Source organism: Helicobacter didelphidarum, assembly GCF_003364195.1.
Classification (GTDB): Bacteria; Campylobacterota; Campylobacteria; order Campylobacterales; family Helicobacteraceae; genus Helicobacter_A; species Helicobacter_A didelphidarum.
The window spans coordinates 57,672-106,234 of the sequence record NZ_NXLQ01000004.1 but is presented as its reverse complement, the minus strand read 5'-3'; the positions used below and the strand labels follow the sequence as shown (position 1 = coordinate 106,234).

Below are 48,563 nucleotides of genomic sequence, written 5' to 3'. Positions count from 1 at the left end.
ATATATATATATATATATATATATATATATATATATAGTGAAGCATTCTGTGTCAAATACACCAAATTGAACTTAAATTTTGATAATATTTAAAATAAAGCACACATTAAGTAAAATTCAAGTAAAATTATGCCTTGAATTTAAAAACACAAAGGATTCTCTCATGAAACAAGATATTTTTTTAGATGCGATGCAATTTCGTTTTGCCTGCAAGGTATTTGATAAACATAGAAAAATCTCAGATGATGAGTTTGAAGCAATTCTTGAATCAGGGATATTATCTCCTAGTTCTTTTGGATTGGAACCAACTCGTATGCTGATTGTGCGGACTCAAGAAATGCGTGAAAAAATCAAAGAAGCATGTTGGAATCAAGATCAAATCACAGATGCTTCACAGACAATCGTTTTTACATCTTTAAAAGTGGATATGCTTCCAAATACAAATTATGTTTTTAATAAATTTGCAAGAAGAGTAAAATCTGCGGATAAAATTAAATATTATGCCACAGAGCGTTATGGAAAAAATAAGCTTGAAAATTCAGGCTTTTTGACTGATATTGAGAAACTTGGGTTATGGAGTATCCATCAAGCATATATTATGGCAACGACAATGATGAATCATGCGGCTTTTCTTGGTATTGATTCATGTATGATTGAGGGTTTTGATAAGAATTTATTGGAATCTACATTACAACTTGATACTTTTCAAGAGCAAGTGGCATTGGTATTGTGTTTGGGTTATCGTAATATGGAGCAAAGTCCAAGACTAAGAATGAATAAACATGAAATTATTAAATTTATTTAAGGTGTATTTTTGAAAACAATATATGTAATAAAAAGAAATGGACGTACAGAAGAGCTTGATATTTCTAAAATCCAAAAACATACTTCAAGTGCTGTGGAAAATTTAGATGGGACAAGTCAAAGTGAACTTGAAGTTGATGCAAAGATCCAGTTCTCCGATGGAATGACAACAGAGCAAATTCAGCAAACTCTAATTAAAACTGCGGTAGATAAGATAGATATTGATTCGCCAAATTGGACATTTGTTGCAGCAAGATTGTTTCTCTATGATCTTTATCATCGTGTCAGCCATTTTACGGGATATATACATTTACGCGAATATTTTGAAGTCGGCGAAAGAGAGGGTAAACTTTTAAGGGGACTGAAAGAAAAATATGATTTAGATTTTTTAAATTCTAAGATTCAGCCAGAAAGAGATTTACAGTTTAATTATTTGGGTATAAAAACATTGTATGATAGGTATTTATTGAAAGATTCTACGAATAAACCAATTGAGTTACCACAACATATGTTTATGGCGATTGCAATGTTTTTGGCACAAAATGAAGATGATTGTAATGAATGGGCTATTCGATTCTATGACATGCTTTCAAAGTTTGAAGTTATGTGTGCGACACCAACACTTGCAAATGCAAGAACACCAAGGCACCAGCTTAGTTCATGTTATATTGGTTCTACACCAGATAATATTGAAGGTATTTTTGATTCATATAAAGAAATGGCATTACTAAGCAAATATGGTGGTGGAATTGGTTGGGATTTTTCACAAATAAGAGGGCTTGGTAGTTATATCGATGGACATAAACATGCTGCAGGTGGGATCATTCCATTTTTAAAAATTACCAATGATGTTGCAATAGCTGTTGATCAACTTGGTACAAGAAAAGGAGCAATAGCCACTTATATAGAAATATGGCATAGAGATGTTGAAGAGTTCCTTGAATTACGAAAAAATAGTGGGGAAGAAAGACGCAGAACACATGATCTTTTTCCAGCTCTTTGGATTTGTGATTTATTTATGGAGCGGGTAAAATCTAATGGAAAATGGTCTCTTTTTGATCCATTTGAATGTCATGATCTTACAAATTTATATGGTAAAGAATTTGAAAAAAAATATTTAGAGTTTGAATCTAACTATGATTTGGTTGTTACAACAATTTCAGCAAAAGAGTTATGGAAAAAAATATTAACAAGTTATTTTGAATCTGGTGTGCCATTTTTATGCTTCAAGGATAATGCAAATAGGGCAAATCCAAATAAACATAAAGGTATTATTCGTAGTTCTAATCTCTGCACGGAGATATTTCAAAATACAAAACCTAGTCATTATGTAGTGCAAGTAGAATTTGAAAATGGCGAGAAAGTTATTTATGAGGAATTTGATGAAGTAGTAATTGATAGTGGAGTTACAAAAAAAGCAAATAAACTTATGAGTATAGATTCTATAAATGGCAAAAGAATTTTTAGCACCGAGAGGGTGCAAACAGGAGGAGAAACAGCAGTTTGTAATCTCGCAAGTATCAATCTTAGTCGCATTCATACAAATGAGGATTTAAAAAGGGTGATACCCATTGCTATTAGATTGCTTGACAATGTGATTGATTTAAATTTTTATCCCAATCGCAAGGTAAGGGCAACAAATATTAATAATCGTGCGATAGGGTTAGGTGTGATGGGTGAAGCAGAAATGTTGGCTACCAAGCAAATCCATTGGGGTAGTGAAAAACACTTAGAAAAAATTGATGAAATTATGGAATATATTAGTTTCTATGCAATTAAGGCAAGTTCTGATTTAGCAAAAGAACGTGGTGTGTATCCGATTTATGAGAATTCTCATTGGAGCAAGGGAATATTTCCAATCGACATGGCACATGAAAGTGCTTTAGCATTGTTGGATAGAACACAAAATTGTGATTGGGATTCTTTACGTGAACTTGTAAAAACTCAAGGTATAAGGAATGGGTATTTAATGGCTATTGCTCCAACAAGTTCCATTAGTATTCTTGTTGGGACAACACAAACCATTGAGCCTATCTATAAGCAAAAATGGTTTGAAGAGAATCTTAGTGGTATGATAAAAGTTGTTGCACCAAACCTTACACTCGATACTGTTAATTATTATAAATCAGCTTATTCAATTAATCAGCTTGATTTAGTAAAAGTTGCAGCGATTAGACAAAAATGGATTGATCAAGGACAAAGTTTGAACATTTTTGTAAAAATTAATGGTATTGATGGTAGACAATTAAGTGAAATTTATCTCTTAGCGTGGGAATTAGGATTAAAATCTACCTATTACCTAAGGAGCGAAAGTCCAGAGGTAGATACAATAGATAGAAGCATGGAATGTATAGGTTGTCAATAAGAAAATAAAATGGGAAAAAATAATAAAAGTTTAGATTTATATTCTGAAGATTTCTATTTTATAGACAAGAAACAATATACTACAAAGAAAAAATATAAAAAGCAAAATAAGGGTTTCCCAACACCTTTGATGCAATTAGAAGATGAGAAAAATTTTCATAAGAACCATAAGAGCAAAAAGAAAGAAAATAAAAAACAAAAAACTTCACCACAGCATCTTATAAAAATAAACCAATATAATCTAGAGCATAAGCGAAAAAATAAATCAAAAAATAGTGATAAAACACTAGAAACAATTTTAGGAATTGTTACTCAAGATAGTAAAAAAAGATTTATTGTCTTGCATTTTAAGTATCGAACAATATTACCCATACAAGTCTCACAAAAGGCACTTCAGGCTTTACCAAGGCTTGCTCTTCTTGTATTGAATGCAAAATTTAAAATTATAGAAGTTTTAGGGAGCTTGCTTGATTTTACACATGATAAGAAAATTGCTATGCTTGTGCATAACTATAAACCAAAAGAATTTAGTGAAAAGTCGTTATTGCAGGCTGAAAATATGGCAACAGGTTTGCAAAATCTTGTTGGTGTGCCATTTTTGGATATAGAGAAAATAAAACGGAAACAAACAAAGCAACGCATATTGTATAAAGATATAGATTCTATTTCACAAAGAATTTTTGAATATTCAAACACATCATCATCAATCAATACAAGTCAGAATCTTATAAATAGTTTGGATATAAACAAAACTACAAGCTATGTGCGATTTGATTTAAAGCATTTGCCTTTCTGTACAATAGATCCAACAAATGCAAAGGATCATGATGATGCTCTTTATTATGATGATAAACGGGGTATTCTTTATGTTGCCATTGCTGATGTAAGCGAATATGTTATCCCACAAAGCATTTTAGATAAAGAGGCATTGCAACGAGCATTTAGCCTTTATTTCCCCAATCAAGTTTTCCCAATGTTGCCCAAAATTTTGAGCGCCAATGCTTGTTCATTACGACCTATGCAATCTCGTTTAGCTATTGTGTGGGAGATGAGACTACATAAGCAAACAGGTAATATCTTGCGCGCAAGAGTTTTTAAGGCAATTATTGAATCAAAGATGAATTTAAGTTACCAACAAGCTGATAAAATCTTAGAATATTGCATTCAAGCATATAAAAACCATTCACAACATAAAAAACTACCAAATATCCAAAAAATACCTAGAAACTCCCCCCTAGGCTTTTTAAAAGTTACCGGTGCTTCAGATTCCCTTATCCAATCTGTGATACAGTCGCTTTTTTCATTTTACAGAATTACTCAATATATTTATCGAAAACGCACAAAAATAGGTTTTGATTTATGTTTAAAAGATTTTAATATTGCATTAAATGCCGATTCAAGCATAAAGAAAATTACTTTGAAATCTAAAACACTTTCACATATCATTATTGAAGAGGCGATGCTCCTTGCAAATCAAGAAAGTGCAAGACTTTTGGAACGCATACAACATGGAATCTTTCGTAATCATAAAAGTATGAATATGCACAATTTCAAACAATTGGCAAAAACACTAGGTAATATGGGATATGAGATTCCAATAATAGGGCGTAAAAAATATAAAAATAAGCAGAAAAATATGACTAATCGTGAAGATACTATTGCCACAGCATTGCATATTCTACAACAACAAGCAAGAAAACAGGATTCCAAAAATTTACTCTCTACATGCAATCAACAAGAAATTGTTGATACACTTATTGTAAAGTGTTTTCAAAAAGCTACTTATAAACATAGAAATCTCGGACATTTTGGTTTAGGATTCCGGACTTATACCCATTTTACCTCACCTATACGTAGATATGCTGATTTAATGGTCCATCGTTTTATTAGTGCGTATCTTAAAAATGATAGAAAAATGCTTTCTTTTCTTTCTGTGCAATCTGTGAGTGCCATTCAGCATATTAATGCGGTAGAATTGCAGTTTGATAGTATAGAATCTCTTTATCGAAAACTTTGCATTTTGCGTTATTTTGAAAAGTTTTTACCACAAAAACAAAAAGTTTTTATTTTAGAAATCAAACAGAATGAAATTCTTGCGATGCCATTAGATAGTATAGGCTACTGCATGGTCAAGATTGTAAAAGAAGATTCTGAGGTAGCAAATAATCAGACACAAAAAACTCAAAAAAAATCTAAAGTAAAAAAACAGAGAAAAAAGCATAAGGACTATTCAGAGATTGAATATTTAGAATCTTCCAATACTACAAGAGATTCTATACACACATTTTTACGAGACAATGTTAATCCTCAAGAAATGAATAGTAGTATAGAATCTAGTATACAAAAACTTAATACACAAAATACTGCTTGCACTTTAGTAGATTCTCCATTAATAAAGCCTATGTTGGCAAATGACCACATAAGCTCAACACCAAATGATTTAATGTTATATCACATTGTATGGGTTGAGATATTTGAAGTTGATTTTTCTTCTTTGTGCTTTAAAGCCAGGGTAATAGAAGAGTCATGATTAGGATGCAATATGTAATATTTTTTGCTTTCATATTCTTGAGTGTTTATAGAATTTCTGCATTCTTATCGAATTCTATTGGTATGAAATTTTGCTTTTTCAAAGCATACATTGCTAAGCTTTTTGAAGGAATTTATAACACTCAATAATTTATTATTATTATTTTTGTAATGTCATGCTCCTTATTATTTATTATAATAAACATCATTTGGTATTTCAGCATGAAAAATTAAACATTCTATCATATAAAATTGTCTACATGCGATAATATATTTTACGGATACAAAGAAATAAGATAAGCCATGCACATATACTAAAAATTGCAGAAAATAAACCATTAAAATTAACGCTAATATTATGTTCAACAATTCCACCAATAAATGATGCAAATGCTATTCCTACATTAAAAGCCCCTTCATTGAGTGCAATTGTATCATTTTGCGTTTTTGGCGTGTAAGTGTGTGCCAAATATGTGCTTAACATCTTAAGCGGTGCAATACTTGCAAATCCAAAGAATGCCATACATAAAATATTGATGATTACAAATAATTCTCCAAACATATAAGTTACGCTCATTAGGCTAAAAAAGGTAATTTGTAAGATTAAAATAATACTTAAAGCAAGGAAAGAGCCACGAGAATCTGCAAATTTTCCTCCAAAAAGATTCCCAATGATAGCAGCAATACCATATAAAAGAAAGATATTTTTAATTGTATCAGTATGGAATCCATGTTTCTCAAGAAAAACACGCAAATATACATATAAAACAAATTGTGAACCACATGTAAAAGCAGTGATTAAAAATCCTTGATAAAGAGGTGGAAATCTAAAAGCTATAATAAGATTCTTAAAGCTTCCCTTGTTACCTTTGAGATCAGGCATGATAAAAAGTGTGGCAATCGCAACCAGGAGACTAAAAACCGCAATAAATGCGAAAGGAAATAAAAGGCTATATTGCTCTGATAGAAAGATTCCAAGTGGTATTCCTGTAACAAGGGCAATTGTCAATCCACTTACCATAAGGCTTAAAGCAGTGCTTGTTTTATTTTGTGGAGCAACTTTAATGGCGACTATTGTCGCAATAACAAAGAATAAACCATGCATCAGACCACCAATAAATCGTGCTATAAGCATAATAAGAAAATTATCTGCAAAGAAAATAATTGCATTGGAAAAACAAAAGATAAAAAGTGTGAAAGCAAGTTGCAATTTATAGTTCCAAGCAGATATTAGCACACTCACAATGGGAGCACCAATTACAACGCCAATAGCATATAATGTGGCAAGATTCCCAGCTTCGCCAACTAAAATATTGTAATGTTTGCTAATGTTGGTAATGATTCCAGAAATTATAAATTCAGCAACACCCATGCAAAAACTCGAAAATGCCAAAAGAATAATAGTTTTCATATAACCTTGCATATTTTCTCCAAAAAATTGAATATTAAAAATTGTATAGAATGATAAGTGATTAAATAATGCACTCATTTTTTCATCTCGTATTTTGTAACTATAAAGTCTAAAAATATAAAACTATATATTATAATAACTTGATAGTATCAGAATTTTCTCCAACTTCATAACAAAGTTGATTGTAAATGAAACATTGTAGCAATCCATATGGAATCAACAATTCCATTGGCATAGTATTTTATCTAGATTACTTTTTTTTAGTTGATTTTTGAGGTGCAACATTTTTTTGTTTTGGACTTATTAACGGAAGAGATTCTATGGTTTCTGCACCGTCATAAAGTCTGTCTTGTCCTTTTTGCACAATTAAATCGGTATCTAAAAATGCACCTAATACAACAGCCTCTTTATCTTGCAAACTTAATACATTGACACGAATAGCATGTGCAATATTATTGCGGATAGCGAATACAACATTTTTGTTATGCGAATGGACTATACTATCTCGTGGCACTATAAAGCCATTGACTCTTCCTTGTGTATTAAGATGGACATCGACCGCCATACCATCAAAAAAGCCAATTTGATTTGCTATTTTGATATAAACAGGAAATGTTTTTGAACGCATTTCTGCTTTTGGAATCAGAGCAGAAATTGAACCACTATAATTTTTGTGATTAATAGTAAGATAGACTTTTTGTTTCAGTTTTAGATAACTTGAAATATCGCTAGGAACATAAACAATCACTTCAATTTGTGAGGTATTAACAATCAGAGCTACAGGATCTCCAATATTTAACCATTCACCAATACTTGTAAGTCTATCAAGCACTACACCATTAAAAGGAGAAGTAATTGTCATTTTTGTAATTTCTTCTCTTGAGAGATCATAATCGGCTTGTAACGAAAGAATATTTGCTTCCTTTGCCTTTAAATCAAATTCTAAATTTTCATATTGTTGTAAAGCAATAGATTGGCTATCTAGCAAGTTTTTGTAACGAGCAAGCTCATTTTGAATCTTTTGTGCCTGGTATTTTGCTTCTTGAAGCTTAGCAAATTTAACTTCCAAATCCTTTTTAAGAATATCTGTATTGAGACTTACAAGTCGTTGTCCTTTTATAACTTTGTCCCCAATATTAAAATATACTTTATCAACAAGCCCTTTTTGCTGGCTAGCAACTTTAGAACTTTCTTTATAATTGAGAGAACCAACAAAAGTGCTTTGTTTTTCTAATGACCCTTTAGTGATCGGTATTGTGCTAACAGAAAGTGGTTTTGCATAAATTGTGCTTGTAAAAACTATAAATAGAAAAAATATATTTTTATGCATATTTCCTCTTACAATATGGAGTATTATTATTTTAAATTCTAATTATATTATTATTTCTCTGATTTTTCGCTTTTATTTAGAATTAATCATTATTGCTTTATGTTTAAAAACAAATATTTTATTAAAAAATCTCTAGGTTTATCAACAGGCATTCATATGAATTTTGTAAAAATTATAGAATCTTTTGAGTAAAATTTACACATAAGAAATATATATTAATAAAAAATATATTTGAGAAAAAAGACTGCTTACATATCGGAATTTATTATGTATTCGATATTTTCATGTGTTATTTTATATATGAATATTTCGTTCTTTAGATATCTAATATTTGAAAATTATGATACTATAAATATATTTCAAATTTCATATTTTGAGGAGAACATATGGCAGATTTAGAAGAAAAGGAACAAAGTAAGGTAAAGTGCAATCAAATTGCATCAAAAAAGGTAAAAATCCGTAAAACTTCAAAACTTCCGCGTGGCTTTAAATTATCTGGTATCAAGGCAAATATTAAATATAAAAATCGTTTTGACTTAGCACTTATTTACTCTAAAGTTCCTGCGACTGGAGCTGGTGTATGGACAAAAAATAGTATGCAAGCAGCTTGCATACTCTATAATAAAGCTACCATAAAAAATAAAATACATGCAGTTATGATTAACTCTGGCTATGCGAATGCTTGCACAAGCATACAGGGTGATAAGAATTGTATTCTTTGTGCAAAATCCTTAGGAGATGGATTATTAGTGCCTTCTGAAAGTATATTGCTTGCATCAACTGGAGTCATTGGAGAACAACTTCCAATGGAGAGAATTTTAAAAGGTATTCCAAAACTCATTCATAATAGAAACAATGCAAAAGATTCTATAAAACAAGCAAGTAAAGCTATTATGACAACAGATACTTATCCTAAAACTTATGGGGTCAAATTTTGGCTAGAGAGTGCAGATATTCTTGAGAATCTGTCTAACAATAAGAATCCAAAACCTCAAGATACAAAAAATGAAAATATTACAACAAAAACACACAAAGATTCTCTTCAAGAGAATACAAGAGATGATACAGAATCCTCAAAAGACTCTCAAAAAGAAAAGGTGGTAAAGTCCAAAAAAGATTCTCAAAAAATAAATGCAAGAATCTGGGGCATGGCAAAAGGTTCTGGAATGATTCATCCAAATATGGCTACAATGCTTGGTTTTATTTTAACCGATGTTGCAATTACACAGAATCTTTTACAAGAAGCTTTAAGTGAAATTGTCCAACAAAGCTTTAACCAAATCAGTGTTGATGGTGATACATCAACAAATGATATGGTAATAATCCTTGCAAATGGTAAGGCAGGAAATAAAGAAATCACGCAGAAAAATAAGGACTATGAAACTTTTAGAGATTCTCTAAAGCTTGTTTGTGTGAATCTTGCCAAAAAGATCGCAAGAGATGGCGAGGGTGCGACACATTTGCTTGAAGTTGTTGTTAAAAATGCAAAAACTTTGGAACAAGCACAGAGATTAAGCAAGGCAGTGATTGGTTCAAATCTTGTAAAAACTGCCATTTTTGGAAAAGATGCAAATTGGGGACGAATTATTTGTGCAATGGGTTATAGTGAAGCTGAATTTGATTCTAAAAAACTTGATTTATATTTTGAGAGTAAAAAAGGTAAAATCAAAATAGTGCATGATGGCATAGGATTAAAATTTAATGAAAATAAAGCAAGGACTATTTTGGGAGCAGATAAAGTTCGCATTGTGATTAATCTCAATGATGGAATCCAAAATGCAAAAGCATGGGGTTGTGACCTTAGCTATGGCTACATTAAAATCAATGCGGATTATCGTTCGTGATTTATAAAAGAAATTATTATAATATTGAGGGGAATAAGATTCTAAAAACTTAGGGGAAACTTACTAGGTTTAGAATATTACTACAAAATGCTAGGGTGAGGAATAAAATATTATATTCCTCACGAGAACTTTTTTGGTAGTCCCCCCATCTTTATTCTTCAATCTAAGATTAGATTCTTAGAATCTTTTATTCCTTTGTGCAAGTATTTCTGCAAGCATAAAACTTAACTCGAGTGCTTGTGTAGCATTGAGTCTTGGGTCACATTGTGTATGATAGTTCGTATGCAATGTATCTTCGCTGATTTCTTGCATACCACCAACACATTCTGTAACATTTGCTCCTGTCATTTCAAGATGAATCCCTCCTGCAATGCTCCCTTCCGCTTGATGGATTGCAAAAAAACTTTTAATTTCACTGATAATATCCTCAAAAGATCGCGTTTTATAACCACTCCGTGCAACTTTTGTATTCCCATGCATTGGATCACAACTCCATAGAATCCTGCGTCCCTCTTTATGTATATCTTGAAGCAATGTAGGGAATTTTTCATCGATTGTATTTGCACCCATACGAATAATAAGATTTAATCTACCCTCTTCGTTCATTGGATTAAGAATATCACAAATTTTTAGTATATCATCTTTTATAGCATTTGGTCCAATCTTTACGCCAACTGGATTCTTCACACCACGTAGAAATTCTAGATGTGCATGATCCGTGTCACGCGTTCTCTCACCAATCCAAAGCATATGTGCAGAGCAATCATACCATTGTCCACTAAGAGAATCTTGCCTTGTTAATGCTTCTTCATAATTTAATACTAAAGCTTCATGCGAAGTATAAAAAGATACTTCTTTAAGCTGTCTTGTTGTTTTAATATCGATACCACATGCTTTCATAAAAGCTAATGATTTTGCAATATCACTAGCAAGAGTTTCATATTTTTTACCAAAATTATTGTTTGCTACAAAACCTAGATTCCAATTATGCACTTGTTCTAAGTTTGCAAAGCCTCCTTGCGAAAATGCACGCAGAAGATTAAGTGTGCTAGCACTTTGATGATAGCCTTTTAACAGTCGCAATGGATCTGGTTCTCTTTTATCTAAATCTTGAGAATTGATAAGATCTCCTCTGTAACTCGGATAGCTCACTCCATTGATTGTTTCTATATCACTGCTACGTGGTTTTGCAAATTGTCCAGCCAATCTCCCGACTTTCACAATTGGACAACCTGAAGCAAAGGTTAAAATCGCACTCATTTGTAATATAATCTTAAACATATCACGGATAGAGTTTGCACTAAATTGTGAAAAACTTTCAGCACAATCTCCACCCTGCAATAAAAAAGCTTCGCCACGACTGGCTTTTGCTAATTTTTCTTTAAGGCTATCCGCTTCTTTTGCAAATACTAATGGGGGAAAGCTTGTTAATTCTTTTTCCACGGATTCTATGGCATTTTTATCTTTATAGTGAGGATGTTGTTTAATGGGAAATGTTCTCCAGCTCGATTTGTTCCAAGTATTTTGTTTAGAAGTATTCATTACTATACCTTATTTTTAAAGTTATGTGTAATTGTATAGAAAAGTTAAGATTTTATGCAAGAAAAAAGTGAAAAGAAGAATGTAATTTTTGAAAAAATTACATTCTTGGACTTATAAAAAATAAAATTCTTAAATATATCTCTGGGAATACAAATTAAGTTCACTAAAACTATAACATTTTTTAAAATCTAAAATATTTTATACTATCTTATAGTTTGATTTTATTAACAAGTGATACAGAGATTTTAATATTAAGATTTATAGATAAAATTATTAATCTTTTTTAACAACTATAAGTTGAAATAAATTCAAATGGATGTGGTCGTGCTTCCCATGGCCATATTTCTGTTTCAAATTTATATGCTTTATAAACTTGTAAAAACTCTTCAGTAAAGACACTTCCTTGTTTAAGATATTCTTTGTTTGCCAACATTTCTTCTATTGCACTTCTTAATGTATGTGGCAGTTGTTTGATTCCTTTTGCACGAATTTCATCAAGACTAAGTTCAAAAAGGTTAATATCCATTGGCTTTCCTGGATCAATTTTATTGTGGATTCCATCGAGACCTGCCATAAAAAGACTAGCAAAAGCAAGGTAGGGATTGCTTGAGCTATCAGGAAATCTAAATTCCATTCGTTTGGCTTTTTCACCTTGATTATAAGGAATACGCACACTTGCACTTCTGTTTTGTGCTGAATAAGTTAAAATACTAGGTGCTTCAAAGCCAGGTATGAGTCGCTTGTAAGAGTTTGTGCTTGCATTTGTGAATGCTGCAATACTTCTTGCGTGTTTAAGGACACCTCCTAAAAAATGTAGTGCTGTATCACTTAATCCTTGGTATTCATTTCCTGCGAAACAATTTTTTCCATTTTTCCATATACTGATATGGACATGCATTCCGCTACCATTATCTCCATAAAGTGGCTTTGGCATAAAAGTCGCTGTTTTTCCATTTAAATGTGCTACCATTTTAATAACATATTTCAGTTTTTGAATATTATCTGCGGCTTCAAGCATATCACCAAATCGCACACCAATTTCACATTGTCCCTGTGCTACTTCATGATGCACAACAAATGTTTGCAAACCTACTTGGTTTAGCACTTTTACCATTTCAGCACGAATATCTACAAGAGAATCTACAGGCGGGACAGGGAAATACCCACCTTTAGTGCCTGGACGATGTCCTATATTCTCACCAGAATCAAATGTTCTATCACGATTCCACTCACCTTCTTCAGTATCGACTTCATAATATTTGCAGTTAATAGAATCTCGCATTTTAATGCTATCAAAAATAAAAAATTCATTTTCTGGACCAAAATAGGCAGTATCACCAATGCCTGTATCAATAAGATATTTCATTGCACGTTTTACAATGCTTCGAGGGCATTTTTCATAAGGCTGATTTTTATAAATATCCCAAATATCACAAAATACTATAATTGTTGTATCAGCTGTAAAGGGATCAATAAAATAACGCACGAGATCCGGGATAAGAATCATGTCTGATTTATTGATTGGTTGCCACGCTGAAAGGCTTGAGCCATCAAAAGGAATTCCATTATATAACGAGTCAAAATCTATTGCTACCATTGAAAAACTAATATGATGCCATGTGCCTTTTATGTCTGTGAATCTAAAATCTACAAATTCGACTTCCTCGTTTCTGCAAAAATCTAAAAACTCTCGAATCTGTAAGTCCTTTGCAGTGTTTTGTGCTTCATTAACTTTCTTTTTATCTGCCATAAGAATAACTCCTCAAAATTTATATACCACAAGTATATCGTGTTTCAGTAATTTAAAGAATAACAAAGTAATTTTTTGCATACAATTCGTATTTGCAAAATTTGTAAGCAAATCTCTAAGTTTGTAATGACATATAATTCTTTAATGTAGCAATAATATCGCAGTATTTATATGACTTAATATAAACATAATAATTAATGTAATAAAAATATCTACATATCTTAAGATTAAGAACATCTTTAACATTTTAAATGTATTGTTGAAGAGGTAACTTACTCCATTTCATTGAAATATTGAAAGCTGTCTAACTTAATTACGTATGTCATTATTTGGACATGTATTGGTTTCTAATCCTTCAATCTCTGTGTCTGTGAAGAGAAATGCGGACTTGGTTGTAATGTTGGAATCTGCCTTCAAGCATGCACGTAAAAATATATCCGCTTCTTCAAGATTTGAAAACACAGTGATTGTATCAGCATAAGTCATGATTTCATAAAGGTTGGTAAATATCCCCATATTTTCCATCAATGTTTCAAATCCATTCACATTTTTTTTAAATCTTTTCTCATCTTCATCAAGTCGCCTAATTGTTAGTTTATAAAGGTGAAATTTATGCACAACACCTTTTTCTGTTCTACTATCAAAACTGCTACCGGGCTTTGGCACAATAACATTTGTGCCATAAAAACTATTAGCACTTTGCACAAGATCTTCAAGCTTTACAACAGAAAAAACCACAGGCAAATCAATTAAAAAATCAGGTTTTTTGTTATCTTTTTTGTTACCCATAAATACTCCCAAAGATTTTAATTGTTCAAACTTCAATTATTGAATAATTAAACATTAAACTAAAATTGAAATTATAACAATAAAATCAATGACTTGTAATATTATTTTTAATATTTTTATGGCAATATTTTGCACAATATTACACTTTTGCACATTTTAGGTGCAATTAAATGGAATTTTGATTTCAAGAAGTAAATTCTAAACTTAAAAAATTGAAAAAATTGAAAAATAAACACACAAATAGAATAAATTTAGGTTATAATATGCACTTTAATAACTTCGTTTAAATTTTTTTGGTTTATTTAATCTTTAAATATTATTTCATGGAGTAAGCAATGGCTATAAAATTATTATGTCTATCCTCTGCAGAAACAAGTTTATTTGCAAAATCGTTTTTACAATATCTCTCTAAAGCCTCTCAAGTTGAATATGATTATGCTGAAATTGAGCCATTTGTCCTTTCTAAAATTCCGTTTGCAAAAATGAAAGAGCATTTTTGTTCACAAACACCAGATTTTATTATGTCTTTTGACGGACACTATCGTTATTTGCAAAAAGAACCAGATGTCCCTTTTATCGAGATGAGTAATTCTGTTGCGGGACCGATTAAACACAATAGAGCTTTTATTAAAAATCCTGTTGAATGGGAAAATAAGGTTGTAAAAGTTGAGCCAGAATGGTATAATAAAATCATTCCTATAGAAGATAAAACAATTTATCAAATTACAGATTCTTATCGTTATGTTTATTTACGATCTCTTGTAGCAGAGTATTTAAAGAATCCTGTAAAAAAAGAGTTGCCTTTTGCATTTTATATTCCTGATTGGAATACTCATACTGATGATATATTGCAGAATATTTATCGTTATTTAGATTTTTGTAGGCAAGATCAGTGTGGTTTGCATGTTGTATTGTCTAAAGCAGTGTTAGATTCAGGAGATTTAAGCTTGGAGGAAAAATATAAAGCAAAGAGAAAAAGTATAGATGCCACACTCAAAACTATAAAAGATGAAATTAAGAAGTTTAATAAAGAATATGAAGAAGAAGGTTTGAAAGGAATTATTACTGATAATACAAATTATGAAAAAGACTTATTAAAATATAATATTCGATTACTTTCAATTGAACCTAGTAGCACGACTTGGTTAGAATCTTTATACTTATTAAAAGCGAAAGGTGTTGCATGCAATAAAATTCGTCTAGTTTTTGCAAATGGGCAAAGATTCCCAGGAACAGATGATTTTGATAAAGCATTGCCTGAAGTTGAAAAATACTTTAAAGAAGAGCTTATGCGAAGAGATAAGCATTCAACACTTGGACAAATTTTTACTACAACAGATAGATTTTTTCACTTTCTTGGCTTTCAAGAAAATTTTGCTTTACATATAGATTTTGATAAGATTGCAAAAATTCTTGCAAATAGTGAGAATACACAAGTGCAATAAGAGAAAGAATTATAAAATTAGCATAATTGTAAGATTCTCGCATGTTGTTGGTAGGCTAAAAGTTTGTTTTTTAAACTCTGCTATCAACCTAATAAAATTTATTTGCAAGATTTTGCTTACCTTTTGTATTTTTACAAGAAAATTTATAATGATTTTTTTAATATCAGATTATATAAAGATAGAGTAGAATCTAGATAAATTTAAAACTTCGTTATGTGAATGTATAGAGTAAGAGATTTAACAATGAATATTTATATTTCTAACAAGAAACAGGATTTAAATACCCAATCAGAATCTTTGCATTTTTCTATACAGAATCAAATCCAAAGAGATTTACAAGACTCTGTATTTCTCGCACAAACTGATACAACAATAGGATTTTTATCTAAAAATCCTCATGCAATTAATACGAAAAAAGGTGCGAACAATACAAAACCACTTTTGCGAGAATTTTCAAGTTTTAATAATCTGCCATATAGGATTCCTTCAACTTTTCGTGCATTTGTTCGTCATGCGAGAAAAAAATCATTTATTTTGCCAAATAATGCGAGTTTTCGCATTATTAAAGAACCATTACATAGAGATTTTTTACAATGCTTTCAATGGCTCTATTCCTCATCTGCCAATCCTACAACACAAAGCTTTGACCTTGATTTTGCACTGAAGCAATGTGATATTATAGTCCTAGATAAGAGAGGGTTATTTGCAAACAAAAGCAGTCAGATTCTAAAAATTGGCAATGAACGAATGAGAAAAATCCGTTGATATTTTTTGCAATAAAATAGTAATATATATATATATATATATATATGATTTATACCCTGATAAATGTTATGCGTGATTTAGTTATAATATAATTTACATTGATTTATTTTTTATATTTTAGGGCTAAATCATCATTTTGCTTTTTTGAAATTTAAATCATATTTATATCATTTAAAAAATGAAGTGTATAAAAATCTTTATTGTTTATTTAGAAAATAAATTACTCGTAATAGAGTGCAGTAAGTATCTAAAGAAAGGTAAAATTTTAATATATACAAACAATATAAGTGCGTATAGAATCCAAACAGATTCTAAAAATAGATACGAGACTTCTATAATCGATTTAGTAACGATAAGATGAAGTTTTTTATGAAGTTACAACATTACCGCTTGAGATATGTATGCACTTCACCATTTATAATGTCATATCCTATTCTCTTTCCACAATTACCACATGTAAAGCTACCACTTGATTTACCTTTTTCACCGACACTTTTTGTGGTATGAGCCTTGTTACATTCGCAGCATGTAATAGTTACTTGAACAGCCATATTTCAACCTTTATAAATAAATTATTCGGCTTGATAGATATAAATAGAAGAATCTAAAAAGCCTTATAAAAATTCTACTACAAAAAAAAAAAAAAGATTTTTTTAGAATTAATTTCTTTATTTTATTCTATTTTGTTACTTTTATTCACATTTAAGCATAAAATAATTTTTCTATTTAATAGAATCTTTTTAAGATTAAGATTTAAAAATATAAGTCTGATTACTAAGATGATTTGTTGTCAATTTATAACCACATTTTTCTTTTTCAATTATCAATATTGATATGGATTTATGGAATCTTGTCTATTGTTTCTTTTATAACGCAATAGAAAAGATGATATATTGAGTAGGTAAGAACAATATATTTTTTACAATCATAAAATATATTGTTCGTTCCAAAACCATTGTGTCTTATATGAAGGAAGTCATATGAAAAACTAGCTTTTAAATTTTATTTTTGCTAAAATTCCATGTATTAATTTAAAGAGGTGAAAAATGAAATTTATGCCCTATCCCTTTGAGCGATTACGCATATTGCTTAAAGCTTCTAAAAGCAAAAAACAAGGATTGAATTTGAGCATTGGAGAACCTGGATTTAATGCACCAAATTCCGTAATCCAAGCATTAAAAGACAATGCTGAACTTATTCGTTTTTATCCAACATTGCAACCAGATCTTATCAAGACGCAAAGAGATTTTATACAAGAACGATTCGGAGTGCAGTTAAAAGAAAGTGAAATTGTTCCGACTTTTGGCTCAAGAGAAGCATTATTTAATTTTCCTCATTTCATTTTTTTGCAAAAAGAATATATTAAAAAAGATTCCCCTGTTATGGCATTTCCAAATCCATTTTATCAAATTTATGAGGGAACGCAAATTATTACTAATGCACAAGTTATTTATATGCCCTTAAATGAAAATAATAATTTTAAACCAAGTCTATCAAAAGATGATTTGGAAAGAGTTGATATTGTAATTTTAAATTCACCAAATAATCCTACTGGACAAGCTCTTACTCTTGAAGAATTGGAAAAATGGGTAAAACTTGCTTTGAAATATAATTTTATTCTTATCAATGATGAGTGCTATTCTGATATATATTCAAATAATCCGCCACCAAGCTTACTTGAAGCAAGTGTCTCTGTTGGAAATACAAATTTTAAAAATATTTTTGTTATAAATTCAATTTCAAAACGCATTTGTGTACCTGGATTACGAAGCGGTTTTGTTGCTGGTAATAGCGAGATATTGGAGCGATATAAAATTTTTCGCACTTATATTGGGATTAGTATACCAACTACACTGCAAAAAGCAAGTATTATTGCATGGAAAGAGTATAAACATGCACAATTTATTCGTGAAAAATTTAGGAAAAATCTTTCTTTAGCTCAAGAAATATTTAAAGATTCCCAAATTTTTCCATATACTTTTTATCTTTGGCTCAAGGTGCAAGATTGCAATGAGATTCATCTAAATCCTAATCATCTTTTTAATGATGAAGTTTTTTGTAAAGAGTTATATGAGGAAACAGGGCATATCGTATTGCCCGGATCATATCTTGGTAGAAATGATGGTGGTATAGGTTATGTGCGTATTGCCTTGACGCAAGAAGAACATATTATGATTGGTGCTTTGAAAGAGATTAAGAAATTTTGTGATAATTTTATCTATACACATGCTTGTTCTAATCGTTAGAAGGTGAGGTGTTTATGCCGTATTTAAATATGCGAGATATTTCTACAAAACCATTCAAACATTTTGAGGCAAAAGCAGTGGGAATTATCATTGTGTCGCCACATATTTTTTATGATTTTATGGAAGATATAAGTAAAGATTCTATTATACAAACAGCAATTTGTTCAGGAACTTATGCAGCAAAAAGAACAAATGAAATATTCCCATTATGTCATCAAATTACGCTTGATAGCATTGATATAAATGTTGCATCAAGTGATAATATTCATGTGCCACAAAATTTCAATTATACAGCATTTCTCCAAAGTTTTAAACCAAAAAAATTTTCACGATCGACTACATATATACAAGAACAAGCAATAAACAATAATGAACAACAAGATAATTCACATTGCAATTCATTTCAAACAGAAAAAGCAAGGTTACTGTATGCAAAAGAACGATTTCAACAAATTCAAAAGACACAAATAGAGAATCTTAAGCATTCACATACAACACATAGTAAGACACATGGGCAATGTGGTTTTATTGTGTCTACCATAATCAAATCGTATTCAAAGATTTGTCCTGATATGGAAAGCCTCAATGCCCTCAATGCAACCTTATTAAGTCTTTTTAACCATTTTAAGATGCAGGATAAAGAGATTCTAATAACACAAATTCGACTTGATAATACATAACATAGATACACAAATCTTGTTTTTATATGGAAGCACAAAATTTTCTTTGTAATTGCATAGCAATAATGAGAAATTATGAAGAATGAAGAATGTGTGATGCATTCTTATAAATTAAAGATTCTTATTCAATTTAAGGATAGATTTAGTTTATCGTTTGTATAATTTTGATTAAAATCTACAAATTCAAAAAGGAATTTAAAACTTGCAACAAAGTCAGAATATTCAAAATATTATCGGATATATATGCAATAATACTATCATTGATACTCAAACTGCACACGAACAAAATCTTAGCACAACACATCTCCAACCTATATTTTTTGATGATACAAAGAATGCACTTGAAATTATTCGCCATACTTGTGCACATTTGCTTGCAGAGGCAATCAAATCACTTTATCCTGAAGCAAAATTTTTTGTTGGTCCTGTTGTAGAAGAGGGATTTTATTATGATTTTAAGGTGGATTCTAAAATAAACGAAGAAGATTTAGCAAAAATAGAATCAAAGATGAAAGAAATTGCTAAAAAAGGTAAAAAACTTGTCAAGATACAACTTAGTCGTAGTGAAGCACAAGAGAGATTTCAAGGTGATGAACTTAAACAAGCGGTTATGAGTAAAATCGATGGCGATTGTTTTAGTATTTATCAACAAGGTGATTTTGAAGATCTTTGTAGAGGTCCTCATCTGCCTCATTTAAAATTTTTGCAGGCGTTTAAGCTTACAAAAATTGCTGGAGCATACCTCGGCGGAGATGAAAATGCTGAAGTATTAACGCGTATATATGGGATTGCTTTTGCAAATAAAGAGAATCTTAAACAATATCTTTATGCTTTAGAAGAGGCAAAAAAACGCGATCATAGAAAATTGGGCAACGAAATGAATCTTTTTACTTTTGATGAAGAGATTGGTGCAGGATTGCCAATTTGGCTACCAAAGGGAGCAAGATTGAGACGTCGCATTGAAGATCTTCTTACCCAAGCACTCATACAAAATGAATATGAGCCAGTACGTGGTCCAGAAATTCTAAAAAGTGATGTTTGGAAAATTAGCGGACATTACAGCAATTATAAAGAAAATATGTATTTTACAACGATTGATGAAGTTGAGTATGGAATTAAACCTATGAATTGCGTTGGACATATCAAGGTGTATCAAAGTAGTATTCGTAGTTATCGAGAATTACCATTAAGATTCTATGAATATGGTGTTGTGCATCGACATGAAAAAAGTGGAGTTTTACATGGGTTATTGCGAGTAAGAGAATTTACCCAAGATGATGCACATTTGTTCTGTCGTCCCGAACAAATAGAATCTGAAGTTCATGCAATTTTAAAATTTACACAAAAAATCATGAAAGCTTTCAATTTTAGTTATGAAATGGAATTATCAACGCGTCCAGAAAAATCTATTGGTGAAGATTCTGTTTGGGAAAGTGCTACAAATGCTCTTCGCAATGCATTAGAAAATAATAAAATCTCATATCAAGTTGATGAAGGTGGTGGTGCATTTTATGGTCCAAAAATTGATATTAAAATCACTGATGCAATAGGAAGAAAGTGGCAATGTGGGACAATACAAATTGATATGAATCTACCAAGCAGATTTCAATTAAGTTATATTGATGAAAATAACGAACATGCACAACCTGTAATGATACATCGTGCAATTTTAGGGAGTTTTGAACGTTTTATTGCTATACTTATTGAACATTATGGCGGAGAGTTTCCATTCTTTATTGCACCAACACAAGTTGTGATTATTCCTATTAGTGAAAAACATGCTAAATTGGCACACAAATTGCAACTAGATTTACGCAATCATGGAATCTATTCTGAAATTAATACAAAGAGCGATTCGCTTAATAAAAAGATTCGCATGGCAGAAAAACAAAAAGTTCCATTTATTGCACTCATTGGAGATAAAGAATTAGAAAAAAATTCTCTTGCAATACGCGATAGAACAAATAAATCTATTGTAGTCAAATCTCCTTATAAGCAAGATGTAGGGGAGAAAATAGAAAAAAATGATACTCTGCAATATGAGATAAGTATTTTCGACTTTTTACAGAAAGTTCAAAATTTAAATAGAGAGGTAAGCTTTTGAGCAAAGAAGAAACATTAATTAATGGGCAAATTCGTTTTGATGAGGTTCGATGTATCGCTGAAGATGGTGAGCAATTGGGAGTTATGAGTGCGAAAGAAGCACAATTTCTTGCCAATGATCAAGGACTTGATTTAGTCTGCATTTCTCCCACTGCAAAGCCACCGGTTTGCAAAATTGTTGAATATGGTAAATATCGCTATCAACTTGAAAAGAAGCAAAAAGAAGCAAAAAAAAAGCAAAAGCAAATTGAGGTTAAGGAAATTAAGCTCTCCACTCAAATTGCTCAAAATGATATTAATTACAAGGTAAAACATGCAAGGGAATTCTTTGAAGAAAGAAAACATGTAAAATTCCGTGTATATTTACGCGGACGGGAATTGCAAAATCCCGCTAGTGGATTTGAAATGTTAAAACGTGTAGTTGCTATGGTTGATGATATTGCTCATGCAGATAAAGAAGCAAAAATTGAAGGAAAATATGCAAGTATTTTGATGATACCAAATAATAATAAACCAAAATAGTATTTTTTATGCTATAATCGTAAGTTCTGTATGTTTTGTTTTTCTATAACAAGTTAAAATCACAAACATACTAAAGATTCTATGATACACTCTATAATAATTTCTTCGCAAATTATTATTAATCTTATGAAAGGAGATACAATGCCTAAGATGAAAACAAATCGTGGTGCTGCAAAACGTTTTAAGATAAAGAAAAATGCAGTTAAAAGAGGTAGTGCATTTAAAAACCATATTTTAACAAAAAAATCACCAAAACGTAAAGCGGGATTAAATGCACCACACTATGTGCATGACACAAACTTAGATTCGGTTAAAAGTTTGTTGTGCATGAGTTAAAATAGTATTTTTCAATAGCTTATTAAAATTATTGAAAATCGTCCCCTTACTTATCATTTACTATGATAAAGGGAAAGTTTAAACGAGAGTTTGCACCTAAAAATATTCAAGATTTTTAGGTAAAGTTACAGGAGATATGATATGAGAGTCAAAACAGGTATTGTTAGAAGAAGAAGGCACAAAAAAATTTTAAAACTTGCAAGAGGTTTTTATAGTGGTCGCAGGAAGCATTTTAGAAAAGCCAAAGAACAATTAGAGAGAAGTTTATGTTATGCATTCCGCGATAGAAAGCAAAAGAAAAGAGATTTCCGAAAACTTTGGATTGTTCGTATAAATGCTGCTTGTAGATTACATGGATTAAGCTATTCAAAATTTATGAATGGTTTAAAAAAGGCAAATATACAGCTTGATAGGAAAATTCTTGCAGATATGGCGTATAGCAACCCCAATGTCTTTGCTAGTTTAATAGCAAAGATTAAGGGGTAGAGGCTATCTTGAAGTTTTGATTTAGATAAGTTTTCTTATTTAAATGAATCGTAATAATATATTCTCTTATGCTATTGATGATTGGAATTTCCAATATAAGATATTATGAAATTTAAAGTTTCATAATATCTTCTTTCCATAGCACTAAAATATTTATACTTCAAATAAAGTCAAATGTGATAAAATATCACCCCAGCAATATATAAAGTAAATATTTTATAGATACTTGAAATCTATAATTTCTAAATTTTACAAAAAATCTCGGAATAATGCTTAATAAACTTAGGATTTTAAATCAGAATGTATGAAATAATCTATAAATACAATAGTTTTACATTTCCAACAATTCTTACTTAAAAATTAGGTTAAAAATTTTGTTTGAATATAAAAATGTAAATATTTCCATAAGGTTAGGTATTATATCATTCTATTTTTTTCATAAAGGAATCTTTAATGAAGGGTAATAATATAAAAGTTATGGAGGTTTATTATGTCGCTTGAACACTCCTATAAAGATGATGATGTCAAAACAAAACGACCTCATAATAAAACTTTAAGAAATGGTAAAAACGAAAAAGATTTTGATGATAAAAAATCAAGAGAGATCTCAAAACGCACACATACACCGGTAAATGGCTATAAAGTGGAGGAATTGCGTAGTGTTTCGATAGATAAACTTCTTCAAATTGCAAAAGGGCTTGGAATTCAAAATCCTCAAGAATTTTTACGCCAAGAATTGATTTTTGAGATTCTTAAAAATCAAGTAAGCCAAGGTGGTTTTATCCTTATTTCAGGGATATTAGAAATTGCAAATGATGGTTATGGATTTCTACGCTCAATTGATGAAAAATTTTCTAATACGCAACATGATACTTATGTTTCTCAAAGTCAGATTCAAAGGTTTGCACTACGTAATGGAGATATTATAACAGGGCAAGTAAGACCACCAAAAGATCAAGAGAGATATTATGCGCTTCTCAAGATTGAAGCGGTAAATTATCTTAGTTTAGAGGAAATAAAAAACCGCCCATTATTTGAGAATCTTACCCCACTTTTTCCCGCAGAACAACTTAAGCTTGAGTATAACAGTCAAAAAATTACAGGTAGGATGCTGGATTTATTCAGTCCAATAGGGAAAGGACAACGTGCTCTTATTGTTGCTCCTCCACGTACAGGTAAAACAGAATTAATGAAAGAATTGGCACATGGTATAAGTTCGAATCACCCAGAGGTTGAACTTATGGTATTGTTGATTGATGAACGACCAGAAGAAGTAACAGATATGGAGAGAAGTGTAAAGGGGCAAGTTTTTGCAAGCACCTTTGATTTACCATCAACTAATCATATTCGCGTAGCTGAGCTTGTTTTAGAGAGAGCAAAACGTCGTATTGAGGTAGGTAAAGATGTTGTTATTTTGCTTGATTCGATTACGCGACTCGCTCGTGCGTATAATGCTACAACACCATCAAGTGGCAAAGTATTAAGCGGTGGTGTCGATGCCAATGCACTTCATAAACCGAAAAGATTTTTTGGAGCAGCAAGGAATATTGAACATGGAGGGAGTCTAACAATTATTGCAACAGCACTAATAGAAACTGGATCGCGTATGGACGAAGTGATTTTTGAGGAGTTTAAAGGCACAGGAAATGCTGAAATTGTTTTGGCAAGAAATATTGCTGACAGGAGAATTTATCCTGCATTTGATATTCTTAAGTCTGGAACGAGAAAAGATGATTTGTTGCTTGGTGAAGAAAGACTCACAAAAGTATGGATGCTAAGAAATGTAATTAGTCAAATGGATGATATTGAAGCATTAAATTTCTTATATTCTAAAATTAAAAATACAAAAAATAATGATGAGTTTTTACTTGGAATGAATGAAGCTTAAAAGATTGTTTATTTCATAAATTCCAAAGAATACCATATTAAGAGGTTTTGATAAGACTTTATGTAGAAACACTTTTCAATTATTCTAATTTTGCAAGAACTATTTTAAGCTCTTTAACCAGGTAATTTTACTTCAATGTTTTAATGTATTTTCTAATTCTAAACTCATTTCGATTGTATCACCTGGTGGTGCTGGAAAGATGCGTTGTTCCATAGATTTAAGAAAGCTAAACACAGAGCTATTATATTCCCCATACGGAGATTGGCGAATCATATGAACATAGTTAAGTTTTCCATGAGAATCTATACGAATACGCACTTTTGCACTTGTTGTGGCTTGATAGAATTTTGAGCTTTTTCTCCATTCTGTCATGAGAATTTTTTCAATTTGTGCATACCATTCATCATATTTTACTTTATCTTTTGAATTACCCATAAATTTTGGTTTCTCAAGATTGACTTTTGTTGCTATCGCTTGTTTTACATTTTGTTGGAGATTCTGTGTTGCTTGTTGCAATGCCTTTGTGCTTTGTCCAATAGCAGCTACATTTTGAGCAAGCTTTTCTGCTCTTTCTTTTTGTGCATCTTCTAATTGTTTTTTACGCAATTTAATCTCTTCTTGACGTTGGATCTCTTCTCGTACTTTTTTATGTTGTAAGGTTTCATCAGAAACATTCGCAAACATATCAGCAAGATTGACTTCAGCTGGTTTTGGTGTAGAATCTTGCGAGGAATTTTCTGATTTTTGCTGCGATTGTGTCGGGGTTATTGAATCTTGTTTTTGTGTTTGTGGGATAATTAAATCTTGTTGCAGAGGCGTTTTGATTTGTTCTTGTATTTGTTCCGATGGCGTTGTTGATTCTATAATTTCTGCTATCTCAATACCATCAGCAATTTCTGCAATAAATTCGGAATCTGGCATTTCACCATAACGAATATGTTCTTTATAAAATTGGAATCCGCCAAGAAGTAATAAAAGCAATAGAATGTAAATAATAAATGCTCCACATGCACTTAAGAAATGTAGTGAAAAATTATTGTTATGGATAATAATATCTTGCTTCATTGTGTTCCTAATGATACTTTAGTGAATCCTGCTTTTTTTAGCTCTGCAAAGATAGGAACAACTTCACCATAGAAAAGATTTTTATCAGCATAAATATAGACTGATTTTGTTTTATCATAACGATTTGCACGCAAAGAAAAATTCTCTTTAAAATCTTGATAGTTAAATACATCTTTGTCAATATAAATCTGCTTATTTTTATCAATACGCACACTCATAATAGGGTTTAATTCTGCTTTTTTGCTCTTTGATCCATCAGGAAGATTAATATCTTCCCGATAAGTAATTGCTGGTGTCGTTACCATGAGAATAGCGAGTAATACGAGCATAATATCTACTAAAGGTGTAATGTTTAACTCTGGTTTATCGTCAATTTCTAAATCATCCATTTGCTTTACCACCCCATACAGCATTATTGTTGGTTTCTTGAATAAATGTATTTTTTGTTTGTTGGAATCCATTTGCTTGATGGTTATCTATCGTAGAAACTGCAATATCAATTTGTGCTTGCAGACATACTGCAAGGACAGAAATTTTTCTCTTCAAAATGAGGTAAAATGAATATGCTGGAATCGCACATAGAATCCCCCATGCAGTAGCTACAAGGGCTTTTGATATGATAGGAGCAATGACTTCAAATGTTGCTTGTCCTTGCGATCCTAAATGAGCAAATGCTTCTAATATTTCTGATACTGTTCCAAACAGACCTATAAAAGGAGCAGTTGAACTTACTATACTAAGGAATGTAAGACCACCACTTGCAACTTTTAGAATCTGTGCTTTCCATACATTCAGCATTTCCTTTGAGAGAATATTGTGCCCTTTTGAACGTGCAAATATTGCACTTTGAGGAATACTAATATCGCGTGAAAGCAATAAATCTAAAGAATAAGATTCTCTATCCTGCAATCCCTTGATTACAAACCACTTATAGATGAATATCCATAAGGTTGCAATCACATAAAGTGAAAGCCAAAGAATTACAAGCAGCGTTATTAAACCACTTGATTCAAAAAAACTAAGCACTGCTACCATTCTAATCCTTTAAATTATTTTACAAAACCTATATTGTATCATAAATTTGTGATTTCATATTTATATTATATTATAAGCTATGATTAAATGCCTGATTTTAACTATATTTCACAATATTTTGATTAATAGGCAATTATTCTTTTGTAGATTTTATTTATCTGGATTTTGTTTTGTATAACAACAAATTTGGTTGTTGGTGAATGTAAGATTAATTGTCTTAAAATGTTAATTTGCATCCGCAAGATTGCGAAAATTTTTAAGCCATATAAACATTAATATAGACTTAATATTATAGATATTATTGTAATAATTAGGCAGGTGTATTTTATCGCAGTTTAATTATTTTTGTTGCAGTATAACTTTTAAAAAAGCTTGAGGATAAAGTTTGTACTCTAAAATATGTATGCGATTGCTAAAAGATTCTAAACTTTCATTGTGGATTTTTTGAATCTTTTCTTGCATAATGAGTGTGCCAGAATCTAATTCTTCACTTACATAATGAATGCTCACACCACCAAAATCATTTGTATCATAAAAACTCTCCTCTATCCCATTTGCACCTTTATGTAATGGTAAATAGCTTGGATGGATATTGAGAATTGTCATATTTGACAAAGATTCAAAAAATTTCTTACCAAGAATCCGCATAAAACCAGCAAATAAAACATAATTGACTTGGTGATTTTTATTGAGGTTTGATAAATGTTGTGCTAATTCATAATCAAAATCTTCCCGTGTTTTTGCTTTTGATTCTATAACATAAGTTGGAATATGTAAATTTTTTGCTCGAATAAGTCCATAAGCAGAACTTTTATTGCTAATAACCTGAAAAACATTGATTATGGGGTCATTTTTTACTAAGTCTTTATAATTATTATTCGCATTAATTATAATATTTTGCATATTTTGTCGTTCAGAAAGAACTTCTCTTCCAAAAGCTTCTCGATAAGGCAACTCATGATTGCTTTGACTAGAATCTATATCATTCAATGTTTTATTGTTTTGTAATTTTATTCCATTTGTATGTAAGGCTTGTGAGAGTGTTTTATTATGGAGTGTCTGAATAAGGTTTTCCATATTCGTTCCATTTCCGCTAATTAAAATTGCTATATTGATATATTGTTGCATATATTGTTGCTTGTTATTGATTTGAAAACCATTCTGGTTTTTGAGTCTGAATTATTTTAATAATCTCAATAATATGTTGTGCATTATATGGTGTGTTTTCATTTTGTGATTCTAAAATTTGCATATAGTATTGCAAAGCATCTTGCAATCTCTCTTTTTTTAAATTTATAAAATGAAAAATTACTTCAAACATATCGAGAATTTCTAATTCAAGTTCTTGAATTTCCTCAAGAAGATCTTGAATTTGTGTGTTAGTGCTAACAGTTTGATATGATGGAGATGATGTATGATTGTATTGTTGAGATTGTTTGGATTCTAAAGATATGCTCTGATTCTTGTTGGACTTGGAGATTTTTTTATTGTGATGATTAGATTGTTTATTGTTTTTATATTCCATAAAAATGCTCCTGTTATATATTGAGAGAATTTTACCAATAAATTTTATATTATAGCAAATTTTCAGTTACATTATATTTTATTCTTTATATAAATTCTAAATGTTTTTTGTATAGAAGTCTGTAATGACTTACATAAATTTTGAACAGAATTTGAGATAATACCATCGTATCTGTTGTTATAAGAAATAAAAGCCTCTCGAATAAAATTCTCAATAAACAATTAAATTATTCAAGTATTTATGTATAAAAGTTAATTAAAAAAATATTTTTTGCTATAATTAAGCCATTTTTACGCTTTCTTATAGTGATTTTAGCAATGCAATGTTAAGGATTAATTTTAGCACTTTTAGATTCAAAAATAAAAGAATATTTATTTCGAAATAATTAGAGAGGTTATAATGATCGTCAATATAGTTTTTACCATAATCATGTTAGCATTAGCAGTATGGGATATGAAAAGTTTTAATGGTAAAGAACATAAAGATTTTAAGTCCCTCATAATGAGTATCGGTATTCTTGGAACTTTTGTTGGAATTTTTATTGGACTATTGGGGTTTGATACACATAATCTTTTAGAATCTGTGCCTACACTTTTAGATGGATTAAAAACTGCATTTTATACCTCTATTGTTGGCATGGGTTTGGCTATTGCTATTAGTATTTACCAAAAAGGAAAAGGAAAAATAGCAGAAGAAAGCGAATTAAAGTTTATTGCTACCCAGGCATATAAGTTTGATGAATTACTTCATTTGCGTGAAATATCAAGTCTTACAAATATCATGAGAGATATTCTAAGTGAAATTTCAAGGAAAAGTAATTTTGAAACTGATTTAAAGGGAATGTTAAAAGACATTGATAATTCCCTACATAAAGCATTAGAAACACTTGCAAGTGGAGCAAGTAAAGAATTAATTAAAGCATTAGAAATTGTTATTAGTGACTTTAATACAAATCTAAAAGAGCAATTTGGAGAAAATTTTAAACAACTTAATGAAGCAACAAAAAATATGCTGACATGGCAAGACAACTATAAGGAACAGATAGAATCCCATACACATTCTTTACGAGAAATGCAAAAAAGCCTCCACCACGCACAAGAGTGTATGAATGAAGCCACACAAGCTATCTTGGCAAATAAGATAAGTTTAGAAGAGATTCAGCATTATCATGAGTTAAATCATACCATCCAGGAAAGACTCATTCAAGCATTACATGCACTTGGGAATCTTGAGGCAAGTTTTGAGGAGAAATTAAAAACTATTAGTATGCTCAAAGATTCTAGCATTGAGGCACTACAAACTTCAAAAGATTTTATTCTCTCTATTCAAGAATCAAAAAATAATCTTGAGGAATATTTTGAACATCATAAGGAAAAATTTTTAACATTTTTCAATCAGAATATGGAGCAGTTAAATCATGTTGCTTATGTATTGAAAACTCAACATGCTGAAGCTTTAAGTTTTATGCAAGATTCTCATAAAGAGTTTAAAAGCACTCTAGTTGAAGCAAATACTGAAGTTCTAAAATCTTTTAAACATGCTAGTCAAACCTCAAATGATCTTGCCCATACTATTAATAATGATTTAAAAGAGAAATCAAATGCACTTCTTTTACTCAATGAGTCCTTTAAAACAAATGCTGATACTATTTTAGAAAAGCTAGGAGAAAGTAGTAATAAAAGTCTTGAATATGCACACAATATGCATGAATCTATGTGTAATCTTTATGATGATAAATTTAATATTTTAAATCGCAATATTTCTACAACAACAGATGTTTTACGAGGAACACTCAAAGAACATGCAAATGCGTTGCAAGATTTTACAAAAGATTCTCTTAATAGTATCCAAAATACATTTGAGGAACGAGATAAAAGGTTGCAAGATTCTTTGCAAATTACACATACGACAATCCTAGAGAATATGAATGATTTATATCAGAGTTTCCAAGATAAAGTGCTTGAAAATTATATTGCTTTGCAAGAAAAAATATTGGAGTCTTCACAAAATACTCAAAAAAGCATTCATGATAACACACAGCGATTTATTGAAGCAAATAAATCTTACATTAATGAAAATATTACAATGCTTGAAAATCTCCATAAAGTAGCCCTTGAAAAAATTGAAACTACGAATAAGCAGACTATGCAAGAAACAATTCAGAACCTTCATACCTTACAATCAAGTTATAAAGAACAATTAGAATCAAATATCCAAACACTTAATGCTAATCTATTAGAGCAAGTAGAAATCTTACATAAAAATACTAATGAGACCTTTGGTTTATTAGAGGAAAAACTACAAACACAACATAATAAGATGACAGATTCTGTAAATGAAGTTATGAAAACTTCAAGTCAATATTTTATACAAACTTCTGATGATTTCAATGAACTCTTGAAGGGACAATATAAGAAAATGAATTCTACATTTGATAGACATACTCAAGAGCTAGGAGAGTTTCTCAGCACACAAACACAGAATCTTACGCAGAATCTTGAAACACAAAATGCAAATCTCAAAGATATTTTTAGCACACAAACAGAACAGCTTGGAAAAGATTTGGTAGCAAAAGGTAATGCACTTCACGAATTTTTGCAGACACAAACCACCTGTCTTGATACAAATCTTCAACAAATGTTAAGTAAATTTAATAAAATGCTTGAACACAATTATATTAATTTTTCTGATATGCTTGAAAAAGAAAATAACCTAATGGTAAAAAGTCTTGATTCGCAAGCAATGAATATTTCTAATAATCTTTTGCAAACACATAAAAAATTTGATGAGTTTTTACACATAACGCATGAAAAACTTGCGAATAATGCAGATTCTACCTTAGAGAAATTGCAACAAAATTCCCTTTCTCTTTCAAAGACTTTAACACTTGTGGGAGATGAGGCAAGAAATAATCTTCATGCACTCATTCAAGCGCTTACAAGAGTTCATGAAGATAATCAGAAAAATTATCATCAAAATTTGCAACAGAGTCTCGCACTAAATACTACAATTATGGAGGACATACAAGCAAAAAGTAAAGAGTTTTATCAAGATATGAATGTAAATCTTGAATCATTTGTGCAACACTTTAGCAATGCAAGTAGTCAAATTAATGTAAATTGTGCCAATATAACGAAAGATTTACAAGTATTACAGGAAAATAATCAAGCAACTAATCAAAATCTTCTAAAAAATACACAGGAATTTAGCCAAAGATTCTATAACCATTTGGAAACAACTTTTGCAGATTTTTATAATAATCTCAATATAAATTTTGGTCAAGTTCTTCAAAAAAATACTGATTTATTGGGTAATATGGAACAAAAAATTATTCATTTTGATTCTATTCTTATAAATTTTGAAAAAAATTCTAAGGGGAATTTTGAAGCATTAAATAATAATTTTAAAAATCTTTGTGTGCAGTATGTTAAGCTTATGCAAGCAAGTATGCAGGCAAATATAAAAAATCAGAATATTGCTGCCCAAGAAATTAATAAAGCCATTCTTTCAATAAAAGAAAATGTTCATGTGCTCACAGATTCTAGTAATAAACTCTTTAATACACAGGAACAAGCATTTAATGTTGTTGTGCAACATTTTAAAACAAATACAGAAATGCTTGTTGCTGAAAGTGCGAAATTACATAATAGCTTAGGAGCAAATCTCGAGAATCTTGATACTAAAATGGAAAAAATGACACAAAGCTTTGCAAATAATTATGAGTGGTTTTTGAAACGAGTGAGGGAACTTATGGGGGCATGACATATCTTAAAATAATATAAATAAAGAATGTATAGAGAGATTACAAAATATTATTAATTCTAAATTATACAGAAAATAGCATAATTATAAACAAGTTTAGCTATTTTTGATCATAATGTGTTATCAGCCATATGAGAATATTTTGCTTTTAATAAGTTGCAATCGAGGAGAAATTATGGAAGAAAAATCAAGTCATTGGATTACAATATCAGATATGATGTCTGGAATCATGATGATTTTTATGATGATTGCGATAGCATTTATGGTTACAATAGAAAATGATAAAAAACAACTTGAGCAACAAAATGATAAAATGCGTGATTTAGCTAAAAACTATTCTAATCTCCAGCAAGAACTTTACAAAGATTTAATGAAAGAATTTGGCAAAGATTTAATGAAATGGAATGCATTTATTGATGAAGATACAACTATTAGATTCCAAAAACAAGATATTTTGTTTGATGTTGGACAAAAGAGAGTAAAAGAGAGATTCCAACACATTTTAAATGATTTTTTTCCACGCTATATTAAGATTCTCTACAGTGAAAAATATCGTGATTTTATTGAAGATATACGCATTGAAGGGCATACATCTCAAGATTGGGAAGGTGCACAATCATTGGAGAGACGTTATTTAGGGAATGCAGAATTAAGCCAAGAGAGGGCGTTTCAGGTGTTAAAATATTGTTTTTCGTTACCGAGTATCGCTGATAAACAAGAATGGCTCATAACACTTTTGAGGGCGAATGGAGTGAGTTTTGCAAAACCTTTAGCGACCGATGAGCTTTCTCGTCGTGTTGAATTTCAAGCAAGCTTTAAAGCAAATGAACAGATTCAGAAAATTCTTGAAGCAGCAAGTAATAAAAAATGAAGTAATGTATGAAAAATCAAAGGGTAGGGTAGATAAAAAGTTTTTGATAAAGTTGTTATTTTCAATTTTTATTTTATAGTATCACTTTGTATTGGAATGCGTATTTCAAAAAATTTCCCATCAGTATTATTCGCACTTAATTCTCCACCATGTGCATGTGCGATTTGCTGACTTAAAGCAAGTCCTAAACCATGCCCCTTGAGTTTTGTGGTTTTAAATGCTTCAAAGAGAGAATGAATATCCTCAATATCTTTTCCATTGTCATAAATTCTGCAGATAATAGAGTTATTCTCGTTAAAAAAGCAAATTTTAATGTTGCCAACCTCGCATTCCCCCTCTTCAATCGCATCTATTGCGTTACAAAGTATATTATGCAAAGCAATTTCATAGAGGGAAAAATCAACATGTAAATTTGTTTTATATTGTAAATCAAATGTAAAAATAATTTCTTTTGTGTAACCATATTCATTAATTACTTGTTCAAGACTCTGTTTGCATTCTTCAATGCTATGAGATTGCTTGTTTGCCTGCACACCTTTTGAAAATAATAGAGTGCTTTTAATAATTCGTTCAACACGCCAAATCGATTTTTTCATTTCATCAACAATTTCCATGCTTTTCTCATCTACTCTTTTACTTAAAACACCTGCAAGCAGGGAGAGAGAACCAATAGGATTGCGTATTTCGTGAGCTAAATGTGCACTTACTTGTCCCATATTTGCTAATCTTTCTTGACGCTTTTGTTCAGTAATATTTGTTGCGGTAATAATCTGTTTATGAGAAACCTTAGAACTCTGTATTAGGTAAATATTATTATCAATTTTGACTTCTAGTTCAGAGAGTGAAGTTAAATCGACATTAGATATGCCATGCAAACTACTGGCTTTTTTATTCTGGTAAAATAAACTACCGTTATCATTAAAAACAATGACGGCTTGAGGAATCATTTCTAATACAGACTCTATAAGAACTTTGAAGTCTTTAAACTCTTTTTCAATTTTATAGCTTTGTAAAATTAATTCATGCAGGAGATTCAAAAGAGATTGTGTATCTCCTAATTCAAAAGTGTTCTGCAAATTTTGTGGATTGTAATCTTCAAGCAAAATAGCGTTTTTTGTGAGCTTTTGCTCTTGGTAGTTTTGCTGTTTCTTGATTTCTTTAGCTTTCTTGCGAATCTTTTTCATATATTATTTACTCCCTCTTTTTAGTAATACATATTCAACTATCATTACTCAAGAGGTATTCTAAATTGGAATCCTTGCCTATCAATAAGAAAGTTCATTGTGCCACCATATTCAACAAGTTCTTCATATTCTTTAATATATTCTCTTTTTGGTTTTTTGGATTTGATGCTAGTGTCAGCATCATACATATCATAAATTGTTCTCATGCTTTGTGTGCCAGAATCACGCAAGATACCATCACCGCTAAATGCATGTAAATCATTTGTTTTAGAATTATCTTGAAGAGTAGGAATCTTTCCACGTGTACTCATTTCTCCATTAATAAATTCATCCATATTTTCAGACATCTTGCGATAAAAACTATTTTTACGATCTTGTGTTGAATCTTTGCTCTGGAATTGCTCAAGAATATCTTTTGGTGATGGTTTTGTATTTTTGATTTTTTGTTCAGCCCTCTTTTGTTCTAAGAAATCCACCTGATTGCCTTGAATTCTTGTAAAAAGTTCTCGAAAAAGCATATTTTTTTCAAGCATATTGCTTGGTTTAAATTGTCTCATATCAACATTATTAATATATAAGATTCTATCACCTTTTTTAAGTTTAGAAAATGCACCTTGACTTGGAACACGTTCTACAATAAAATCATTAGAAATTCCAATATTAAAACGTTCTAAAAAGCTATCTGTGAGCAACATACCCCCATATCTTCTTCCAACTTTTACATGTAGATTTTTAATATCTTCTCCGCGTCGAATCTTAATATTTGTTATGCTATTAAGTTCTAAATTCGCGATAATCCATTCCAAATCCCCCCAATTTTTTGGGGCAATATCATTAATAGAAATAAGCACATCTCCTCTTTTAAAGGGATTGTTGGGAAAAAATGGGTCAGCGAACTGCACACCAAAAGTTGCACTTTCTTCATCTAAGATTTGAAATCTTACTCCAATATCACCATAATATGGTTTTTCTTGAGTTAAAAACCTATCAATATATTTTTTTTCAATGAAACCATGTCCCCCAACACCTAAACCATAAATTTTATAGCAAATATTGCTAATAACCCCATTTTTTTGTGTCGGTGCTGAAAATTCTGCATATTGTAAAAAACTTTGCTGATGTGTCTGAAATCTCCCAGCAACAGCACCTTTTATGCCTGTGCTTGCAAGTTCTTTACTTAAAGCATATTCATCAATATCTGACATCTCATAAGAATATTTAGAACTTACATTTCCACTAATAAGAAAAAGTCCAGTAAATGGATCGTATTTAACAAGATTTTTGACTTTTGGACGAATGGGATTATATCCAATAATTGCACCATTTTTAAGCTTAATAGCATAAAGGTTATTCCCTAGATTCACACTTGCTTGTTTATAGTATGAGGCACAATGGCTATAATCAATTTTCTCATTGATATTATCAGTGCCAAAAAGATCTATGACTTCTTGTTCACTGCTTTGCAAGATACCATCTTTTTCGCGCACTTGCACTTCTTTTGAGTTGATAATATTCTCTTCTGGTTCTTTGATTTGAGAGGGTATCTTTTTTGCGTTTAGATTATTGAATTCATTTTCTAATTCATTTGCGTGTGTAACATTTCCCATTATTATTGATAAAAAACCAACAAAAAGGATAGAGCAATAAAGATAATTTTTAATTTTTGTAGCTATAAAGAAGCCTAAAACTATGAATATATTTGAATATGTTTGTATTGGATTTTTGCAATCTAAAGAATCTGACATTAGTATTTCAGGTTCTATATTTTTTTTACAATCTTTTTTTTGCCATAATATCTTAAGCTTACAAGGTTTCAATAAAGAGTTGAAACCTATTTTTTCATCATATAAATATCGAGTATAATATCGCACTTTTTGCATTATATTTTCTCTAAACATATTTTCTCACTTTCTATAAATAATAATATGGACTAAAATTTAAAGGGATTAAGACTCTTCATCTGCTCCAATAAATCATCTTTTTTTGTTTCTTCAATTTGTTTATATCCCTCGTTGATTGCACTAATTAGCAAAATTTGCAATGCTTGTTTATCTTGCAAAAGCTCATCATCAATATTAATATCAATAAGTTCGCCAATGCCATTAAAACGCACATCAATCAAGCCTCCCCCACTTTTAGAACTAATAACTTTTTGCTTTGCTTTTTCATCTAGTTCTTTAATTTGATCTTGGACACTACCAAGTATATTCTGTAAATCTTTTGGATCAAACATGAATATCTCCTTTTTTAATACGATTCTTGGAATCTACAAAAACAATTTTTGGTTTAAAAACTTTTGCATGTTTGAGCTTCATATTTGCATAAGCGATTATTATTATAATATCTCCCTTTTGCACCTTTCTTGCAGCAGCTCCATTTAAACATACGATACCGCTCCCACTCTTTGCTGTAATTGCATAAGTATTAAATCGCTCCCCATTATTAATATTTAAAATGTCAACTCGCATTCCCTCTAAGATACCAGATTGTTCCATAAGTTTAGAATCTAGACTAATTGAGCCAACATAATTTAGATTAGCATCTGTCACCACGGCACGATGAATTTTCGCATAAAGCATTTCAACACGACACTTTTGTGCTGTTTTTTCTTTGATTTTCTTTTTTGATTTTTTTTCTATTTTCTGCTCATTTGTTTTATTACTATCAACAGTTGAGGAATTCATAGAAACAATATGATTGGAGGTAATAAAATTTTTATTATTTTCTCTCTCTGAAGTCTTTTTTTGAAAATTCGTTTTATTAAAATTTTTTGATGTAGAATCTTGCATATTTATATTCTTTTTCATTGTTCTATTCACTATTTGTTTTGACATCTCTTAATATCCTTAATAATCAAAGATAATTAATATTGAAGTGTAGTAAAGCTAAATTATTGGATGCACTGTAACTCATAACTGTATACTCTAAATACTCTCAAGTATCAATTTATTATAAATAACCTTGCTATTGTAGCACATTTTATCATGAAGTTGTCATATTTTTACATTCAACACATACTTTTGCATTTTCTTTTGTTTTATGTTTGCATAACATACCTCCACATTTTTCGCATTTTTCATTAGTTGGTTCAGAATTTAGAATGAGTTTGCATTGAGGGTAATTTGAACACCCATAAAAAATCCCCCTCTTTGATTTACGCATGACAATATCTGCACCACATTTTGGACATGGAATATCGAGTGTTTGTGGTTTCTCAAGAGGTTTTGCATTTTTGCATTTGGGATATGCACTACATGCGAGGAATTTTCCTCTTTTACTCATTTTAATTTGCATTGGACTTCCACATTTTTCACATATTTCCCCACTTATTTGAATTTCTTGTTGTTCTTTTTTTATATATTTACATGCAGGATAGTTAGAACATGCGACAAATTCACCATAACGACCATTACGAATTACAAGCTCATTGCCACATTCTGGACACATTTCACCTGTTGGTTTTAAGACTTTTTGAGATTGTATTTGTGCCTTACCAAGCATAATTTTTTCGATAAAAGGTTCGTAAAAATCCCATAAAACCTTTTCCCACTCAAGTTTATTGCCAGCTATATCATCAAGTTTTGTTTCAAGAGAAGCACTAAAACCGCTATCAACAATCTCTTCAAAATTTTTTTCAAGCATATCAATTACATTAAAAGCTATGTCCTGGACAACTAATTGTTTTTTTTCATTAGCTACATAATTCCTATCAATTAATAAGCGAATTGTAGGTGCATAAGTGCTTGGGCGACCAATACCTAATCCTTCAAGTGTTTTAATTAGCCCTGCTTCAGAATAATGCGGGGGTGCTTCAGTTGTCTTTTTATTTATTTTGATTGTATCAAATTTCACTTCTGTATTTATTGTAAAATTAGGCAATAGTTTATCTTTATCTGCATTACCTAAGATTCTATAAAATCCATCAAAAATTAATCTTCTTCCTGTAATTTTAAATTCACTTAAGGAATCTTTTCCAAGAATGCTTACGTTTACTCCCTCAAATATCGCATCTTTCATTTGTGAAGCAATAAAACGATTAAAGATCAGTGTATAAAGTTTAAGCTCATCATCATTGAGGTAACTTTTAGCAATCTGTGGTGTGAAATCTAAGTTTGTTGGACGAATTGCTTCATGTGCTTCTTGTGCACCTTTTTGCTGTGCAACATAAATTTTTGGCTTATTTGGGAGATATTCATTTCCTAGATTCTCTTGTATAAAATTTTTTGCACTTTGCAAGGCTTCTTTTGCAATATTGAGACTATCTGTCCTCATATATGTAATTACCCCTACTAATCCTTGATTTGTTTTGACTCCCTCATACAGTTTTTGTGCGATACTCATTGTGCGAGTGGGGGAAAATCCTAAAAGGTTAGAGCTTGTTTGTTGCAGTGTAGAAGTCATAAATGGAGGCGGTGATTTTGTTGCCCGTTCTTTTGTAATGACACTATGGACTTTATAAGTATCTTTTTGCAAAGTTTTTAGAATCTTATTTGCTTCTTCCTCATCTTGTAAACTCAATCTTTCAATCTTTCTATCTGCTAAACGCACCAATTCAAACAATAGTTGATTTTCCTTTATGGAATCTTCATTTGTTTTGTTTTGATCTTGTTTCAACATATGTGATTGCAGATTCTGATATGCTTCAATCATAAAATATTTTTGAGGTTTAAATGCACGAATTTCCCTTTCTCGATCAACAAGTATTTTTAATGCACTTGATTGCACTCTTCCTGCACTTAAGCCACGACTGATTTTTTGTGATAATAAACCACTTAACTTAAAGCCAACAATGCGATCAAGTAATCTTCTTGCTTGTTGTGCATTTACTTTATCCATATCAATTTTACGAGGATTCTCTAAAGAATGTATAATGGCTGTTTTTGTAATTTCATGAAAGGCGATACGAGGGAAATCTTCAATATTGCCTTTTAAAGCTTGCACAATATGATAACCAATAGCTTCACCCTCTCTATCTTCATCGGTTGCGATATAAGTTGTTTGTGCTTGTTTGTGTAATCCTGCAATTTGTTTTACTAAAGGTTCATGATCTTTTGAAATATCATAAGTCGGGGTAAAATGCCCATCTTTAATTGTGATTCCAAATCTATGTTGTGGCAAGTCTCTAATATGTCCTTTTGAAGCAATAACCTCATAATCTTTCCCTAAAAAATTTTTAATTGTGCGTGCTTTGGCAGGTGATTCTACAATAATAAGATTCTTAATACCACTTGTTTTTTTTGATCCAGAAGTTGTTCGTTTTGTCGTTTTTGTGGTAGCCATATTACTCTCCCTAGAAATTAGATGACTTAAAAATATCTCTACTAAATAAAACTACAATTATAAAATCTTATTTGAGTGATATGGTAAAATATTATTAAGAATTTATAATCTAAATCATATTTATATAAAGTAAAATTTGCCAAAATTCTAGCATATTTTACTTTAGAGAATAAAAAATTTCAATATTTTTTTATATAATACTAGCTAAATATTTGTAATAAAGGGATAATTTTGTTGTTCAATTCACGCATTACAACGCATTTTGATTATATTCTCATTATGCTCATTATGCCTATTATTTTCATGAGTTCTTATTTACTTAGCGAAACTTCACAAACACTTCTTATGCGACAATTAAGTTATGTTTTTTTGGGTGTTTTTATTTTTTTGTTTGTTTTCTTTATTCCATTTCGTTATCTCTATAAAAGTATTGTTGTATTTTATGTTGCATGTATTTTATTGCTTTTAGCTGTTGAGTTTATTGGTACAACAAAGCTTGGAGCACAACGATGGATTAATATTGGAGGATTTTCGTTGCAACCAAGCGAACCTGCTAAAATTGCAGTAGTTTTATTTCTTGCTCATTATATTACACAAAACCCACCACCTCGTGAAGGGTATGGATGGTTTGAATTTTTAAAAATTAGTTTTTTTATTCTTTTGCCTTTTATACTGATTTTGATTGAACCTGATTTGGGGAGTGCAACTATTGTTCTTGCTATGGGTTATGGTGTTTTATTTATTGTTGGTGTTCATAAAAAAATTTGGATCACATGTATTGTGTTAGGATTACTTTTTTCGCCTATTGCTTTTAAGTTTGTTTTAAAACCATATCAAGTGGATAGAATAATGAAACTTGTAACTGGAGATACAAGCACACAAGTGCAACAGAGTCTTATTGCTGTTGGGAGCGGTGGATTAACTGGAAAATCTCATGAAGAAGCAACTCAAGCAAATCTAAAATTTCTTCCTGTTGCAACAAGTGATTTTATTTTTGCACATTTTGTTGAGCGATTCGGTTTTATTGGAGCATGTTGTCTAATTATTTTATATATGTTTATTGTTTTGCATTTACTTTCATTTTGTTTTTTAGATTCTCAAGATTATTTTTTAAAAGTTATTGCAAGTTGTTTGGCAATGTTATTTTTTGTTTATATGAGTGTTAATATAGCGATGACAATAGAGTTAGCTCCTGTGGTTGGGATTCCTCTTCCACTATTTAGTTATGGTGGGAGTAGCTTTATTACTTTTGTTGTTCTTATTGCAATGTTTGAGAATGCAACAACTTTTCGTTTTAGTTTTACAAATTTTACAGAAGGCACAACACCTTTTAGTAAGTTAAAACATTTGCCAAAGTTTAAATAGAACTAAAAGTCAATATTAAAGATTTTAGTCATTTTGTGGAAATAGGTGTAACAGTAATAAATATTGATTTGATGTTTGTTATACAATGAACAGCATATTTAATAACTCAATACATTATTTTAAGTATAAAAATAAAATCAATATTGTTGTTTTATTTAGGAATATTTGCAACATTTTTGTAAAATTTTACTACTTTTGCTCATAAAAATTCATATATTAATGTTATAAAAACTCAATGAAGGTTTTTCATGGAAAAAATTTCTATTTTGAATAATTCTCAATACCAACAAAATAACGATTCTTTTAGCAATGCTAATTTGCATGAAATAAAAACAGATTCTTACTTAAGTGAAACAAATCGTATTGTTGCTCAAGAAAAAAAATTTATTGAGGATACTAATGAAAATAGTTTAAGACCAATATCATGGGAGAATTATATTGGACAAGATAAAATAAAAAAGAATTTGCAAATATTTATTGAGGCAAGTAAAAAACGTAATGAATGCCTTGATCATATTTTATTTTTTGGTCCTCCAGGACTTGGGAAAACGACGCTTAGTCATATTATAGCACATGAAATGCAGACTAATATTAAGGTAAGTGCTGCACCCATGATTGAAAAAACAGGGGATTTGGCTGCGATTATGACAAATTTGAATCGTGGCGATATTCTTTTTATTGACGAAATACATCGCCTTAGTCCTGCCATTGAGGAGATTCTCTATCCTGCGATGGAAGATTTTAGACTTGATATTATCATCGGGCAGGGTGCAGCAGCACAGACAGTAAAAATAGATCTTGCTCCATTTACGCTTATTGGTGCAACAACAAGAGCAGGTATGCTTTCAAATCCTCTTAGAGATAGATTTGGTATTAGTGCAAAACTTGAGTTCTATTCAGAATCTGAACTTGCACTTATTGTTGAAAAAGCCAGCCATAAACTCAAACATAAAATAACGACAGGAAGTGCCATAGAAATAGCTCGTCGTTCGCGTGGTACTCCTCGTATAGCATTACGATTATTGCGTAGAGTAAGAGATTTTGCACAGGTGCAAGATATGGATATTATCAATGAAGAAATCTCAAAATATGCACTTAATGAATTGGGTGTGAATGAATTGGGATTTGACGAAATGGACTTGCGTTATCTTAAGATTCTTGCTCAATCTAATGGAAAACCAATAGGATTAAATACACTTGCGGCAGCAATGAGCGAAGATGAGGGAACAATAGAAGATGTAATTGAGCCATATCTCCTAGCGAATGGTTATATAGAACGTACTGCAAGAGGAAGAGTTGCAACTTATAAAGCCACAAGTTTTTATCCTCAGAGTAATAGTTTATTATTCGAGTAGTTTAGAAATTAGAAAGCTTAATATTTCTGAACTCGATAGTTTAAAATTATTAATATTTTATATTCTTATATATTGTAAATTCACACTCCAACCCCTAAAATCCTTTATTTCTTACCAAATACAATCTTATAAAATATGCTATTGTATTATTATAGTATGAAACTATACATAAATATTTTATTCAAAAAAGGAATACAATAGGATTTGAAAGCTCACATGAGTTAAAAGAGTTTGAAATAGAGTATTTTGTATTGAAATATTGTTTGTGTAAATATGATTAGATCTTACAAGATTTATGAATAACCAAGCGTGATAGAATCATAAACTTCTTGCATCATTTTATCATTATCTATTTGCCTATGAAGTTGAAAATCATTATGGGGATATGTGGAATGTGTTTGCATGTACTTATATAGAATGGATTCTATACTTCGCACGATTACATCAGTTTCAATATTTACTCTTCTACCAGTTTTATATGTGCTAAAAAGAGTGCTATTCATCGTATGCGGTATTACAATAAGTTCAAAATACTTTTTTTCAACACGATTAATTGTGAGGCTAATACCATCAATACAAACACTTCCTTTTTCAATCATAAGGCGGAGTGTCCGTTCATTTGTTTGAATCTGAAAAATATGTTGATTCTTTTTTTGTTGGATTTCCTGGATTATTCCTAGCGAATCAATGTGTCCTTGCACAATGTGTCCATGTAGTCCATCTTGCAGTTTTAGGGCGGGTTCGATATGCACAAGATGAGTAAGATTTTCAATAGCAATAGTTTGTGCTGTATTATTGCTTAATTCCACACAAAAAAAATCTTTTTTACTTTCAATGGCGGTTAAACATACACCATTTATAGCAATACTATCACCAATATTTGGATTAAGTGCAGATTCTAAACATAGAATTTGATTATGATAAAATCGGACATGTGCAAATTCTCTAACTAATCCACTAAACATAAGAATAATCCTTTTTTTGTATTCTTACTTTCATTTAAAATGATACTTAATTTATAAAATATACATCTACAAAGAAATTATCGTTGAGTTTGTTTAAGATTATATACCACAAAATTTCTTATTACCCTTCAAATAACTCAGTTGATAAATATCTTTCACCTGTGTCATTAAGCATAGTCAAAATATTTTTGTTCGAATTTTTTTTTGCTAAAACTTTTGCTGCATGAACATTTGCTCCACTTGAAATGCCAACTAAGATACCTTCTTTTGAGGCAATAGTTCGAGCCATTGCGAATGCATCTTCATTTTCAACCCTAATAATATCATTATAAATCTTTGTATCTAAAATTGCGGGAACAAAACCAGCACCAATACCTTGAATCTTATGGGGAGATGCCTGTTCACCACTCAAACAAGCGGAACTCGCAGGTTCTACCGCGACAATACGAATATTTGGATTATGTTTTTTTAAGACACTCCCGATTCCAGTGATACTACCACCAGTTCCAACCCCTGCGACAAATATATCAATTTTTTCTTTGCCAAAAGATTCTAATATTTCTTTTGCCGTAGTCTCTTGGTGTATTCTTACATTTGCTTCATTTTCAAATTGCTTTAAAATGATAGAATCTTTATTCGCAGTATTGATTTCTTGTGCCCTGTCTAAAGCACCTTTCATGCCTTTTTCCGGAGGTGTAAGTTCTATTTTAGCCCCTAAAGCAGCCATAACCTTGCGTCTTTCAATACTCATTGAGCTAGGCATCACAATGACAAGTTTATATCCCAAAGAAGCACAAACACCAGCTAAGCCAACCCCTGTATTCCCACTAGTCGCTTCTATAATTAATGTAGTGGGTGTAATTTTCCCTTGTTTTTCACCTTCTCTAATCATTGCCATTGCAATTCTGTCTTTCACTGAACTGTTAGGATTCATAAACTCACATTTGCCGAATATATTTGCTCCAAACTTTTGAGAAAGCTTATTTAGTTTAATAATTGGCGTTTTACCAATCAATTCTGTTACATTTTGTGCTATCATCTTAAAATCTCCGTATAATGTAGATATTCCAGCGAACTCTTATTTATGAGTTTCAGCTAGAATTGCTATTATAACAACTAAAAGTAAATTTTTAGATGTTCAGACTTTTAAGGGAGATTAATGATGAATATACAAGATTTTGTAGCAGATTATAATAATTTAGCTAATGAGAGAAAATCTCAAGTTATACCTCCTCTAGCTTTGAATGTAACTCAAGTTCAGAGTGTAGTAGAGATTTTATTAAATGGAAATGACAAAGATAAAACATTTTGTAAGGATCTATTGATAAACCGTGTAAATCCTGGTGTTGATGATTCTGCGAAAATTAAAGCAGATTTTCTGGGTAAAATTGCTTCTAATGCTTTACAATGTGATGTTATTGGACAGGTAGAGGCAGTCCAAATTCTTGGGACAATGCTAGGTGGCTATAATGTTCCATATTTATTGGAGGCATTAAAAAGCAATAATCAGGAAGTGGCGAAAGTTGCTATGAATGCTCTCAAGCATACCTTATTAATTTATGATACATTTGAGAAAATAGTAGATTTAAGTAAAGATTCTAGCAATTCTACAACACAAGCTTTTGCAAAAGAGATTATAGAATCTTGGGCAAATGCCGAATGGTTTTTACAAAAACCAGAGATTCCAAAGGAGATAAAGCTTGCTGTATTAAAAATCGATGGTGAGACAAATACTGATGATTTAAGTCCCGCAGGAGATGCTTTTACTCGCAGTGATATTCCTTTGCATGCTAAAGCTATGTTAAAAAATCGTATAGAAAATTATGAATCTCGTATAGAAAATATAAAGAAAATTGCTGTTAAAAACGATGCACAGGTTGTATATGTGGGTGATGTGGTAGGGACAGGAAGCAGTAGAAAGTCCGCTTGCAATTCAATTGTATGGCATTTTGGCAATGAGATTCCATATATTCCAAACAAAAAAAGTGGTGGTTTTGTTATTGGTGGCACTATTGCTCCAATTTTCTTTGCAACTTGTGAAGATAGCGGTTGTTTACCAATTGTTGCAGATGTTACAAATCTTAAGGAAGGTGATATTATTACACTTAAACCTTATGATGGTGAAATAATTAAAAACAATGAAGTGGTAAGTAAATTTACTCTTGCTCCTGCTACAATTTTTGATGAAATACGTGCAGGTGGAAGGATTCCATTAATTATTGGACGCGGTTTAACAAATAAAGCACGTAAGTTTTTAGGACTCTCAGAATCTGATATTTTTGTAAAACCAAAGCAGCCAGTTTCTTCCAACAAAGGCTATACTCTTGCACAAAAAATGGTTGGGATAGCATGTGGTAAAGACGGTGTGAGAGCCGGTGAATATTGTGAACCAAAAGCTACAACAGTTGGATCGCAAGATACTACGGGTGCAATGACTAGAGATGAGGTGAAAGAATTGGCAAGTCTTAGTTATAGTGCTGATTTTGTTATGCAGAGTTTTTGTCATACGGCGGCATATCCAAAACCAGCAGATGTGAGTTTGCAAGCCACTTTGCCAGAGTTTATGACAAATCGTGGTGGTGTTGCACTTCGACCAAGAGATGGCGTCATTCATTCGTGGTTGAATAGATTTTGTTTGCCAGATACTGTTGGCACAGGTGGTGATTCACATACAAGATTTCCAATTGGGATTAGTTTTCCAGCGGGGAGTGGGCAGGTTGCATTTGCTGCGGTTACGGGGAATATGCTACTTGATATGCCAGAATCTGTGCTTGTCCGATTTAAGGGAAAAATGAATCCGGGTATTACTTTACGAGATTTGGTAAATGCGATTCCATATTATGCTATTAAAAAAGGTCTTCTTACTGTGCCAAAACAGAACAAAAAGAACATCTTTAGTGGCAAGATTCTTGAAATTGAAGGCTTGGAAGATATTAAGGTTGAGCAGGCATTTGAATTAAGCGATGCGAGTGCGGAAAGAAGTGCTGCAGCCTGCACAATAGCTCTTAATAAAGAACCAATTATTGAGTATTTAGAATCTAATATTGCATTGATTCAGGCAATGATTAAAGATGGTTATGGAAATGCACAGACATTGCAACGAAGAGCTGATAAAATGCGTGAATGGATTAAAAATCCTGTTCTTTTACGAGCTGATAAAGATGCTGAATATGCGACAATAATCGAAATTGATCTTGCCGAGATTAAAGAGCCGATTTTAGCTTGTCCAAATGATCCAGATGATGTTGCTACACTGAGTGAGATATTGCAAGATTCTAAGCGACCAAAAAAAATTGATGAGGTTTTTATTGGAAGTTGTATGACAAACATAGGACATTTTAGGGCATTTGGTGAAATCATGAAAAATGAGGGACAAAGTGTAACACGTACATGGCTTGTGCCTCCAACAAAAATGGATTCCCAGCAGCTTAATGATGAAGGATATTTTAGCCTTTTTGGTGCAACAGGGGCAAGAATAGAAGTGCCTGGTTGTAGTCTTTGTATGGGTAATCAAGCCCGTGTGCGTGATAATACAGTTGTGTTTTCTACCTCTACACGAAATTTTGATAATCGTATGGGTAAAGGTGCACAAGTATATTTAGGTAGTGCAGAGCTCGCTTCTGTATGTGCAAAACTTGGAAGATTACCAAGCCTTGAAGAGTATCTCCAAATTGTTCCTAGTAAATTAGGTGCAAATACTCACAAGGTATATCGTTATTTAGAATTTGATAAAATCAAAGATTTTACTTTATAGCGTATCAACACAGCTATCAAAACCTAAATACTATGTAATATCCTAGTATTTGGTTAGATATGATAGATATTTATGTGTGATTTCTGTTATTATGTATTATATTTTTCCTGCATGAACCTTTTACATTAATTTTTGAGAGTATTGCTTCAAATATATTTAGGGATAAGTATTAAAATATTTACATACAAATATCCTAGTCTAATCAAGCAATATGCTTGAGAGTATTATCTTATAAGATTCCCCTGGACCCATGAATTTCTCATCAAATACAATCTTATAAAATATGCCATTGTATTATTATAGCATGAAACTATACATAAATATTTTATTCAAAAAAGGTATACAATGGGATTTAAAAGCTTACATGGGCTAATATTAATGAAAGAGTTTTTTGAAAACTGCAGTTAAAGAATAAAATTTTTATAATAAAAAGTGATACTCAAATTAACTTTATTTTAATATGGGTTTAGGCTAAGTTTAAATACACAATACTTTCTGTTCTATTTGAAAATACTTAGTTTTACTTCATTATTGTATGTTATTCGTTTTACATTTTTTTGATATTATTCTAAGAATATTGAAGTATATTTTGGATTATATGGTTTAAATGTTTATAAATAGTTGCATAGTTCAAAATTGATTGAAACTATGCTGGATTAAAATGCGAAAAATTATATTCTTATTTTAAAGAGGCACACCAATTTTTGCGATTAAATAGTATGTAACTGCACCAAACACTGCTGATAAAGGAACTGTAATGAGCCATGAAGCAACAATTCTATTGATTGCACTGCGTCGCACAAGTTCTTGTTTATAAGCTTTCTTTAAAGATTTTCTTTCTTTCTTCTTAAGTTGGGGGAGTTCACCATCAACTACTTTTCTATCCTTTGATGTAATATTTTTTAAAGATTGTAACATTTCTTGTTTTTGACGAATGTTGGCACGATGAAATTTATTTAAAAATCTTCTTGCTACTTCTTCATCTTTACCTTTATGTGCTTCAATAATATCTTGTTGCATATCAAAATAACGTTTTTTCAGATATTCACGCAAAAATCCGACACCAAAAATTGCACCAATTGCAATATGTGTAGAACTTACAGGAAGTCCTAATTGTGAAGCGATAAGGACGGTAATCGCAGCAGATAATGCTACGCAGAATGCACGCATTTTATCAAGTTCTGTAATTTCACTTCCAACTGTCTTAATGAGTCTTGGTCCATAGAGGGCTAACCCTAAAGAAATCCCTAATCCACCAATAAGCATAATCCACAAAGGAACTTTTGCTTTACCACCAATACCGTCATGCACAACTTCAGAAATAGCCTCATAGATTCCAGCTAATGGACCAATAGCATTTGCAACATCATTTGCACCATGTGCAAAGCTTAAAATTGCTGCTGAAAAGATTAAAGGCATTGTGAAAAGCTCATTAATATCTTCTTTAGTATTTGAGAGACTATCTGCTTTTCGTATTACAAAAGGGCGAGATATAAAAAAGATAGCAATTGCGGTAATGAGTCCAATAACTGTAGCTGTATTAAAGTTTATGGACTTAGAAAAACTTG

The 48,563-nt window shown here is 31.0% G+C and carries 37 protein-coding genes (1 of these 37 only partly in view); 18 read left to right on the top strand and 19 right to left on the bottom strand.

The features are described from left to right. Window positions 1-163: 163 nt before the first annotated feature. From CQA53_RS03715 to CQA53_RS03705, 3 genes are read left to right on the top strand one after another with little or no spacing between them, the layout of a single operon-like run. Window positions 164-805 carry an NAD(P)H-dependent oxidoreductase gene (locus tag CQA53_RS03715; RefSeq protein ID WP_115542675.1) on the top strand — a complete coding sequence of 214 codons (642 nt, stop codon included), beginning with the start codon at window positions 164-166 and terminating at the stop codon, window positions 803-805. A gap of 9 nt (window positions 806-814) precedes the next feature. Further along, window positions 815-3,169: a ribonucleoside-diphosphate reductase subunit alpha gene (locus CQA53_RS03710; RefSeq protein WP_115542674.1), complete on the top strand. Its 2,355-nt coding sequence runs from the start codon at window positions 815-817 to the stop codon at window positions 3,167-3,169. A gap of 9 nt (window positions 3,170-3,178) precedes the next feature. Beyond that, the gene (locus CQA53_RS03705) at window positions 3,179-5,698 is read left to right on the top strand and encodes an RNB domain-containing ribonuclease (RefSeq protein WP_115542673.1); all 2,520 of its coding nucleotides are present in this window, start codon (window positions 3,179-3,181) and stop codon (window positions 5,696-5,698) included. 255 nt (window positions 5,699-5,953) lie between these two features. Here the strand turns inward: CQA53_RS03705 and CQA53_RS03700 are convergent, their stop codons facing one another. Next, the gene (locus CQA53_RS03700) at window positions 5,954-7,120 is read right to left on the bottom strand and encodes an MFS transporter (RefSeq protein WP_115542688.1); all 1,167 of its coding nucleotides are present in this window, start codon (window positions 7,118-7,120) and stop codon (window positions 5,954-5,956) included. 238 nt (window positions 7,121-7,358) lie between these two features. Continuing rightward, a complete protein-coding gene (locus CQA53_RS03695) occupies window positions 7,359-8,438 on the bottom strand; it encodes an efflux RND transporter periplasmic adaptor subunit (RefSeq protein WP_115542672.1) in 1,080 nt (359 codons plus the stop codon). A gap of 386 nt (window positions 8,439-8,824) precedes the next feature. Between CQA53_RS03695 and argJ the strand changes: the two genes are divergently transcribed. Next, the gene (gene argJ / locus CQA53_RS03690; RefSeq protein WP_115542671.1) at window positions 8,825-10,282 is read left to right on the top strand and encodes a bifunctional ornithine acetyltransferase/N-acetylglutamate synthase; all 1,458 of its coding nucleotides are present in this window, start codon (window positions 8,825-8,827) and stop codon (window positions 10,280-10,282) included. Between the two features lie 177 nt (window positions 10,283-10,459). Here the strand turns inward: argJ and CQA53_RS03685 are convergent, their stop codons facing one another. The 3 genes from CQA53_RS03685 to CQA53_RS03675 form a co-directional block, all read right to left on the bottom strand. Next, window positions 10,460-11,824: a class II 3-deoxy-7-phosphoheptulonate synthase gene (locus CQA53_RS03685; RefSeq protein ID WP_115542670.1), complete on the bottom strand. Its 1,365-nt coding sequence runs from the start codon at window positions 11,822-11,824 to the stop codon at window positions 10,460-10,462. 283 nt (window positions 11,825-12,107) lie between these two features. Continuing rightward, window positions 12,108-13,574 (bottom strand): type I glutamate--ammonia ligase, encoded by a 1,467-nt coding sequence (gene glnA / locus CQA53_RS03680; RefSeq protein ID WP_115542669.1) that lies wholly within the window; start codon window positions 13,572-13,574, stop codon window positions 12,108-12,110. Between the two features lie 309 nt (window positions 13,575-13,883). Beyond that, complete coding sequence (locus CQA53_RS03675) at window positions 13,884-14,363, bottom strand: hypothetical protein (RefSeq protein ID WP_115542668.1); 480 nt, start codon at window positions 14,361-14,363, stop codon at window positions 13,884-13,886. Window positions 14,364-14,698: 335 nt separating this feature from the next. On the opposite strand from CQA53_RS03675, the gene CQA53_RS03670 reads away from it, so the two are divergent. Both CQA53_RS03670 and CQA53_RS03665 read left to right on the top strand, forming a co-directional pair. Continuing rightward, on the top strand, window positions 14,699-15,808 hold the full coding sequence (locus tag CQA53_RS03670; protein ID WP_115542667.1) for a hypothetical protein: 1,110 nt from the start codon (window positions 14,699-14,701) through the stop codon (window positions 15,806-15,808). 243 nt (window positions 15,809-16,051) lie between these two features. Next, complete coding sequence (locus tag CQA53_RS03665) at window positions 16,052-16,573, top strand: hypothetical protein (protein WP_245945620.1); 522 nt, start codon at window positions 16,052-16,054, stop codon at window positions 16,571-16,573. A 383-nt stretch (window positions 16,574-16,956) separates the two neighbouring features. Here CQA53_RS03665 and CQA53_RS12260 read toward each other — a convergent pair whose 3' ends face one another. Continuing rightward, window positions 16,957-17,124 carry a hypothetical protein gene (locus tag CQA53_RS12260; RefSeq protein WP_181882346.1) on the bottom strand — a complete coding sequence of 56 codons (168 nt, stop codon included), beginning with the start codon at window positions 17,122-17,124 and terminating at the stop codon, window positions 16,957-16,959. A 495-nt stretch (window positions 17,125-17,619) separates the two neighbouring features. Between CQA53_RS12260 and CQA53_RS03660 the strand changes: the two genes are divergently transcribed. The 7 genes from CQA53_RS03660 to rho all read left to right on the top strand — a co-directional run bounded on the left by CQA53_RS03660 (window position 17,620) and on the right by rho (window position 24,834). Then, the gene (locus CQA53_RS03660; protein WP_115542666.1) at window positions 17,620-18,819 is read left to right on the top strand and encodes a succinyldiaminopimelate transaminase; all 1,200 of its coding nucleotides are present in this window, start codon (window positions 17,620-17,622) and stop codon (window positions 18,817-18,819) included. 14 nt (window positions 18,820-18,833) lie between these two features. Further along, window positions 18,834-19,499: a cyclic pyranopterin monophosphate synthase MoaC gene (locus tag CQA53_RS03655; protein WP_115542665.1), complete on the top strand. Its 666-nt coding sequence runs from the start codon at window positions 18,834-18,836 to the stop codon at window positions 19,497-19,499. A gap of 220 nt (window positions 19,500-19,719) precedes the next feature. Next, on the top strand, window positions 19,720-21,603 hold the full coding sequence (gene thrS / locus CQA53_RS03650; protein ID WP_115542686.1) for a threonine--tRNA ligase: 1,884 nt from the start codon (window positions 19,720-19,722) through the stop codon (window positions 21,601-21,603). Further along, window positions 21,600-22,124 carry a translation initiation factor IF-3 gene (infC, locus tag CQA53_RS03645; RefSeq protein ID WP_115542664.1) on the top strand — a complete coding sequence of 175 codons (525 nt, stop codon included), beginning with the start codon at window positions 21,600-21,602 and terminating at the stop codon, window positions 22,122-22,124. Before thrS ends, infC begins: the two co-directional genes overlap by 4 nt. A 141-nt stretch (window positions 22,125-22,265) precedes the next feature. After that, window positions 22,266-22,460 carry a 50S ribosomal protein L35 gene (gene rpmI, locus CQA53_RS03640; RefSeq protein ID WP_115542663.1) on the top strand — a complete coding sequence of 65 codons (195 nt, stop codon included), beginning with the start codon at window positions 22,266-22,268 and terminating at the stop codon, window positions 22,458-22,460. A 141-nt stretch (window positions 22,461-22,601) separates the two neighbouring features. Continuing rightward, window positions 22,602-22,946 (top strand): 50S ribosomal protein L20, encoded by a 345-nt coding sequence (gene rplT, locus CQA53_RS03635; protein ID WP_115542662.1) that lies wholly within the window; start codon window positions 22,602-22,604, stop codon window positions 22,944-22,946. 490 nt (window positions 22,947-23,436) lie between these two features. After that, entirely contained in the window at window positions 23,437-24,834 is a 1,398-nt protein-coding gene (rho, locus tag CQA53_RS03630; RefSeq protein ID WP_115542661.1) for a transcription termination factor Rho, read from the top strand. Window positions 24,835-24,966: 132 nt separating this feature from the next. On the opposite strand, the gene CQA53_RS03625 is transcribed toward rho, so the two are convergent. From CQA53_RS03625 to CQA53_RS13225, 5 genes are all read right to left on the bottom strand, one after another. Beyond that, on the bottom strand, window positions 24,967-25,899 hold the full coding sequence (locus CQA53_RS03625; protein ID WP_115542660.1) for a TonB C-terminal domain-containing protein: 933 nt from the start codon (window positions 25,897-25,899) through the stop codon (window positions 24,967-24,969). After that, entirely contained in the window at window positions 25,896-26,288 is a 393-nt protein-coding gene (locus CQA53_RS03620; RefSeq protein ID WP_115542659.1) for an ExbD/TolR family protein, read from the bottom strand. Before CQA53_RS03620 ends, CQA53_RS03625 begins: the two co-directional genes overlap by 4 nt. Next, window positions 26,281-26,934 (bottom strand): MotA/TolQ/ExbB proton channel family protein, encoded by a 654-nt coding sequence (locus CQA53_RS03615; RefSeq protein ID WP_115542658.1) that lies wholly within the window; start codon window positions 26,932-26,934, stop codon window positions 26,281-26,283. Before CQA53_RS03615 ends, CQA53_RS03620 begins: the two co-directional genes overlap by 8 nt. A gap of 339 nt (window positions 26,935-27,273) precedes the next feature. After that, a complete protein-coding gene (locus CQA53_RS03610; protein WP_115542657.1) occupies window positions 27,274-28,062 on the bottom strand; it encodes a formyltransferase family protein in 789 nt (262 codons plus the stop codon). Window positions 28,063-28,075: 13 nt separating this feature from the next. Next, on the bottom strand, window positions 28,076-28,459 hold the full coding sequence (locus CQA53_RS13225; RefSeq protein WP_245945618.1) for a hypothetical protein: 384 nt from the start codon (window positions 28,457-28,459) through the stop codon (window positions 28,076-28,078). A 399-nt stretch (window positions 28,460-28,858) separates the two neighbouring features. Here CQA53_RS13225 and CQA53_RS03600 point away from each other — a divergent pair, with 399 nt between their 5' ends. Then, a complete protein-coding gene (locus tag CQA53_RS03600) occupies window positions 28,859-32,221 on the top strand; it encodes a hypothetical protein (protein WP_115542656.1) in 3,363 nt (1,120 codons plus the stop codon). 175 nt (window positions 32,222-32,396) lie between these two features. Continuing rightward, entirely contained in the window at window positions 32,397-33,092 is a 696-nt protein-coding gene (locus CQA53_RS03595; RefSeq protein ID WP_115542655.1) for an OmpA family protein, read from the top strand. A gap of 68 nt (window positions 33,093-33,160) precedes the next feature. On the opposite strand, the gene CQA53_RS03590 is transcribed toward CQA53_RS03595, so the two are convergent. From CQA53_RS03590 to topA, 5 genes are all read right to left on the bottom strand, one after another. Beyond that, entirely contained in the window at window positions 33,161-34,276 is a 1,116-nt protein-coding gene (locus CQA53_RS03590; RefSeq protein ID WP_115542654.1) for a sensor histidine kinase, read from the bottom strand. A 44-nt stretch (window positions 34,277-34,320) separates the two neighbouring features. Next, a complete protein-coding gene (locus CQA53_RS03585; protein ID WP_245945615.1) occupies window positions 34,321-36,156 on the bottom strand; it encodes a DUF7488 domain-containing protein in 1,836 nt (611 codons plus the stop codon). Between the two features lie 50 nt (window positions 36,157-36,206). After that, a complete protein-coding gene (locus CQA53_RS03580; protein ID WP_115542653.1) occupies window positions 36,207-36,509 on the bottom strand; it encodes a YbaB/EbfC family nucleoid-associated protein in 303 nt (100 codons plus the stop codon). Beyond that, window positions 36,502-36,855 (bottom strand): aspartate 1-decarboxylase, encoded by a 354-nt coding sequence (gene panD, locus CQA53_RS03575; protein ID WP_181882347.1) that lies wholly within the window; start codon window positions 36,853-36,855, stop codon window positions 36,502-36,504. Before panD ends, CQA53_RS03580 begins: the two co-directional genes overlap by 8 nt. Window positions 36,856-37,258: 403 nt before the next feature. After that, window positions 37,259-39,556: a type I DNA topoisomerase gene (gene topA / locus CQA53_RS03570; protein ID WP_245945613.1), complete on the bottom strand. Its 2,298-nt coding sequence runs from the start codon at window positions 39,554-39,556 to the stop codon at window positions 37,259-37,261. A 231-nt stretch (window positions 39,557-39,787) separates the two neighbouring features. Here topA and CQA53_RS03565 point away from each other — a divergent pair, with 231 nt between their 5' ends. Next, window positions 39,788-40,921 (top strand): FtsW/RodA/SpoVE family cell cycle protein, encoded by a 1,134-nt coding sequence (locus CQA53_RS03565; RefSeq protein WP_245945612.1) that lies wholly within the window; start codon window positions 39,788-39,790, stop codon window positions 40,919-40,921. Between the two features lie 248 nt (window positions 40,922-41,169). Next, window positions 41,170-42,276 (top strand): Holliday junction branch migration DNA helicase RuvB, encoded by a 1,107-nt coding sequence (ruvB, locus tag CQA53_RS03560; protein ID WP_115542651.1) that lies wholly within the window; start codon window positions 41,170-41,172, stop codon window positions 42,274-42,276. A gap of 293 nt (window positions 42,277-42,569) precedes the next feature. Here the strand turns inward: ruvB and ribE are convergent, their stop codons facing one another. Both ribE and cysK read right to left on the bottom strand, forming a co-directional pair. Then, the gene (ribE, locus tag CQA53_RS03555) at window positions 42,570-43,241 is read right to left on the bottom strand and encodes a riboflavin synthase (protein WP_115542650.1); all 672 of its coding nucleotides are present in this window, start codon (window positions 43,239-43,241) and stop codon (window positions 42,570-42,572) included. 121 nt (window positions 43,242-43,362) lie between these two features. Then, window positions 43,363-44,280, bottom strand: coding sequence for a cysteine synthase A (gene cysK, locus CQA53_RS03550; protein ID WP_115542649.1), 918 nt, complete (start codon window positions 44,278-44,280; stop codon window positions 43,363-43,365). 120 nt (window positions 44,281-44,400) lie between these two features. On the opposite strand from cysK, the gene acnB reads away from it, so the two are divergent. Continuing rightward, on the top strand, window positions 44,401-46,995 hold the full coding sequence (acnB, locus tag CQA53_RS03545) for a bifunctional aconitate hydratase 2/2-methylisocitrate dehydratase (RefSeq protein ID WP_407918837.1): 2,595 nt from the start codon (window positions 44,401-44,403) through the stop codon (window positions 46,993-46,995). 684 nt (window positions 46,996-47,679) lie between these two features. Here the strand turns inward: acnB and CQA53_RS03540 are convergent. Next, window positions 47,680-48,563: the 3' portion of an inorganic phosphate transporter gene (locus CQA53_RS03540; protein WP_181882345.1), read on the bottom strand. It continues 724 nt past the right edge of the window; only the last 884 of its 1,608 coding nucleotides appear in the window; the start codon falls outside the window, past its right edge; its stop codon occupies window positions 47,680-47,682.

Coding starts and splice junctions, on each gene's coding strand:
- CQA53_RS03715 (WP_115542675.1), top strand. CDS start 164: ATGAAACAAGATATTTTTTTAGATGCGATGCAATTTCGTTTTGCCTGC.
- CQA53_RS03705 (WP_115542673.1), top strand. CDS start 3,179: ATGGGAAAAAATAATAAAAGTTTAGATTTATATTCTGAAGATTTCTAT.
- CQA53_RS03700 (WP_115542688.1), bottom strand. CDS start 7,120: ATGCAAGGTTATATGAAAACTATTATTCTTTTGGCATTTTCGAGTTTT.
- CQA53_RS03695 (WP_115542672.1), bottom strand. CDS start 8,438: ATGCATAAAAATATATTTTTTCTATTTATAGTTTTTACAAGCACAATT.
- argJ (WP_115542671.1), top strand. CDS start 8,825: ATGGCAGATTTAGAAGAAAAGGAACAAAGTAAGGTAAAGTGCAATCAA.
- CQA53_RS03685 (WP_115542670.1), bottom strand. CDS start 11,824: ATGAATACTTCTAAACAAAATACTTGGAACAAATCGAGCTGGAGAACA.
- glnA (WP_115542669.1), bottom strand. CDS start 13,574: ATGGCAGATAAAAAGAAAGTTAATGAAGCACAAAACACTGCAAAGGAC.
- CQA53_RS03675 (WP_115542668.1), bottom strand. CDS start 14,363: ATGGGTAACAAAAAAGATAACAAAAAACCTGATTTTTTAATTGATTTG.
- CQA53_RS03670 (WP_115542667.1), top strand. CDS start 14,699: ATGGCTATAAAATTATTATGTCTATCCTCTGCAGAAACAAGTTTATTT.
- CQA53_RS03665 (WP_245945620.1), top strand. CDS start 16,052: ATGAATATTTATATTTCTAACAAGAAACAGGATTTAAATACCCAATCA.
- CQA53_RS12260 (WP_181882346.1), bottom strand. CDS start 17,124: ATGGCTGTTCAAGTAACTATTACATGCTGCGAATGTAACAAGGCTCAT.
- CQA53_RS03660 (WP_115542666.1), top strand. CDS start 17,620: ATGAAATTTATGCCCTATCCCTTTGAGCGATTACGCATATTGCTTAAA.
- CQA53_RS03655 (WP_115542665.1), top strand. CDS start 18,834: ATGCCGTATTTAAATATGCGAGATATTTCTACAAAACCATTCAAACAT.
- rpmI (WP_115542663.1), top strand. CDS start 22,266: ATGCCTAAGATGAAAACAAATCGTGGTGCTGCAAAACGTTTTAAGATA.
- rplT (WP_115542662.1), top strand. CDS start 22,602: ATGAGAGTCAAAACAGGTATTGTTAGAAGAAGAAGGCACAAAAAAATT.
- rho (WP_115542661.1), top strand. CDS start 23,437: ATGTCGCTTGAACACTCCTATAAAGATGATGATGTCAAAACAAAACGA.
- CQA53_RS03625 (WP_115542660.1), bottom strand. CDS start 25,899: ATGAAGCAAGATATTATTATCCATAACAATAATTTTTCACTACATTTC.
- CQA53_RS03620 (WP_115542659.1), bottom strand. CDS start 26,288: ATGGATGATTTAGAAATTGACGATAAACCAGAGTTAAACATTACACCT.
- CQA53_RS03615 (WP_115542658.1), bottom strand. CDS start 26,934: ATGGTAGCAGTGCTTAGTTTTTTTGAATCAAGTGGTTTAATAACGCTG.
- CQA53_RS03610 (WP_115542657.1), bottom strand. CDS start 28,062: ATGCAACAATATATCAATATAGCAATTTTAATTAGCGGAAATGGAACG.
- CQA53_RS13225 (WP_245945618.1), bottom strand. CDS start 28,459: ATGGAATATAAAAACAATAAACAATCTAATCATCACAATAAAAAAATC.
- CQA53_RS03600 (WP_115542656.1), top strand. CDS start 28,859: ATGATCGTCAATATAGTTTTTACCATAATCATGTTAGCATTAGCAGTA.
- CQA53_RS03595 (WP_115542655.1), top strand. CDS start 32,397: ATGGAAGAAAAATCAAGTCATTGGATTACAATATCAGATATGATGTCT.
- CQA53_RS03590 (WP_115542654.1), bottom strand. CDS start 34,276: ATGAAAAAGATTCGCAAGAAAGCTAAAGAAATCAAGAAACAGCAAAAC.
- CQA53_RS03585 (WP_245945615.1), bottom strand. CDS start 36,156: ATGCAAAAAGTGCGATATTATACTCGATATTTATATGATGAAAAAATA.
- CQA53_RS03580 (WP_115542653.1), bottom strand. CDS start 36,509: ATGTTTGATCCAAAAGATTTACAGAATATACTTGGTAGTGTCCAAGAT.
- panD (WP_181882347.1), bottom strand. CDS start 36,855: ATGCTTTATGCGAAAATTCATCGTGCCGTGGTGACAGATGCTAATCTA.
- topA (WP_245945613.1), bottom strand. CDS start 39,556: ATGGCTACCACAAAAACGACAAAACGAACAACTTCTGGATCAAAAAAA.
- ruvB (WP_115542651.1), top strand. CDS start 41,170: ATGGAAAAAATTTCTATTTTGAATAATTCTCAATACCAACAAAATAAC.
- ribE (WP_115542650.1), bottom strand. CDS start 43,241: ATGTTTAGTGGATTAGTTAGAGAATTTGCACATGTCCGATTTTATCAT.
- cysK (WP_115542649.1), bottom strand. CDS start 44,280: ATGATAGCACAAAATGTAACAGAATTGATTGGTAAAACGCCAATTATT.
- acnB (WP_407918837.1), top strand. CDS start 44,401: ATGATGAATATACAAGATTTTGTAGCAGATTATAATAATTTAGCTAAT.